Source organism: Micromonospora sp. NPDC005237, assembly GCF_040607775.1.
GTDB lineage: Bacteria > Actinomycetota > Actinomycetes > Mycobacteriales > Micromonosporaceae > Micromonospora.
Window position 1 is genome coordinate 1 of sequence record NZ_JBEXHJ010000013.1, and the last position, 56,007, is coordinate 56,007.

Sequence of the window (56,007 nt, forward strand, 5' to 3'; positions counted from 1 at the left end):
TCCCGGTCCTCGCCACGCTCATCCCGGTCCTTGCCATGCTCATCCCGGTCCTTGCCATGCTCATCCCGGTCCTTGCCACGCTCATCCCGGTCCTTGCCACGCTCATCCCGGTCCTTACCGTCGTCCTGGCCTTCGGCCTGGCCGGCGTCGCTGACGTTCTGCTTCGGCGCCGCCTGCGAGTCGCTGGCCCGCTGTGCGTCGTCGGGCTTGTGGTCACGGGCAGCCAGCCCACCCAGTGCCGCCAGACCGACGACGCCGGTCAGGCCGGCCACGCCGGTGGCGACCCACAGCTTGCGTCGCCTAGTCGACGGCGCGGCCGCTGGGGCCCCGCCGTCGGGAGTCGTTACGTCGTTGGACATCAGAGCCTTCCGCCCTTTCCTGCTACCAGACGGGCTCGTACCACTTGAGCGGCACGAGCAGCTACAAATGGGTTGCAGCCTGTTATCCACACCGTATGAGAAGGATCCTCGCGAGGCGGACTTATCCGAAAAAAGCCCGCATTCGCCTCACGTCGGTCGGGTGGGTACACCGGGGCGCAGGGCGTGAAGAAAGGCCTGGGCAGCGCAAACAGCGACGGGCCCCGCCACCGGTGTCAGGACGACGGAAAACGTCGCCGGCACCGGGGGCGGGGCCCGCCGGGGGTCGTACCGGGTCAGCCGGGCAGGCGCGGACCCGCCTCGCGCTGCTCGGCCAGCCAGGTTTCCACCTCGTCGGAGCGGCGCGGCAGGCCGGCCGAGAGGTTCACCGCGCCGGTAGCGGTGACCAGGATGTCGTCCTCGATCCGCACGCCGGTGCCGCGCAGCTCCTCGGGGACCAGCTCGTCCTCCGGCTGGAAGTACAGCCCCGGCTCGACGGTCAGCACATAGCCCTCGCCGAGCACGCCGTCGCGGTAGTGCTCCTTGCGGGCGTTGGCGCAGTCGTGCACGTCGATGCCGAGCATGTGGCTGGTGCCGTGCAGCGTCCACCGGCGGTAGACCGTCGAGGCCGGGTCCATCGCCTCGTCCACGCTCACCGGGAGCAGCCCGAGGTCCTTGAGCGCCTCGGCGAGGACCCGCATGGCGGTCAGGTGGACGTCCTTGAACGCCACGCCGGGCTTGATGATGTCGATGCCGGCCTGCTGCGCGGCGTACACGGCGTCGTAGACCTGGCGCTGCAATGGGGTGAACCGGCCGTCGACCGGCAGCACCCGGGTGACGTCGGCGGTGTAGAGGTTGTGCCCCTCGACGCCCATGTCCATCAGCAGCAGGTCACCCGGACGGGTGGTGCCGTGGTTGTGCACCCAGTGCAGGATCGTGGCGTGCTCGCCGGCGCCGACGATCGAGCCGTACCCGACGTCGTTGCCGTCGTGGCGGGCGCGCAGCGCGAAGATCCCCTCCAGCAGTCGCTCCGAGACGGCGCGGTCGGCGGGGAGGATCCGGGCCACGTCCTCGAAGCCGCGCACCGTGGCGTTGACGGCGTCCTGAAGCTGGCCGATCTCCCACTCGTCCTTGACCAGCTTCTGCTCCGAGATGGCGGTCGCCAGCTCCCGGTCGCGGGGCGGCTGCCCCTCGGCGCGGACCCCGTCGTACGGGCGGACGGCCGCGTCGACCTGGGCGTCGAACCCGCGCAGCACCCGGGTGCGACCGGGTGCCAGGTCGGCCAGCGCCGCCTCCAGGCCGCTCAGGTCGGCGGTGGGCATGCCCAGCTCGGTGGACTTCTCGCCGAGGGTGTGTCGCCGGCCGACCCACAGCTCGCCGTGCCGGCTGCGGAAGAACTCGTCGGTCTCCCGGGACGAGCGGGGCCGCATGAACAGCGTCGCGTCGTGCCCCGAGCCGTTCGGGCGCAGCACCAGCACGCTGTCCGGGTCGTGGTCGCCGGTCAGGTAGGCGAAGTCGCTGCCCGGCCGGAACGGGTAGGTGGTGTCGTTGGCGCGGACCTTCTCGCCGCCGGTCGGGATGACCAGTGTCTCGCCGGGGAAGGCCGCCGAGAGCGCGGCGCGGCGCTTGGCGTAGTTGGGTGCCTCGGGACGGGGCGTGACCGGGAGTTCGGTGTCCCGCCAGCCCTGCCGCATGAAGGACAGGAACGCCTCCGGAAAGTCCGGATCGTGCGATTCCGTGCCGTCTGTCGGCGTACCGTCGGTGCGTTCCTCGGTCATTGCGCCGCTCCCTCCGCGTCGTTGCTGGTCCCGACGGTACCGCGTGCCCGGTTCGTGTTGGTGGCGGCCGGGAGCGCTCCGGATCGACGGACGGCTGCGACGGGCCGACGGACCGCGTGGAAAGATGACCACCATGTGCGGACTCCTGGCCTTCTTCAGCGCGAACGGCAACGCCGCCGCGCACCGCGACCACATCGCCGGAGCATTGGAATGCCTGCACCACCGCGGCCCCGACGAGACAGGGGTCGAGGTGGTCGGCGACGCCTCCGGCCGGTACGCGGACGGCGTGTTCGCCCACAAGCGGCTCGCCATCATCGACGTCGCGTCGAGTCACGAGCCGCTGCCCTACGCGAACGGCCGTTATCTGCTCACCTTCAACGGTGAGATCTACAACTACATCGAGCTGCGCGACGAGCTCGTCCGGAACTTCGGCGCGCAGTTCGCGACGGCCGGTGACGGCGAGGTGATCGTCGCCGGCTACCACTACTGGGGCGAGCAGGTGCTCACCCGCCTGCGTGGCATGTTCGCCTTCGTCATCTGGGACCGGCAGGAACGGCGCGCGTTCGGCGCCCGCGACTACTTCGGCATCAAGCCGCTGCACTACCTGGAGACCGCCGACGGCCTCTACCTGGCATCGGAGAAGAAGGCGCTGCTGCCGTTCGCGCACAGCAACTACCAGGGCGACGCGGGTGTCGACGCGGCCAACCTGAGCCACTACCTGACGCTGCAGTACGTTCCCGAGCCCGGCACCCTGCACAAGGGCATCAGCCGCATCGGCTCGGGGGAGTACCTGACCTGGTCCCCGGGCGGGCGGATCGACGTACGCCGGTGGTACCGGCCGGTGTTCCGGCCCGCGCCGGTCGACGACGAGCAGAAGCTCTACCACGAGATCCGCGAGACGCTGCGCGAGAGCGTACGCATGCACATGCGCTCCGACGTGCCGGTCGGGTCGTTCCTGTCCAGCGGCATCGACTCGACAGCGGTCGTCGCGCTGGCCCGCGAGTTCAACCCGAACATCCTCACCTTCACCGTCGGCTACGACGTGCCGGGATATTCGGAGATCGACGTCGCGCAGGAGTCGGCCCGGCACCTGGACGTCACCACCATCCCCACCAAGATCGGTCCGCAGGACATGATCGACGCGCTGCCGAAGATCGTCTGGCACCTGGACGACCCGGTGGCGGACCCGGCGCTGGTGCCGCTCTACTTCGTGGCGAAGAAGGCCGCCGAGCACGTCACGGTGGTGCTCTCCGGCGAGGGGGCCGACGAGTTCTTCGGCGGTTACACGATCTACCGGGAGCCGCTGTCGCTCGGCACCGTCAACGGCCTGCCCGGCGGCGTGCAGAAGGGCCTGCGGGCGGTCTCCAAGGCGATCCCGCAGGGGGTCAAGGGCAAGAGCTTCCTGGAGCGCGGCACCACCCCGATCGAGGAGCGCTACTACGGCAACGCCCGGATGTTCACCGAGGAGGAGAAGCAGCACCTGCTGCGCCGCTACGACCCCTCGGTGCGCTACACGGACGTGACCGCGCCGATCTACGCCGAGTGCACCGAGCTGGACGACGTCACCAAGATGCAGTACGTCGACCTCTACACCTGGCTGCGCGGCGACATCCTGGTCAAGGCCGACCGGATCTCGATGTCGCACTCGCTGGAGGTGCGGGTGCCTTTCCTCGACCGCGAGGTGTTCGACGTCGCGGCGAAGATTCCGGTGGATCTCAAGCTGCCGCCGCGCTCCGATGCCACCAAGTACGCGATGCGTCAGGCGTTGCAGGGTGTCGTGCCGCCGGCGATCGTCAACCGTAAGAAGCTGGGCTTCCCGACGCCCACCCGGGTCTGGCTGCGCGGCGAGATGTACGAGTGGGCCCGGCACGTGCTGAGCACCTCGGGCGCGGGTGACCTGCTCGACCTGTCGTACGCGCTGCGGCTGCTCGACGAGCACAAGCGGGAGGAGGCCGACCACTCCCGCAAGGTGTGGACGGTGCTGATCTTCTGCATCTGGCACGCCATCTTCGTGGCCAAGACGCTCGATCCGGGCATCCAGCGCAACCAGTCGGCTCTGCTGACGAAGCCGGTGGTCGGCTCCATGGTCCGCTGACCAGCGACCCCACCCTGTCGATCAAGAGGTTTGCGTCACCCGAGTGACTCCGGGTGACGCAAACCTCTTGATCATTTCAGGGAACCTCAGCGGCGCGCGCAGGTCACCGTCGGGATGCCGTTCGTTCCTGTGCTGCTGGCCAGGAAGCCGAACGTGGTCGTGCCCTCGGGTGCGACCGTGCCGTTGTACGAGACGTTCGTCGCCGTCACCGAGGCGCCGGACGTCGTCTGGGTGGCGCTCCAGATCTGATTGATCACCTGCCCGTTGGGCCAGGTCCAGCTCGCGGTCCAGCCGGCGAACGGCGTACTGCCGTGGTTCATGATCGTGACTTCGCCCTGGAAGCCGCCCTGCCAGGCGCTGGTCACCTTGTAGACGGCCATGCAGTCACCGGTCGACGGCGGCGGCATGGTCGGCGGCGGGGTGGTCGGCGGCCGCGTCGTGGGCGGAGGCGTGGTCGGCGGCGGGGTGGTCGGCGGCGGCGTGGTGGGCGGAGCCGTGGTCGGCGGCGGGGTGGTGGGCGGGTTCGAGCCGCCCGGACCCACACCGGTCACCTGGCCGGTGCCGCCGTCGAAGGCGACGTCGGAGCAGCCGAAGAAGTTCTCCTGCGAGTCCGAGCGCACCCAGCGGGAGTAGATGATGTGCCGGCCGCTCTTGCCCGACGGCAGGTTGCCGCTGAAGTAGTAGTGACCGTCATTGGTGCCGACGCCGCCGCGCTGCGGCGGGTTGGTCACCGTCAGGAACGGCTGCTCCTCCAGGTCACTCCAGGCCAGCGCCCGGGTCGGGCTCCAGCTGTCCTTGGTGACGTAGAAGTAGAAGGTGCCCGGGTGGTGCGCCCAGTTGCTGTACCGGAAGTCCAGTCGCGCGCCGGAGGTCAGGTGGGTCAGCGGCCAGTCGGTGCGGGGCAGGTCGTAGCCCCGGTAGCCGGTGTTGCCACCACTGCACAGCTGCCCGTCCGGAATGAAGCCGGTGGTGCGACCACCGGCGTCCGAGCGCAGCACGCTGAACCAGTTGTAGAGCGAGTTCGTCCCGCTCTGCGCCACCGCGGCGGCGCACGCGGGGTTGTTCGGCTTGATCTCGCCGGTCTGGCTGAGGCCGTCCTGCCAGCAGAGGTAGGTCCGGGCGCCCGGCGTCATCGCCGCGCCGTGCGCGGCGGCCGGTTGCGGACTGGACGCCAGGGCTACGGCGCCCAGCGCGAGGGTAAGGGCCGCGGTGAGCAACGCGGCCGTACGGGAACGGTTCACGGGTTCTCCTGACTCGCGAGGCGTGCCGCCCGAGCCGCCCCGCCGCAATCGGGTGGGGTTGTGGTGTCGTCGCAGCGCCGTGCGGGCGGTTGCGGCGATCACAGTGACGTGCCCCGGCCGAAGAGCGGCCAGCGGACACACGCCATCAACGGTCCTGTCCTGGACCGGTGCCCTCGCGTCGAACCAACCCGGCAACCGGCGGCGCGGCAGCCCTCGCACCGCCCGGTACGCGTCATCCCACCACGCGACCGTCGCCGACGCAATAGTCGATCCTCGATGTGTGAAAACGCGGGTGACGCGGCCCGTCGTGCCGTCGTCGGCTCACCCGTCTCCGGATCGGATCGGCGGGATCTCTCCTATAGTGATGGTCTGCATCCCCACGGCGACGACGGCCGTCCGGGCAGATCTCCCGCGTCGGGGCGGCGCACCTCGCCCTGTCGGTCGTACGGCGGGACCGGACGGCGACGAGACGAAGGAGGCGGCAGCGCGTGTCCGACGTGTTCGACGACCTGCACCGCCGCTGCCGCGCCGGCGAGCCGGTCGCCCTGGCCACCGTCGTCGCCACCTGGCGATCGGCGCCCCAGCCGCCCGGCGCCGCCATGCTCGTGGCCGCCGACGGCACGGTCACCGGCAGCGTCTCCGGCGGCTGCGTCGAGGCCGACCTCTACGAGCGCGCCCGCCACGTGCTCGACACCGGCGTACCCGAGCTGGTCCACTACGGCGTCAGCGACGACGAGGCGTACGCCGTGGGCCTGACCTGCGGCGGGATGCTGGACGTGTTCGTGGAGCGGATCGACGGCGGCGCCCTCGCGCAGTTGGACGCGGTCGCCGCCGCGCGGCGGGCCGGCGAACCGGCCGCGGTCATCACCTGCGTGGCCGCCGACGCCGGCGACCCCCCGGGCGCGGCCCCGACCGACCCGGCGGGGCGACTGGGCCGACGGCTGGTGCTGACCGGTGGGCAGGTGACCGGCTCGCTCGGCGACGACCGGCTGGACGACGCCGCGACCGACGACGCGCTCGGACTGCTCGCCGCCGGGCACAGCGGCGTGCTCCGGTACGGCTACCACGGGCAGCGCCGGGGCGCCGGCCTCAGCCTCTTCGTGGCCGCGTACGCCACCGCGCCCCGGATGATCGTCTTCGGGGCGATCGACTTCGCGGCCGCGGTGGCCCGGATCGGCGCGTTCCTCGGCTACCAGGTGACCGTCTGCGACGCCCGGGCCGTCTTCGCCACCGGGCGGCGCTTCCCGGACGCGCACGAGGTGGTGGTGCAGTGGCCGCACCGCTACCTGCGGGCCGAGGTCGACGCTGGCCGGGTCGACGCGCGCACCGTCGTCTGCGTACTCACCCACGACCCGAAGTTCGACGTGCCGCTGCTGGCGCTGGCCCTGCGCCAACCGTTGGCGTACGTCGGCGCGATGGGGTCACGGCGCACCCACGACGAGCGGCACAAGCTGCTGCGCGAGGCCGGGCTCAGCCCGGAGCAGCTCGACCGGCTCGCCTCACCGATCGGGCTGGACCTCGGCGGTCGTACGCCCGAGGAGACCGCGGTGAGCGTCGCCGCGCAGATCGTCGCCGCCCGCTGGGGCGGCAGCGGCCGGCCCCTGTCCGCGCTCGACGGGCCGATCCACCACCCGGGCTGACGCCGCACCGGTACCGCGTCTTCGCCGCCCAGCAGGGCGTCCGTTGTGCCAGCCTGGTGCCAGCGGACCATGTCCGCCCGATCGTTCCCTCGGCGGGCCGGCGTGCGGCACGCCGGGACGCTGCCGGCTGACGACGAAGGGACTTCGATGGGGTACGCGGTGGTGTTCGGCGAGGCGCTCGTCGACCTGCTCGACACCGAGCGCGACGGGGAACGGGTCTACCGGCAGGCGATCGGCGGTGGGCCGCTCAACGTCGCCGTCGGGGTGACCCGGCTCGGCGGTGCGGCGCAGTTCGTCGGCTCGCTCGGCGACGACGTGCTGGGCGGGCGGATCCGCGGCTTCCTGACCGATGTCGGCGTCGGTCTCGCCGGTGCGGTCACGGTGCCGGCGTCGACCGCGCTCGCGGTGGTCACGTACGACGGGCCGGAACCCGACTTCCGCTTCTACGGCGAGCCGCCCTCCTACAGCCTGCTCGGCGCCGACGAGCTGGACCTGGCGCTGCTGGAGGGCGCGGACGTGCTCTACTGCGGCTCGGTCGTGTTGGTGCAACCGCGCACCCTGGCCGCCGCGCGCCGGGCCTGGTCGCTCGCCGCCGGGCTGCGCGTCTTCGACCCGAACGTACGCCCCCACCTGCTCGACGGGCCGGCCGCGCTGGAGGGGCTGCGCGAGGTGGTGGCTGAGTTCGCGGCGGGCGCGCACCTGGTCAAGCTGAGCACCGCCGACGCCGCGCTGCTCTACCCGCGCGAGCCGGTCGAGGGGGTGGCCGCGTACCTGCGTGAGCTGGGCGCGGCCACGGTGGTGGTGACGCTCGGTGCGGCCGGCGCGGTGCTGGCCGCCGCCGGTGCGGATCCGGTACGGGTGCGGGCCCCCAAGGTCAACGCCATCGACGCCACCGGCGCCGGCGACTCGGTCATGGCCGCGCTGATCGCCGACCTGCTTCTCGACGGCGAGCCCGACGACCCGGCGGGCTGGGTCGAGCGGGTGGCCTTCGCGCTGCGGGTGGCGGGCCTCGTCTGCGAATCCCCGGGCGGCGCCACCGCCATGCCCACCCGCACCGACGTCGAGCGCCGCTTCGGCAGCTAGACGGTGCCGTTGAGCTCGTTGTAGCCGCGGCGGGCGGCGATCAGGGCGGCACGGGCCCCGAAGGGGGCCTCGGCGGCCACCCGCTCCGGTGGCGCGTCGCCGGTGTGCGCGGCGCGGATCAGCCAGGCCAGTCGCGCCAGTTCGGCGTGCTGGGCGCGGACGAACCCGACGTCCACCGGGTCGCCGTGGCCCGGCACGACCACCGTGCGCGCGGTGGTCAGCCGCAGCAGGTCCGCGACCGCGTCCGGCCACTGCAGGGGGTACGAGTCCTCGAAGGCGGGCGGGCCGCTCTGCTCCACCAGGTCGCCGGCGACGAGCACGTCCGCGTCGGGCACGTGCACCACGACGTCGGCGTCGGTGTGCCCGCGCCCCGGGTGCCGCAGCAGCACCCGCCGGCCACCCAGGTCGAGTGCGGTCTCGGTGTGCACCGTGTGCGTCGGAGCGAGCAGCGGGGTGTCGGCCAGCTCGGCTGCCAGCTCCGGGTGCTCCGTGCGCACCTCCTCGTACGCCTCCCGGCGCAGCCGCTCCGGCTCGTCGCGCAGGGCCGCGGCGGCCCGCTCGTGCGCGTACACCGGTCGGGGTGGGTCGCCGGCCAGGACGGCGTTGCCGAAGCAGTGGTCGTAGTGGTGGTGGGTGTTGACAAGCGTCAGCGGACGGTCGGTCACCCGCCCGACGGCGGCGGCCAGCTCGGTGGCCTGCCCGGCCGAGGAGAGCGTGTCCACCAGCAGCGCCTCGTCGTCGCCGACGACCAGGGTGACGTTGACCCGCAGCAGGGGCTCGCGCAGCACGTACACCCGGTCGGCGACCTCGCTGAACCCGGCGCTCACGACGACCGTCCGGCCCGGTCGACGAAGCGTTGCCGGTCCACCAGGATCCGGTCGACCCGGCCCCGGGCCACCGTCTGGTCGCCGTCCGCGACGGTGACCTCGAACGACAACCGGCGACCGTCGACCGTCGCGAGCAGCGCCTGCGCCCGTACCGTGCGCCCGACCACCGTCGGCGCGAGGTGCTCCAACTCGACCCGGGTGCCGACAGTTGTCGACCCGGGCGGCAGCGTGGCCGCCGTGGCCGCGACGGTGGCCGCCTCGGCGAGCGCGAGCACCCGGGGTGTGCCCAGCACCGGTACGTCCCCCGAACCGACCGCCTGGGCGGTGTCCGTGTCGGTGACGGTCAGTTCGACCTGGGCGGTCAGACCCGGCGCGAAGGCCGGCTCGGGCTGCTCCTGCATGGTCGTCAGCCTAGGTGCTCGCCGAGCCCGTCGCGCACGCGCCCGACGATCCGCACACCGACCGCCGTCCACGTGTGCACGGCTTCGCCGGGTGGTCCCCGTCGGTCGATGCCGTACCCGTCGTTAACCTTGACCGCGATGGCCGTCGTGACTGACCCCCAACCCCCCGCCCGGACCGACCCGCCCGCGTCCCCGGACGGGGGCCGTCGGCGCGTCGTCGCCATGACGATCTGGGCGGTCGCCTTCGTCGCCGCCTGGCTGGCGATCGGGCTGCCCACCGACCCCGCGTACGCCTTCGTGTGGATCTGGCTGGCGACGATCGCCTGGAACAGCGACCGGCCGTGGCGCAGCCACCTGCGCTTCGCCCGGGACTGGGTGCCGGTGGTGCTGCTGTTCGTCGTCTACAACCTCTCGCGCGGGTTCGCCGACAACGGGGCCACCCCGCACGCCATGGAGCTGATCGTCGCCGACCGGTTCATGTTCGGCTGGGCCACCGGCGGGGAGGTGCCCACCATCTGGTTGCAGGAGCACCTGTACCGCCCGCAGGTGCACTGGTGGGACGTCGCGGCGAGCTGGGTGTACTTCTCGCACTTCGTGGTGGCGCTGACCGCCGCCGCGGTGCTCTGGCTGCGCGACCGGCGCCGCTGGGCCGCGTACATGCGGCGTTGGGGTTTCCTCTGCGCCGCCGGCCTGGTGACCTACTTCGTGTACCCGGCCGCCCCGCCGTGGTGGGCGGCGCAGAACGGCCTGCTCACCGAGGTCGCCCGGATCTCCACCCGGGGTTGGAAGGCGTTCGGCATGCACGGCGCCGGCAACGTGCTCAACGCCGGCCAGATCGCCTCGAACCCGGTCGCCGCGATGCCGTCGCTGCACACCGCGTGGGCGCTGTTCGTGGTGCTGTTCTTCCTGACCACCACCCGTCGCCGCTGGTGGCCGCTGCTGCTCGCGTACCCGCTGGCGATGACCTTCACCCTGGTCTACTCCGGTGAGCACTACGTGATCGACGTGCTGGTGGGCTGGACGTACGTCGGGCTCACCTACCTGGTCGTCGGCCTGGCCGAGCGCGGCTGGGCGGCGCTACGGGCCCGCCGAGCGAGGGCCGCCGACGAACCACCAGGGCAAACCGTCATCCCCGACCCATCAGCCGCCAGACACCCCACACCAAGCGACCAACCAGCGATACCCGCCGACCACTAACCGACCCCGCCCAGCCCTGCCCTGCCCTGCCCTGCCCTGCCCCCGCCCTGCCCCCGTCGATCATGAAGTTATTGGCCGTCCGCTCGGCGTGTCGGGGCAATAACTTCATGATCACCGGAGGGGTGGGGTGGGGTGGGGTGGGGTTAGGGCGTGCGGCGGGCTTTGGTTGCTCGGGTGGTCAGCTCGGCTGCCAGGGCCCACGCCTCGGTGAGGTCCCGGTCCTGGGCGGCCGCGCCTGAGCCGCCGGCGGTGTCCGCGTACACGGTCGCCAGCCTCAGTCGGCGCTGCACCGGCCCCTGCACCACCCGCACGCTCTGGATCCGCGCGTACGGCACGATCGCCAACTGCCGGGTGAGCAGCCCGGACCGGGTGGCGAAGACCCGCTCGAACAGACCCGCCCCGAGCGCGCCGCGCCCGAGCGGGTGCAGCCAGCGCGTCCGGGGCGGTGGTGGGCTCAGCGTCAGCGCGTCCAGGCGTACGCCCGGCAGCACCTCGGCGACGATCATCGTGGCGGTCGGCAGGTCGCCGACCGGCAGCAGCCGGTCCGGCCGGTTGCGGTCGTCGGCCTCCGCCACGGAGTAGCCGGCCACCTCCAACCGCAGCCGCAGCCAGTCGTTGACCCGCCACAGCAGCGGCCAGGTGGCCCGCACGGTCTGGACCCGGTCCAGCGGCACGGTCTGCGCCCGCGTCTCCAGCAGGCCGTTGTGCACCCGCAGGGTGCCGCCGTCGCGGGCCAGCCGGAAGTTCCAGTCGTCGAGCACCCGGCGGATCGGTTGCAGCAGCACACCGGCCATCGCGGTGAGCGTGCTCGCCACCGCGACGAAGGACCACGACCCGGCGGTGACGAACTGCACCACGACGAAGGCCACGCCGAACGGGAGCAGGAACGCCTGCGGGGTGAGCAACTGACTGACCAGCAGGTTCTGGTTGCGCACCGCGTGCAGCGGTCGTCCCGCCGAGGCCGTCGGCGTCCCGGGTTCCGTCAAAGACGCGGTGACGCCGGGCGGGGGCGGCGGGGTCGTCCGCCCGGCGAGCGTCAGCAGCCGCTCGCGCAGGCGGGCCGCGTCGGCCACTCCGAGGTACGCCAGCGGCGCCTCGGTCTTGCCTCCGCCGACCACCTCCAGGCGCAGCTCGGCCAGGCCGGTGAGCTGGGCGAGCAGCGGCCGGACCACCTCCACGGCCTGCAACCGCTCCAGCGGGATGGCCCGGGTACGCCGCCAGAGCAGCCCTTCGTGCACCCGCAGTTCGCGGCCCACCACGTGGTAGCCGGTGTTGTACCAGCTGATCACCGACAGCACGGTCGCGCCGAGCGCCAGCACCACCACCATGGCGGCGAACCAGCCGAAGCCGACCCGCGACAGCGTCGACCAGGACAAGCCCGCGATCACCACGACCAGCGACTTGGCGCCGTGCAGCAGCGGGCTGAGCGGGTGCAGCCGCTGCCGCGGCTCACCGTCACCGCCGCCCGGCGACGCCGGCCAGGGGTAGACCGCCCCGGGCGGCACCCCAGACGGCCCCGCGGGGTACGGCACCCCAGGCGGTCCCGCGGGGTACGGCGGAGCAGGCGGACCGGGATGTGGCGGAGTGGGCGGGCCAACGGGGTGCGGTGCGCCGGCGGCAGGCGCGCTGCCGGCGGCAGGCGGTGCGCCGGCAGGAGGCGCGCTGCCGGCGGGCAGCGGAGGCCGGGTGTCCGGCTCGGCGGGACCGTCGCTCATCGGGCCGGCTCTCGGCGGTGCCGACGGTCACCCGCGCGGGCGGTCACAGCCCCTCCGCCCGGTCCTCGCCCAGCGCGGTGAGCCGGTCGCGCAGTCGGGACGCCTCCGCCGGACGCAGCCCCGGCACCCGCGCGTCACTGGCGGCCGCCGCCGTGTGCAGCTGCACCGTGGCCAGGTCGAAGGCACGCTCCAGCGGACCGGCGCTCACGTCGACGAACTGCATGCGGGAGTACGGGACGATGGACAACCGCCGGACCAGCAGCCCGTGCCGTACCAGCAGGTCGTCGTCGCGCTCGGCGTAGCCCCAGACGCGGACCGCGCGGACGATGGCCGTGGCCCGCCACGCGCCGAGCACCACCACGAGGGCGAGGGCGAGCCCGAACAGCCAGTGGCCGCTCAGCGCCCAGCCGATCGCGGTCACCGCCAGGCCGATGGCCACCACGACCCCGAGCCGGATCAGCTCCACCCAGATCAGGTTGGTGGAGATCGGCTGCCACCGGACGGTGTCCGGCCAGGGCTCCAGCGGCCCTCGCCCCGACGACTGCGGACCGGAGTGGGGCACCGGGCCCGTGCCCGACGGCAGGAGACCAGGCGACGGCAGGTCGGACGGGGGCGGACCGGCGTCGTACCCGCCGCGCGGAGGCGATGCGGCGTCGTACCCGCCGGGCGGGGGCAGGGCGCTCGGCGGCAGCGGGGCCGGCCACGACACGTCCGGTGGGGAAGGGTCCGGGCCGAGTGTGCCGGGCGCCGGGAACGCGCCGGGTGGCGGCGCGACGCCGGGTGGCGGCGGACTGGCCGGGGAGGTGAGGTCGGGGGAGGTCGGGCGGTCGACGCGGTCCTCCGCGCTCACCGGCGGGCGCCGTTCCGCACGCCGCGACGCCGCACGATCCGTGCGCCGTGTGCCGCCGCCTCGCCCTGCCCGTCGGCGGCGCGGAGCGCCCCGCTGCCGTGCCTCATCGGTCGCTCGCTGCGCTCGCTCACGTGTCGAGGGTAGGCGATCCGGGCACCGGAGTGACGGCACGAAGGAAGCCGCGAACGTTCAGGAATTCGCCGAGACTGCCGCGGTGCTCGGCGCAGGCCAGCCAGGTCTTGCGCCGATCGGCGGTGTGCAGGCGCGGATTGTTCCACTCCAGCGCCCAGACGGCGGGGGCGCGGCAGCCCCGGGCCGAGCAGACCAGGGGCTCGTCGGCAGGGGAGGGGAGGCTCATCCGGGCCAGTCTAGGGCGGCCGGACGGAAAGCTTGAGCGCCGGGCGGCCACGGGGGGAGCCGCCCGGCGACGGGGTGAATCGTACACACGGCGGGCCGGTCCCTGTCCACCCGTGACACGCGATTCGGGCATTGGACGCCCGCGGCGAAAATCGGCTTCTCCCCACCTCGGCACTCAGGAAGGCGTGCGAGGCTTGATACCGCACCAGCCGCGACGACCGACCAACGCTGTGGAGGACCGGTGGCCCAGCCGACCACGCCCGACGCCCCGACGCCGAACGGGACGGCACCGGACACACCCGCACCGGTGACCACGCCCGCGCAGGACGCCAGCCTGCTGGAGAAGGCGCTCTTCGAGATCAAACGGGTGATCGTCGGGCAGGACCGGATGGTCGAGCGGATGTTCGTCGCGCTGCTCGCCCGGGGTCACTGCCTGCTCGAAGGCGTGCCCGGCGTGGCCAAGACCCTGGCCGTGGAGACCCTCGCCAAGGTCGTCGGCGGGTCCTTCGCCCGGGTGCAGTTCACCCCGGACCTGGTGCCGGCCGACATCATGGGCACCCGGATCTACCGGCAGTCGAGCGAGAAGTTCGACGTCGAGCTGGGCCCGGTCTTCGTCAACTTCCTGCTCGCCGACGAGATCAACCGCGCTCCGGCCAAGGTGCAGTCGGCGCTGCTGGAGGTCATGAGCGAGCGCCAGGTGTCGATCGGCGGGGAGAGCCACCGGGTGCCCGATCCGTTCCTGGTGATGGCCACCCAAAACCCGATCGAGCAGGAGGGCGTCTACCCGCTGCCGGAGGCGCAGCGGGACCGGTTCCTCATGAAGATCGTCGTGGGCTACCCGACCGACGCCGAGGAGCGGGAGATCGTCTACCGGATGGGCGTGACCGCCCCGGAGCCGACGGCGGTCTTCGACACCCCCGAGCTGATCGCCCTGCAACGCAAGGCCGACCAGGTCTTCGTGCACAACGCGCTGGTCGACTACGCGGTGCGCCTGGTGCTGGCCACCCGCGCACCCGCCGAGCACGGCATGCCGGACGTCGCCCAGCTGATCCAGTACGGGGCCAGCCCGCGCGCCTCGCTCGGTCTGGTCCGGGCCACCCGCGCGCTGGCGCTGCTGCGCGGGCGCGACTACGCCCTGCCGCAGGACGTGCAGGACATCGCCCCGGACATCCTGCGCCACCGGCTGGTGCTCAGCTACGACGCGCTCGCCGACGACGTGCCGGCCGACCACATCGTGCACCGGGTGATGTCGACCATCCCGCTCCCGGCCGTCGCGCCCCGACAGCAGGCCACCCCGCCGCCGAGTACCCCGCCGCCGGGCGCCGGCTGGCCCGGGCAGCGGCCGTGACCTCACCCACCCCTCGTCCCGCCCCCGACCGCAGCGAGGCCGTGCTGTCCCGACTCCAGTTGCTGGTCACCCGCAAGCTCGATGGTCTGCTCCAGGGTGACTACGCTGGCCTGCTCCCGGGGCCGGGCAGCGAGGCGGGCGAGTCGCGGGAGTACCGCCCCGGTGACGACGTACGCCGGATGGACTGGCCGGTGACCGCGCGGACCACGACCCCGCACGTGCGGCGGACGGTCGCGGACCGGGAGTTGGAGACGTGGCTGGCCCTGGACCTCTCGGCCAGCCTGGACTTCGGCACCGGGCAGTGGCTCAAGCGGGAGGTGGTGGTGGCCGCCGCTGCCGCCATCACCCATCTGACCGTGCGCGGCGGCAACCGGATCGGCGCGGTGATCGGCACCGGTGGCGGCGCGTCCGCACCGGCGCGACGGTGGCGCGGTGGCCCGCCGCCGGTCGGGCCGGGGGTGCTCACCCGACTGCCGGCCCGCTCCGGCCGCAAGGAGGCGCAGGGCCTGCTGCGGGCCGTCGCCGGCACCGCGATCCAGCCCGGCCGGGGCGATCTGGGCGCGCTGGTCGACATGCTCAACCGCCCGCCCCGGCGGCGCGGGGTGGCCGTGGTGGTCTCGGACTTCCTGGCGCCGACCGAGCAGTGGGCCCGGCCGATGCGCAAGCTGCGTGTCCGGCACGACGTGCTGGCGATCGAGGTGGTGGACCCGCGCGAGCTGGAGTTGCCCGACGTGGGGGTGCTGCCGGTGGTCGACCCGGAGAGCGGTGAGCTGCACGAGGTGCAGACCGCCGACCCGCGGCTGCGGCAGCGCTACGCCGAGGCCGCCGCCGCCCAACGGGCCACGATCGCCGCCGCGCTGCGTGGCGCCGGCGCGGCCCACCTGCGTCTGCGTACCGACCGAGACTGGCTGCTGGACATGGTGCGTTTCGTGGCCGCGCAGCGGCACGCCCGCACCCGGGGGACGACACGATGATCCGTTTTCTGCAACCGTGGTGGCTGCTGGCCGTGCTGCCGGTGCTCGCCCTCGCCGCGTTCTACATCTGGCGGCAGCTGCACCGCCGGGCGTACGCGATGCGGTTCACCAACGTGGACCTGCTGCGGACCGTCGCGCCGAAGGGTCTGGGCTGGCGGCGGCACGTGCCGGCGACCGCGTTCCTGCTCTGCCTGCTGGTGCTCGCCACGGCGCTGGCCCGTCCGGCGGTGGACACCAAGGAGCCGCTGGAGCGGGCCACGGTGATGCTCGCCATCGACGTGTCGCTGTCCATGCAGGCCGACGACGTGGCGCCGAACCGGCTGGAGGCCGCGCAGGAGGCGGCCAAGCAGTTCGTGAGCGAGCTACCGGAGAGCTACAACCTGGGTCTCGTCTCGTTCGCCAAGGCGGCCAACGTGCTCGTGCCGCCGGGCAAGGACCGGGACGCGGTGACCGCCGCGATCGACGGGCTGGTGCTGGCCGAGGCGACCGCGACGGGCGAGGCGGTGTTCACCTGCCTGGAGGCGATCCGGTCGGTGCCGGCCGACGGCGCGGCGGGTATCCCACCGGCGCGGATCGTGCTGCTGTCGGACGGGTTCCGCACCTCCGGCCGGTCGGTGGAGGAGGCGGCGGCTGCCGCGCAGGCGGCCAACGTGCCGGTCTCCACCATCGCGTTCGGCACCGACACCGGTCAGGTCGACATCGGTGGGCAGCTCCAGCGGGTGCCGGTGGACCGGCTCGCCCTCGCGGAGCTGGCCGAGACCACCGAGGGCTACTTCTACGAGGCGGCCTCGGTGAGCGAGCTGAAGCAGGTCTACCAGGACATGGGCAGCTCGATCGGGTTCCGCACCGAGCCGCGCGAGGTGACCCAGTGGTACGCGGGGTTGGCGCTGCTGCTGGCGCTCTGCGCCGGCGCGCTCAGCCTGCTCTGGTCGTCGCGGATGCTCTGAGGGCGGCCAGGGCAGCGGACGGCCAGGGAAGAGACAGGCAGCGAACGGCCGGGGAAGAGAACGGGCCGGCGGTGGTCAGTGACCGCCGCCGGCCAGGACGAAGACGACGGCCACCCAGACGGCGGCGAGGGTGAAGCCCAGCGGGGCGACGTAGCGGCTCATGGACGGCTCCGAGTGGCGGCTGGACGGTCCGCGTGCGGGGGGCGGACCGCAGGGGGTGGGGACGCGCACACGAAGTCGTGACCGGGCGGCTCCCGGCGACCGTCCGGTGACCGGACGGCGCGGCACACGCGCCCCGGCGTCAGCCGAGGCGGTGGGGGAGCGGAGCGGGGTCAGCTCGCCAGACTGAGTCGTGGCTCAGCGGGGCTGACCATCGGCCCGGCCACGACTAGGAGGATCGCTATCTCGCACAGCGATCACCTCCTGCAAGTCGGCCGGGCCGGAACGTCGATGAGCGTACACCTGAGCCGGCGCCGGCACGCACTCGGCCGACCGGTCGGCAACCGCTCCACCGCCCGGCCGACGCCACCGGTCCGGGCGGTCCGCCGACCCGTGTCGGCGGCCCGTGCGCACGACGGTGACCAGCACCGCGGCGAGCAGGGGCAGCCAGCAGAACCGGGCCAGCACCCACGCCGGACCGTCCGGCGCGGTGTGCAGCCCGGGCAGGGCCAGGCCACCCCGGGCGGTGAGCGCCGTCACCGTGACACGGGTCGCTGGCGTCGCCCCGGGGAGCCGTTTCCCGGCTGGCCCTGTGGGACTACTCGCCGGCGGCGACCAGACCCGTCTCGTACGCCAGCACCACGGCCTGGGCCCGGTCGCGCAGCCCCAGCTTGGCCAGGATCCGCCCCACGTGCGTCTTCACGGTCTGCTCCGCCACCACCAGGTCACCGGCAATCTCCGCGTTGTTGCGCCCCCGGGCGATCAACCGCAGCACCTCGGTCTCGCGGGGCGTGAGCCCGGCCAGGTCGGTGGGGCGGGGTCGGCGGCGGTCCGGGCGGGCCGCGAACTCGGCGATCAGTCGGCGGGTCACCGCCGGGGCGAGCAGCGCGTCCCCGGCCGCCACCACCCGCACCGCCTGCACCAGGTCGGCCGCCGGCGCGTCCTTGAGCAGGAAGCCGCTGGCACCGGCGCGCAGCGCCTCGTACACGTAGTCGTCCAGGTCGAACGTCGTGAGGATGAGCACCCGGGGGCGCTGCGCCGATCGGTCGCCCAGCAGCTTGCGGGTGGCCTCCAGCCCGTCCATGACCGGCATCCGCACGTCCATCAGCACCACGTCCGGGTCGAGCCGGCGGGCGGCGGCGACGGCCTGCGCGCCGTCGGCGGCGTCACCCACCACGAGCAGGTCCGGCTGGGCGGCGAGCAACGCGCCGAAGCCCTGCCGGACCATCGCCTGGTCGTCGGCGATCAGCACCTTGATCATGCGTCTCCGCTCTCCGGCTCGTACGGCAGTTCGGCCGCCACCGCGTAACCGCCGTCGGGCAGCGGCCCGGCGGTGAACGTACCGCCCAGTGAGGTGGCCCGCTCCCGCATGCCGGTCAGCCCGTGCCCCGGGCTGCCGTCGGCGGTCGGTCGGGCGTCGGTCGGGGAGTTCTCGACGCGTACTCCCAGACCGGATTGGCGGGCGCGGACGGTGACGCGCACCGCGGCGCCGGCCGCGTGCCGGGCCGCGTTCGCCAGCCCCTCCTGCACGATGCGGTACGCGGCCAGCCCGACCGGCGCGGGCACCCGCCCGTCGCCCAGCGGGTCGACGTCCAGGGTCACCGGCAGCCCGGCGCGACGGGCCGCGTCCACCATCGGGCCCAGGTCGGTCAGGTCGGGCTGCGGAGCGGTCTGCGGACCGGTGGCCTCGCTGCGCAGCACCCCCAGCAGCCGCCGCATGTCGGTCAGCGCGTCGCGGGCCGAGCCGGCGATGGCGGCGAATTCGGCGGCGGCCGGCGCCGGCACGTCGGTCAGCCGGTACGGCGCGGTCTCGGCCTGCACCGCGATCAGCGACATGTGGTGGGCCACCACGTCGTGCAGTTCGCGGGCGATCCGGGTGCGCTCCTCCAGCACCGCGCGGCGCTCCTGCTCCCGCTCGCTCAACTCGGTCTGCGCGGCCAGCGCCCGCCGGGACAGCCGGTTGCGCCGGATCAGGTCACCGACGATCGCCAGCGCGCCGAGCAGCGCCAGGACGGCGGCCCGGTTCTCCGCGCGCACCAGGGTGAGCACCGGCACCGCGGTGATCGCCACCACCCAGGCCAGCACCGGCCGGTCGACCCGCGCGACGACGACCGCGACCACCGCGACCGAGCCGAGCGCCAGCGGCGGCGTCCACGGTCCGGGCAGGTCGGCCGGGGCGTTGAACGTGCACACCAGCAGGGCCAGCACCGTGAGCCGCCAGGCCAGCAGCGGACGCCGGGGCAGCGCCAGCAGCGGCGCCACGGTCAGCGCCGCGAACAGCACCGCGATCGGAACCGGCAGACCCCAGTTGCTCTCCACGGTGAGCGTGATCCAGAAGAGGCCGAGCGCGGCGAGCAGCCCGACCGGGGCGGCGGGTCGGGCGAGCCGGGGCCAGCGGGCCAGCAGCGGTCGACCGGGCGGGGCGTCCGGGCCCCACAGGGTCTGCCGCAACGCCCGCAGGGCCACGGCGATCGGTTGCCGGTTCACCACCCGGAGGGTACGGGCAGAGCCCATCACGGGGCGTGCCACCAGGGGTTGATCCCGGTGTCGTACCACGGTGTGACGCGGCTCCCGTTAGCGCTTACCTGCCGGTAACGCCTAGGCTCCGACGCGTCCGTGCTGACCATTCGCAAGGGGGAACCGTGGCCCGTACCGTGCTGGTGACCGGGGGTAACCGGGGGATCGGCCTGGCCATCGCGCAGGCCTTCGCCAAGCAGGGCGATCGGGTGGCGGTCACCCACCGCAGCGGCGATGCCCCCGACGGGCTGTTCGGCGTGCGCGCCGACGTCACCGACGCGGCCTCGATCGACGCCGCGTTCACCGCCGTCGAGGCCGAGCTGGGTCCGGTCGAGGTGGTGGTCGCCAACGCCGGCATGACCGACGACACCCTGCTGCTGCGGATGTCCGAGGAGCAGTTCACCGGTGTGCTGGACACCAACCTCACCGGCGCGTTCCGGGTCGCCAAGCGGGCCTCCGGCAAGATGCTGCGGGCCAAGTGGGGCCGGATGATCTTCATCTCCTCGGTGGTGGGTCTCTCCGGCGGCGCGGGTCAGGTCAACTACGCCGCCAGCAAGGCCGGCCTGGTCGGCGTGGCCCGCTCGATCACCCGGGAGCTGGGCAGCCGCAACATCACCGCGAACGTGGTGGCGCCCGGCTTCATCGACACCGACATGACCGCCAGCCTCAGCGACGACCGCAAGGCGGAGATCCGCAAGTCCATCCCGGCCGGCCGGATGGCCAGCCCGGACGAGGTGGCCGCCGTGGTCACCTGGCTGGCCTCGGACAGCGCCGGGTACGTCTCCGGCGCCGTGATCCCGGTCGACGGCGGCCTCGGCATGGGCCACTGACCAGCGCTTCGACAACGTACGGAGGAAACCCTGCATGTCCGGACTGCTCGCCGGTAAGCGGCTGCTCGTCACCGGTGTGATCACCGAGGCTTCGATCGCCTTCTCGGTGGCGAAACTCGCTCAGGAGAACGGCGCGCAGGTCGTGCTGACCGGCTTCGGACGGCTCTCCCTGGTCGAGCGGATCGCCAAGCGGCTGCCCGAGCCCGCGCCGGTGATCGAGGTCGACGTGACCAACACCGAGCACCTGGCCAGCCTCGCCGACCGGGTACGGGAGCACGTCGACGGTCTCGACGGCGTCGTGCACTCGATCGGCTTCGCCCCGCAGAGCTGCCTCGGCGGCGGCTTCCTCGACGCCCCCTGGGAGGACGTGGCGACCGCCCTGCACGTCTCCACCTTCTCGTACAAGTCGCTGGCCATGGCGGCGCTGCCGCTGATGTCGGCCGGCGGCGCGGTGGTCGGCCTGACCTTCGACGCGACGAAGGCGTGGCCGGTCTACGACTGGATGGGCGTGGCCAAGGCCGGCCTGGAGTCCGCGTCCCGCTACCTCGCCATGCACCTGGGCAAGCAGGGCATCCGCAGCAACCTGGTGGCCGCCGGGCCGCTGCGTACCATCGCCGCGAAGTCGATCCCCGGCTTCGACCAGTTCGAGGAGGCCTGGGCCGGGCGGGCTCCGCTGGGCTGGAGCCTCACCGACCAGGAGCCGGCCGCCCGGGCCTGCCTGGCGCTGCTCTCCGACTGGTTCCCGGCCACCACCGGCGAGATCGTCCACGTCGACGGCGGCTACCACGCCGTCGGTTCCTGACGCTGCGCCGCGACGCTCCCTGGTCGCCGTCCGCGTGATCTACGCGTCCGGACCAGGGGGCGTCGCCGGGCCGCCGCGGCCGAGGGGCGAGAATGACCCCATGGCGTACGACGCGGTGGTGCTGGTGTCCTTCGGCGGGCCCGAACGGCCCGAGGACGTGATGCCGTTCCTGCAGAACGTGACCCGCGGCCGAGGCGTGCCGCCCGAGCGGCTGGCCGAGGTCGCCGAGCACTACCAGCACTTCGGCGGGGTGTCCCCGATCAACCAGCAGAACCGTGAGCTGCTGGCGGCCGTCCGCGCCGACTTCGCCGCGCACGGTCTCGACCTGCCCATCTACTGGGGCAACCGCAACTGGGACCCGATGCTCGCCGACACCGTGACGCAGATGCGCGACGACGGGGTGACCCGGGCGCTGGCCTTCGTCACCAGCGCGTACGGCGGCTACTCGTCCTGCCGGCAGTACCAGGAGGACATCGCCGCCGCCCGCGCCGCCGTCGGCCCGGACGCCCCGGCGATCGAGAAGATCCGCCAGTTCTGGGACCACCCCGGTTTCATCGAGCCGCACATCGACGCCGTCCGTGCCGCGCTGGGCCAGCTCGACCAGGCGTTGCGGGACACCACCCGGCTGGTGTTCACCGCCCACTCCATCCCCACCTCGATGGCGGCCAACGCCGGCCCGCACGGCGGCCGGTACGAGGCGCAACTGCGGGAGGCCGCCGCGCTGGTGGCCGCTGCCGCCGCCCCCGACCTGGCGTACGACCTGGTCTGGCAGAGCCGTTCGGGCCCCCCGCACGTGCCGTGGCTGGACCCGGACATCAACGACCACCTGGGCACCCTCGCCGAGGGCGGCACCACCAGCGTGGTGGTCAGCCCGATCGGGTTCGTCTCCGACCACCTGGAAGTCGTGTGGGACCTCGACACCGAGGCGCTGGAGACGGCCAAGCAACTCGGCCTGGACTTCGTCCGGGCCGGCACCCCGGGCACCGACCCGCGCTTCGTGACCATGGTCCGGGAGCTGGTCACCGAGCGGACCGACCCGGACGGCGCGCAGCTGCGTCGTCGCCTCGGCGACCTGCCGATGTGGGACACCTGCCCGACCGTGTGCTGCGTACCGACCCGCCGTCCGACGCCCGCTGGGAGCACCGATGCATGACCGCAAGCCCGTGCAGAGCTGGCTCACCGACATGGACGGTGTGCTGGTGCACGAGGGCCAGCCGGTGCCCGGCGCACCGGAGTTCGTCAACCGGCTGCGCGCCTCCGGCAAGCCGTTCCTGGTGCTGACCAACAACTCGATCTACACCCCGCGGGACCTCACGGCCCGGTTGAGCCGGATGGGTCTGGACGTGCCGGAGGAGTCGATCTGGTCTTCGGCCCTGGCCACCGGCCAGTTCCTCGCCGACCAGCGGCCGGGTGGCACCGCGTACGTCATCGGGGAGGCCGGCCTGACCACCGCGCTGCACGCGGTCGGCTACGTGCTCACCGACTTCGCCCCAGACTACGTGGTGCTCGGCGAGACCCGCACCTACAGCTTCGAGGCGATCACCAAGGCGGTGCGGCTGATCAACGACGGGGCCCGGTTCATCTGCACCAACCCCGACGTGACCGGCCCGTCGGTGGAGGGCGCGCTGCCCGCCGCCGGCTCGGTCGCCGCCATGATCTCCAAGGCGACCGGGGTGGAGCCGTACTTCGTCGGCAAGCCCAATCCGATGATGATGCGCTCCGCGCTGAACACCATCAACGCGCACTCGGAGACCACCGCGATGATCGGCGACCGGATGGACACCGACATCCTCTGTGGTCTGGAGGCCGGGCTGGAGACCATCCTGGTGCTCACCGGCATCAGCAGCCGTACCGAGGCGGAGCGCTACCCGTACCGACCGTCCCGGATCATCAACTCGGTGGCCGACCTGCTCGACGAGGTCTGACCGCGCGGCGCGCTGATGATCGCGCTCGAACATGGATGTAGTGCCCGTGCGCGCCGGAGCCACGACATCCTGGATCGAGCGCGATCATGCCCGGCGCGGGCGATGATCGCGGGCGGCGTGGGTCAGGGGCGTAGCGGGGCGTTGCAGGCGGCGACCAGCGCCTGCCGGCAGGCCGTGGTGAGCGGGCGCAGCGCGGCGTCGCGCTGCTGGGCCTCGTAGTTGTTGATCGCCCCACCGGGGGCGGCGTGCCCGGCCAGCGCGAGCACCCGGTCGAGCACCGCGGCCCGGGCGAAGAGCCGGCGGGCCCGCGGGTCGAAGCCGGGTGGCAGGTCGGTGGCGCCGTCCGGGCGGCGCAGCGCGGCCAGCGCTCCGGCCAACTCGGGCCGCCACTGGGCCACGTCGAGCCGGGTCAGCGCGGCGGTGGTCTCGGCCAGCGCGGCGGCCAGCTCGGCCTCCGCCTCGGCGGCGCCGGGCAGCGACAGCGAGGCGGCCGGGGCGTTGGCCGGCAGCGGGTACACCCGCCACAGCACCGTCTCGAAACAGTCCCCCGAGCCGGACGTGTGGCTGCGCACCTGCGGGATCAGACCCAGCCCACCGGCCACCACCGCCTCGCCCGCCACCAGGGCCGCCCCGGCGAAGTCCCCGGGACCGGGCAGACCCCGTGGGTCACCCGGCGCGGGCAGCACCAGACGGATCTCGTCGGGGGAGAGCTTGGCCAGGGTGGGCAGCGCGGCGCCCAGCGGGACGTCGGTCCAGGTGCCGGGGGCGTCCGCAACGAGGTGCTCCTCGTCACCGGCGATGGCGTCGGCGACCTCGTCGTACGGCACCAGCCCGGCGCGCCACGCGCGCACCCAGGCAACGAACCGGCTCGACCGGCGCGGCGCAAGCGTGGCCGCGCCCGTTGCGGGGGTGGACATGCCGAAAGGGTACGTGGTCATCGGTGGCCGTGTCTCGACTGCCGCTCCGGCCGCCCTGCCTGCCCCGAACTGCCCCCTTCGCCCGATCCGCGCCCGCAGCGCGGCCCGCTGATCCGCGGTTGACCGTCAGCCGCCGGGGCGCGGCGCTGCGACCCCGTCCCGCGTACCTCCCTGAGCGCTGGCGCAGCCGCAGACCTCGATGGGGTGGCGCGGTGTGTCGGGGGGCGGGGTGCTGGTGGGGGCGTTAGCGTGATCGACATGGCGGGGCGATACGGCGAGGACGTGCTGGCGGGGGACTGGCGGCGGCGGAAGGTCACCCCCGAGGTGGACGCCGAACCGGATCTCGTGGTGGAGGACGCCGACTCCGGGTTCTGCGGTGCGGTGGTGGGCTTCGAGGCCGGCGCGGTCGTGTTGGAGGACCGGCGCGGCCGGCGACGCAACTTCCCGCTGCTGCCCGCGGCGTTCCTGCTCGACGGCCGGCCGGTGACGTTGCGCCGCCCGAGCCGCGCGCCGGTGCCGGCGGCCCGCCGACGTACCGCGTCCGGTTCGGTGGCGGTGGACAATGTTCGCGCCCAGGTGGCCAAGGCCAGTCGGATCTGGGTGGAGGGCATCCACGACGCCGCCCTCGTCGAGCGGATCTGGGGCGACGACCTGCGGATCGAGGGCGTGGTGGTCGAGCCGTTGGACGGCATCGACGACCTGGACGCCGACGTACGCGACTTCGGCCCCGGCCCGACCCGACGACTCGGCGTGCTCGTCGACCACCTGGTGCCGGGCAGCAAGGAGAGCCGCATCGTGGCCCGGGTCAACTCGTCGTACGTGCTGGTGACCGGCCACCCGTACGTGGACGTCTGGCAGGCGGTCAAACCGGCGGCGCTGGGTATCGCGGCGTGGCCGGTCGTGCCGCCGGGGCAGCCGTGGAAGGAGGGGGTCTGCGCGGCCCTCGGGGTGGCCGAGCCGGCCGACATGTGGCGGCACATCCTGTCCCGGGTGAACAGCTTCGCCGACGTGGAGACCCCCCTGATCAACGCCATGGAACGCCTCATCGACTTCGTCACCGAGCCAGCCTGACCCGACGCCCGACGCCCGACGCCCGACGCCCGACGCCCGACGCCCGACGCCCGACGCCCGACGCCCGACGCCCCGGCGGCGTGCCGGGGCGACGGGCGGGCGGTTCTCAGGGCTCCTGGTCGGGGCTGCGGGTGTAGACGAAGGTGGCGATGTCCAGCGCGACCGCGCGGCCCTGTCCGTCGCGGCGCACCGTGAGGATTTCGCCGTCCTGCCCACCGGCCCGACCCCGCCAGCGGTCCGGGCCCTCGGGAACGAACCGGAGGTTCGGTGCGCCGACCGGGCCGGCGTGCAGGTCGCCGGCTGCGTCCGCGTACACCTCGATGGTGGTGCCCATCCACCACCAGCGGCCGGTCAGCTCGGCGAGTTCGGCCGGCGGCGGGGCGGTGGCCGGCAGCCACGGGGTGACCGGGGCGGGTTCGGCGTCCAGCACCAGCGTGAGCAGTTGCCGGCCCAGCCCGCCGATGTGGCCGGTACGGAAACCGTAGGAGTTGGCGAAGCCGACGACAGCGGTGCGGCTGGGCCGGTGCACGGCCAGCGACGCGACGTAGCCGGGCATGGAGCCGCCGTGTCCGACGTACACCCGGTCGCCTTCCCGGAAGAGCTCCACCCCGAGGCCGTGGCCGTGTCTCCAGGACTCCTGATCGCTGATCACCACGGGCGAGCACATCTCGGTAAGCGTCTCGGGGGCCAGCACCGACGGGTCGGGGTCGGCCAGGAACGCCGCCCAGCGGCCCAGGTCCTCGATCGTCGACCAGAGCTGCCCGGCCGGGGCCATCGCCCCGGTGTCGGTACGCGGCTCCTCGCGCAGAGTGTCGTGCCAGGGGTGCACGACGTAGCCACGGGCGAACGGCTCGCTGGCCGCGTACGTGGTGCGGCGCAGGCCCAGCGGGGTGAGGATCCGCTCGTTGAGCAGGTCGGCCCAGGGCGTCCCGGTGAGTCGTTCGAGGATGCCGCTGAGCAACCCGTACGCCAGGTTGGAGTAGTGGTAGGTGAGGTGCGGCGGGTAGGCGATCTTGTCGGGGGTGACCCCGGCGAGCAGGGTGGTGAGGTCGACGCCGGCGGCCCGTTCCCACCAGTCGCCCTCGGGTTCGCGCTGGATGCCGCTGGCGTGCGCGAGCAGTTGGCGCAGGGTGAGCGCGCCGACGCTGGTGCCCGGCAGGTGGCGCTCCACCGGGTCGTCGACGGCGAGCCGGCCCGCGTCGCGCAACTGCATGATCAGGGTCGCGGTCATGGTCTTGCTGATCGAGCCCAACCGGTACTGCAGGTCGGCGTGCGGGCGGGGGTGCGCGCCGGCGGTGGCCAGGTGCGCCAGCGTGCCGTCGCACACCACGCCCAGCACCAGCGACGGGGTGTGGCCGTCGGCCTGGGCCTGCGCGACCCGGGCGTCGATCTGCCGGGCGGTCTCGGGCAGCAGCGTCAAGGGGATCTCCTGGGGTCGGGCCGCTGGTCGGTGGCGTTTCGGCGGGCCGGAAAGGGGCCTGGCCGAGCCTACTGATCTTCGGGGGGAGGTCGCGCGTGCGTTTGCGTGTCACGATCAGGGGGTGGACGCCGTGGTGTGGATCGTTTTGGGTGTGGTGCTGGCGGTCGCCGAGATCTTCACGACGACCCTCTTTCTCATCATGTTCGGGCTCGGCGCCTTCGCCGCCGCCGGTGCCGCCGCTCTGGGTGCGCCGGTGGCCGTGCAGGCCCTGGTCTTCGCGGTGGTGTCCGCGTTGAGCCTGGTGGTGGCGCGACCGGTGATCAAGCGGCACCGCCGTTCGGCGCTGGAGAGCGGCGAACAGCCGTTCGGCGTGGAGGCGATCGAGGGCTCCACGGCGCTGGTGCTGGAGCGGGTGGACGCCGACAGTGGCCTCGTCAAGATCGACGGGGAGCTGTGGAGTGCCCGGCCGTACGACACGACGCAGACTTTCGAGCCCGGCGAGCGGGTTCGGGTGATTAAGGTCCGGGGCGCGACCGCCCTGGTCTGGCAGGACGATGTTTCTTCCGCCGGCGACTTGCCGGAAGCGAGAGGGTGAACGGGATGACAACAGTCGGGGTGCTGGTGATCGCGGTGGCGTTGATCGCCGTGATAACGCTGGCCAAGGCGGTGCGGATCGTGCCGCAGCAGCGCCAGGACGTGGTGGAACGACTCGGCAAGTACAAGCGCACCCTCAATCCCGGCCTCAACCTGCTGGTGCCGTTCATCGACGCGGTTCGCACCAAGGTCGACATGCGGGAGCAGGTGGTCAGCTTCCCGCCGCAGCCGGTGATCACCTCGGACAACCTGGTGGTCTCGATCGACACGGTTCTGTACTTCAAGGTGGTCGACTCGGTCCGGGCGACCTACGAGATCTCCAGCTTCCTCCAGGCCATCGAGCAGTTGACAGTCACCACGTTGCGTAACGTGATCGGTTCCCTGGACCTGGAGCGGGCACTGACCAGCCGGGACGAGATCAACCGGCACCTCTCGGGCGTGCTCGACGAGACCACCGGCCGGTGGGGCATCAAGGTGACCCGGGTCGAGATCAAGGCGATCGAGCCGCCGGCCAGCATCCGCGACTCGATGGAGAAGCAGATGCGCGCCGAGCGGGACCGCCGTGCGGCGATCCTGACCGCCGAGGGCCACAAGCAGTCGGTGATCCTCACCGCCGAGGGTGACAAGCAGTCGGCGGTGTTGCGGGCCGACGGTGACCGGCAGGCCCGGATCCTGCAGGCCGAAGGTCAGGCGAAGGCGATCCGGACGGTCTTCGACGCGATCCACCAGGCGAACCCGAGCCAGAAGGTGCTCGCCTACCAGTACCTGCAGGCCCTCCCGCAGATCGCCCAGGGCAGCGCCAACAAGGTCTGGATCATCCCGGCCGAGCTGACCAAGGCCCTGGAGGGGATGGGTGGCGCGCTCGGTGGGCTGAGCCAGATGGTCGGGGACCTTCCCGCGCCGGAGGCCGCCGACCACGCGAGCCAGGTGGAGCGCGAGGCCGCGGAGGCGGCGCAGGCCGCGGCGGACGCCGCTCAGCAGATCCACGACGAGGTACGCGTCGCCGAGGCGCAGGCCACCGGCGGCAACAAGCCGCAGGGGCTGCCCGCGCCGGAGCCGGTCGCCCCGGCCAGCCTGACCGAGGACCCGGCCGACCAGCGCGAGCGCGGCTGATCCGGCACGTCGGCCGGACAGGGCGAGCCTCGAACGGAGGCTCCGGCCCACGGCCTTAATGCGAAAAATGCTCATGGGGCGCTCCGATGCCTGCCACGATCGGTCCTAGGACGGGTGGTGACCAGGCAATCGGGGCGCCCCGGCGCGTCTCGCACCGCTCGCGGACGAGCGAGGTGACGCATGAAGGATCCGGCGAATCGGATGTGGTCCTCGGCCCCGGTGCCCGGCGCGCACGACCCGGTCGCCCCACTGGGCTCCCGGAGCACCGGTGGAGGATTCGGCGTACTGCCCTTCGTGGGCGAGCCGACCCCGGGCGCCCCGGCCACGAATGCCAGCTGGGCCTGGTCGGTACGCCGGTTCGCGCGGGCCGCGGTGTGGCTGCTGCCCGCGTACGCCATTCTCTACGGCGCGGTGGCGATGGCCAGCGACGGCGGGGTGGGCAACGACCCCTATCCGGCCGACGGCCGGGCCGTGTATCTGATCGGCTGGGTGGCCGCGGTCTGGCTCGGCCTGCTCGCGCTCCTGGCCCTCACGGGCCTGCTGGCCGCCACGCGCAGCCGCCGGGTGGCCGCCGCCGGCCTGCTGATCAGCATCGCCGGCACCGTGCTGATGCTGCCCTTCGCCGGGCTCGAAGAGCAGACGCCGGTCTTCGGTACCACCGCGCGCTCGCTGGTCCTGCTCGGCGCGACGTTCTACAGCGTGGGCTGGTTCCTCACCGGGTGGGCGGTGGCCCGCTCGGGCACCTTCAGCCTCGGCGACGGAATCATGCTGATCATCGCCGCACCGCTGCTCGGCCTGGGAGGTGCCCTGATCGGCTCGCTACAGACGTTCGGCGCGATCTTCGTGCTGATCGCCGGCATCGGCATCGGCTACCGCTCCGGCCGCCTGATGCCCCGCGAAACCGCCCGAGACGCCGCCAACGCCAGCCTGAGCACCCCAAACCCCTGAAGCGCCCGCGCGGGCGTCCTCCCGCTGCCGTTGATCATGAAGTTATTGCCTTCGGCCTCGGCGTGTCGTGGCAATAACTTCATGATCAACGCGGGCCGGGGGCTGGGCGGGTGCTGGGCGGGGGCCGTGAAGTTGGTGACAGTTGGGAGGCGGGGGTGGTCGGTTGGCGGTTTTTGTGGCAATCCTGGGGAGCATGGCCGCCTCTCGCTCGCCGCTGTCGCGGCTGTTCACCGTGCTGCTCGCCGGCGTGCTGGCCGGGCTCGCCCTGGCCGTCGCCGCGCTCCCGGGCAACCTGCTGGTCGGGTTCGCCGCGCGCGCCGCGATCGGGTCGTACGCCGCGTTGCCGGCCTCGCTGAAGACCCCGGCCACCCCGCAGCGCTCGTACCTCTACGCCAACGACGGCAAGACGCTGCTCACCACGTTCTACGACGTGAACCGCACCGACGTCGCGCTGGCGGACATCGCCCCGGTGATGCGGCAGGCGATCGTGGCGGCCGAGGACCGGCGGTTCTACGACCACGGCGGCGCGGACCTGCGGGGCCTGGCCCGAGCGCTGGTCGCCAACGTCAAGGGCGGCGGCACCGAGCAGGGCGGCTCCACGCTGACCATGCAGTACGTCCGCAACGTGCTCAAGACCGACCCCACCCGCACGCCGCAGGAGCGCGCCGCCGCCACCGACCCGACCGTCGGCCGCAAGCTCCAGGAGATCCGGTACGCGGGCGCGCTGGAGAAGAGCCTCGGCAAGGACGAGATTCTCAACCGGTACCTGAACATCGCCTACTTCGGCTCCGGGTCGTACGGGATCGCGGCGGCCAGCCAGCGCTACTTCGGCAAGCCGCCGGCGAACCTGACCCTCGCCGAGTCGGCGTTGCTCGCCGGCCTGGTGCAGTCCCCGGACGCGTACAGCCCGATCAGCGGCGACAAGGACGAGGCGCTGGCCCGCCGGTCGTACGTGCTGGACTCGATGGCCGCCACCGGCGCGATCACCGCCGCGCAGGCCGCGCAGGCCAAGGCGGAGCCGCTGACCCTGCACCCGACCGCGCAGCCCAACGGCTGCACCGCCGTCGCCCAGGGCCACGACGACTGGGGCTACTTCTGTGACTACCTGCGCCAGTGGTGGCTGACCCAGCCGGCCTTCGGCGCCACCACCGCCGAGCGCGAGCAGGCCCTGCGCTCGGGCGGCTACACCGTCGTCACCTCGCTCGATCCGCAGGTCCAGGCCACCGCGCAGCAGCAGGCCACCAAGGTGTACGGGTACGACAACAAGCGCGCCCTGCCGATCGCGGCCGTGCAGCCGGGCACCGGTCGGGTGCTGGCGATGGCGGTCAACCGGCACTACAGCCTCGCCGACAACCCGGCCGGGCAGGCGAACTACCCGAACACCGTCAACCCGTTGATCTCCGGTGGGGCCAGTGTCGACGGCTACCAGGCGGGTTCGACGTTCAAGCTGTTCACCATGCTCGCCGCGCTGGAGTCGGGCCGTACCCTCTCCACCGGGTTCGACGCGCCCGCCAAGCTGCCCACCCGGTACGCCGCCGAGGGGCCGGGCAGTTGCGACGGCCGCTGGTGCCCGGCGAACGCCAACCCGGACTGGATGGACGGGTACCGGATGATGTGGGACGGCTTCGGCCGTTCGGTGAACACCTACTTCGTCTGGCTGGCCGAGCAGGTCGGCCAGGACAAGGTGGTGGAGATGGCGCAGCGGCTGGGCATCACCTTCCGCGCCGACACGGACGCCGCCTTCGCCAAGGACAACGCCGCGAACTGGGGGTCGTTCACCCTGGGCGTCGCCGCCACCACCCCGCTGGACCTGGCCAACGCGTACGCCACGGTGGCCGCCGAGGGCACCTACTGCACGCCGGTGCCGGTGGTCTCGGTGACCGACGCGAAGGGCGCGACGGTGCCGGTCGGCCAGCCGTCCTGCAAGCGGGTCCTCGACGCCGACGTGGCGCGCGCCGCGACCGATGCGGCCCGCTGCCCGGTGGGCCAGCAGTCGCCGTACGGGCAGTGCAACGGCGGCACCGCCACCGGCGTGAACGACATCCTCGGCGGTCGGCCGGTGGCCGGCAAGACGGGTAGCTCGGAGGAGAACGCCACCGAGACGTTCGTCGGTTTCACCCCGCAGGTGGCCGTCGCCGGCATCGCCGCCAACCCGGACGACCCCGCCGACTCGGTGGGTTCGGCGGTGCAGAGCAAGGTGATCGACGCGGTCGCCCGGGTCATCGCCACGGCGGTGAAGGGTCAGCCGGAGATGGCGTTCGTCGCGCCGAGCCGCGAGCTGGCCGGCGAGCCCCGCCGCCCGGTGGAGCGCCCCGCCGTCCCCGAGCGCCAGCAGCCCACCCAGGGCCAGGACCCGCGCTCGGCCCTGCAACGCTGGCTCGACCGGCGCGGCTGACCCGGCGGGGTCAGCGCTCGCGGCGGCGGGGGCGGTAGCTGGCGATCGTCGCGGGGAGGCCGCGGCGGATGATGCCGGCCCAGTCGGTGTCGCCCCGTAGCACCGCCGCCGCGGTCTTGCGGGCCTGCTCGGCGGTGAAGTGCGGCGGCAGCATCAGCTCGGCCGGGTCGACCAGCGCGTTGATGACGACCGGCCGGTCGGCGGTCAGCGCGCGCTCCCAGACGCCGGGCACCTGCTCCGGCGCGTCGATGAGCTCTCCGTGCAGCCCGAGCACCTGGGCCCACTGGTGATAGCCGATGTCCGGCAGCTGCTGGCTGTCCGGGAACATCGGTGTCCCCTCGCTGGAGCGCTGTTCCCAGCTTACGAACGCCAGGTCCCGGTTGTTGAGCACCAGCACCACGAACCGCGGGTCGGCCCAGCCGCGCCAGTACTTCGCCACGGTGATCAGCTCGTTGACGCCGTTCATCTGCATCGCCCCGTCGCCGATCAGCGCGACCAGTGGCCGGTCCGGGTGGGCGAACTTGGCGCTCAGGGCGTACGGCATGGCGCCACCCATGGACAGCAGCGTGCCGGAGAGGCTGGCCAGCATCCCGGGCCGGACCTGCACGTGCCGGGAGTACCAGGCGGTCGCGGTGCCGCAGTCCACGGCGAGCATCACGTCGTCGGGGAGCCGGTCGCTGAGCGTGGTGAACAGCAGTTGCGGGTTGACCGGGTCGGCGGTCTGCGCGGCCAGGTCGCGCTGGACGCGCCGCCAAGCCGAGGTGGTCTCGGCGATCTCGGCCCGCCAGGCGGTCGGCCCGGGGCCGGGGCCCAGCTCGTCCAGCAGCGCCCGCAGGGTCGGACGGGCGTCGCCGGTCAGGTTCACCTCGGTCGGGTAGCGCAGCCCGAGCTGGGTGCCGTCCAGGTCGATCTGCACCGCGCGGGCCTGACCGGGTGGCGGGTAGAACTCCGAGTACGGCATGTTGCTGCCCACGATCAGCAGCCGGTCGCAGCCGGTCATGAGCTGCCAGCTGGGCCGGGTGCCGAGCAGCCCGATCGCGCCGGTCACCCACGGCTCGCGATGGTCGACGACGGTGAAGCCGAGCAGCGCGGTTGCCACCCCGGCGCCGAGCCGGTGGGCGATCTCGCGGACCTCGTCCTGCGCGCCGAGCGCGCCCTGCCCGACCAGCATGGCCACCCGCTCGCCGCCGCGCAGCACCTCGGCGGCGCGGCGCAGGTCGGCCTGCGGCGGAATGGTCGGCGTGCTGCTCGGCACGTTGCTGGTGTGGTAGTAGCCGTGCGCGTGCGGCGGGTCCGGGATGGCCGGCTCGTCCTGCAGGTCCGACGGGAGCACCAGGGCGGTGACGGTACGCCGGGACAGCGCCGTGCGGCACGCCCGGTCGACGAGGTGACGCACCTGCGCCGGGTGGTCGAGCTGGGCCAGGAACGCCGCCGCGACGTCCTTGTAGAGGGCGAGGAGGTCGACCTCCTGGTAGTAGCCGCCGCCCTCGGCGGTCACCGCGGTGTGCCCGACGAGGGCGACCACCGGCTGGTGGTCGAGCTTGGCGTCGTACAGGCCGTTGAGCAGGTGGATGGCGCCGGGCCCGCTGGTCACCAGCGCGCAGCCCAGCGGCCCGCCGCCGTACTTGACGTGCGCGGAGGCGGCGAAGCCGGCGGTCTCCTCGTGCCGGACCTGGACGAACTGGGCGCGCTCGTTGGTGCGTTGCAGGGCGGAGGTGATGCCGTTGATGCCGTCGCCGGGATAGCCGAAGTAGCGCCGCACGCCCCAGCTGAACAGGCGGGAGACGATGTGGTCCGCGACGGTCGGTCGCCGGGGCAGCGCGCCCGCTTCGCCCGGTGCCATGTGGTCTGCGCTCACCTGGCTGGTCCTTCCCGTCGGGTCCGGTATTCCACCGGTCGTTCCCCGTCTCGACCGGACAAAACACCCCGTTGGGCGGCCATCCGGAGCGGGGGTCGGCCGTCCGGCAGAATCGGCGGGTGCCCGTCCACGAGATCACCGACCCCGACGACGACCGGATCGCCGACTACCGCGCGCTCACCGACGTCGAGCTACGCACCCGCTGGGAGCCTCCGCACGGCCTGTTCATCGCCGAGGGCGAGTTGGTGCTGCGCCGGGCGCTGCGCGCCGGCTATCCGGCCCGGTCGTACCTGGTCGACGCCAAGCGCGTCGACCAGCTCGCCGACCTGGACACCGGCGACGCGCCCGTCTACGCCGCCACCCAGGACGTGCTGCAACGGGCCACCGGTTTCCACGTACACCGGGGGGTGCTCGCGTCGTTCCACCGCCGCTCGCTGCCGACGGCGGCCGAGGTGCTCGCCGCCGCGCGCCGGGTGGTGATCCTGGAGGACGTCAACAACCACACGAACCTCGGCGCGATCTTCCGGGGCGCCGCCGCGCTGGGCATCGACGCCGTGCTGCTGTCGCCGTCCTGCGCCGATCCGCTCTACCGGCGCAGTGTGCGGGTCAGCATGGGCGAGGTCTTCGCGATGCCGTACGCCAAGCTCGAACGCTGGCCCACCGGCCTCGACGAGGTACGCGAGGCGGGCTTCACGGTGCTCGCCATGACGCCGGCGCCGGACGCCGTACCCATTCAGCGGTTGACCCCGGCGCAGCGCGCGCGGGCGGCGTTGCTGCTCGGCGCCGAGGGTCCCGGTCTCACCGCGGCGGCGCAGGCGGCCAGCGACGTGCGGGTGGTCGTCCCGATGCGACGCGGCGTGGACTCGTTGAACGTCGCCGCCGCGGCGGCGGTGGCGTTCTGGGAACTGGGTCGCGACGATCCGCTTGCATGACCATGCGTCTTGCTGAATAATCTTCCCCGTGTCCAAGGTTCTCACCTCCCTGCCCATCGGCGAACGTGTTGGCATCGCCTTCTCCGGCGGCCTCGACACCTCGGTCGCGGTCGCGTGGATGCGCGACAAGGGCGCCGTCCCCTGCGCCTACACCGCCGACATCGGCCAGTACGACGAGCCCGACATCGGCTCCGTGCCCGGCCGTGCGCTCAGCTACGGCGCCGAGGTCGCCCGGCTGGTCGACTGCCGCGCCGCCCTGGTCGAGGAGGGGCTGGCGGCGCTGACCTGCGGCGCCTTCCACATCCGCTCCGGCGGGCGGGCGTACTTCAACACCACCCCGCTGGGCCGGGCCGTGACCGGCACCCTGCTGGTGCGGGCGATGATCTCCGACGACGTCCAGATCTGGGGCGACGGCTCGACCTTCAAGGGCAACGACATCGAGCGGTTCTACCGCTACGGCCTGCTGGCCAACCCGCAGCTGCGCATCTACAAGCCGTGGCTCGACACCGACTTCGTCACCGAACTGGGTGGGCGTAAGGAGATGTCGGAGTGGCTGCTGGAGCGCGGCCTGCCGTACCGGGACAGCACCGAGAAGGCATACTCCACCGACGCCAACATCTGGGGCGCGACGCACGAGGCGAAGACCCTGGAGCACCTCGACACCGGCATCGAGACGGTCAGCCCGATCATGGGTGTCCGGTTCTGGGACCCGTCGGTGGAGATTCCGGCCGAGGACGTCACGATCGGGTTCGACCAGGGTCGCCCGGTGACGATCAACGGCAAGGAGTTCGGCAGCCCCGTCGACCTGGTGCTGGAGGCCAACGCCATCGGCGGCCGGCACGGCCTGGGCATGTCCGACCAGATCGAGAACCGGATCATCGAGGCCAAGAGCCGGGGCATCTACGAGGCGCCCGGCATGGCGCTGCTGCACGCCGCGTACGAGCGGCTGGTCAACGCCATCCACAACGAGGACACCCTGGCGAACTACCACAGCGAGGGCCGCCGCCTCGGTCGCCTGATGTACGAGGGCCGTTGGCTCGACCCGCAGGCGCTGATGCTGCGCGAGTCGTTGCAGCGCTGGGTCGGCACGGCGGTCACCGGCGAGGTGACGCTGCGGCTGCGCCGGGGCGAGGACTACTCGATCCTGGACACGACCGGCCCCGCGTTCAGCTACCACCCGGACAAGCTGTCGATGGAGCGCACCGAGGACTCGGCGTTCGGCCCGTCCGACCGGATCGGCCAGCTCACCATGCGCAACCTGGACATCGCCGACTCGCGGGCGAAGCTCGAGCAGTACGCCTCCCTCGGGATGGTCGGCGGCGCGGCACCCCAGCGGATGATCGGCGCCGCGCAGGCAGCCTCGACCGGGCTGATCGGCGCGATGCCCGAGGGCGGCGCGGAGGCCATCGCCTCCCGGGGCGTCGCCTCCGCCGCCGACGAGGCGCTCGACCGCGCCGCCATGGAGTTCGGCGTCGACTGAGCGGCCCCGGCACGTCGAGGTCCGGGGTCACGGACGGTAGCGTGGCGGCCGTGTTCCCTACCGTCCGTGAGGTCCTCGCCCTGGATCCCGTCCGCCACGGTGCTCCCCGCGTGGTCGCCGGGGACGCCGGGCTGGACCGGCCGGTCCGCTGGGTGCACGTCGCCGAGGTACCCGACATCGCCACCCTGCTCGGCGGCGGCGAGCTGGTGCTCACCACAGGCATCGGGTTGCCGGCCGACGACGCGGGCCTGCGCGCGTTCATCGGCGACCTCGCCGACGTCGGTGTCTCCGGGCTCGTCGTCGAACTGGGCCGCCGGTACGTCAGCGGCGTACCCCGGGTGATGGCCGCCGCCGCCGAGCGGCGCGGCCTGCCCCTGGTCGAGCTGCGCCGGGCCACCCCGTTCGTGCGGATCACCGAGGCGGTGCACGCGCTGATCGTCGACGCGCAGCTCACCGAGCTGCGGGCCGCCGAGGAGATCCACCAGCGGTTCACCGACCTCTCCGTCGAGGGCGCCGACGCGGCCGAGGTGATCCGGCAGGCTGCCGAGCTGTCCGGGTGCCCGGTCGTGCTGGAGAACCTGTCCCGGCAGGTCCTCGGGTACGACCCGGCGGGGGAGAGCGCCGAGCTGCTGCTGGACGGCTGGGAGCAGCACTCGCGGCGGATCCGGCCGGCCGGGCGCACCGCGTACGACCCGGACAGCGGCTGGCTGGTGACGGTCGTCGGCGCCCGAGGGCAGGACTGGGGGCGGTTGCTGCTGCGCTGGCCGGCCAGCGGAGACGCGCCCAGCGCTCGGTCTGGCGAGCCGACCGTCGCCCCGCCCACCCGGCTCACCATCCTCATCGAGCGGGCCGCGTCCACCCTCGCGCTGGGCCGGTTGATCCGCCGCGACGCCGAGGGGCTGGAACGGCAGCTGCACCGCACCCTGCTCACGGCGTTGCTCGACCACTCCCGACCGGTCGACGAGGTGGCGCTGCGCGCCAAGGCGCTCGGTGTGGCGCTGGACCGCAGGCACCTCGTCGGCGTGATGGTTCGCCACCGTGGCGACGACCCCGCCGGAGAGAACGGCCCCGAGGCCGGCCAGGCCCGGCTGCGGGACCTGTCCGAGGCCGTCGGCCAGGCACTGCGGGAGGCGAAGCTGACCGCGCTGACCAGCGCGGTCGACGACAACTCGGTGGGCGCGCTGCTGGCGCTGCCCGACGCGGCGGCCGAGGACCGCGCGCTGTCCGCGTTCGCCGGCGCACTTCGTCGGGTACGCCTCGACGCCGGCACGGGCCGGGCCACGTCCGCTGCCGATCCGTCCCGGCTGGGGTCGGGTGTCGACCCGCTGCGGGGTGGCGTCGGCGGCGCGTCGGCCGGACTGATCGTGGCCGCCGGGTCCGGGGTGAGCAGTCTGCGCGAGGCTCGACGGTCGCTCGTCGAGGCGCGGCAGATCGTCGAGGCGGCTCGACGGGACCGGCGTGACCTGCCGATCTTCCGACTGCCGCACGTGGGCCTCGCGGGGCTGCTGCACCTGCTGCGCGACGAGCCCCGGCTACAGACCTTCGTGGAGCGCGAACTCGGCCCACTGCTGGAGTACGACGCCCAGCACCCCCGGGAGCGGCTCCTCGACACCCTGCGCGCGTACCTGGAGCAGGGGCGCAACAAGTCCGCCGGCGCCGCGGCCGCCCACCTGTCCCGACCGGCCTTCTACGAACGCCTGGCCCGCATAGCCCGCATCCTCGACGTCGACCTCGACTCGGTAGAGGCAAGCCTCTCCCTGCACGTGGCCCTGCTGGCCCTGGAAGCAGTCCGCACCCCCTGACCCCCTCCCTCTCTGCCCCCCACCTCCCGCGTTGATCATGAAGTTATTGCCAAGACACGCCGATGAGAGTGGCAATAACTTCATGATCAACGGGGGGAGGGGGCAGGGGGAGGGGGTTAGGACAGGGAGGTTAGGGCTTTTGCGTAGGTTGGGGGGATGTGGTTGGGGCCGCCGGGGGTGAAGACGTCCGACGTCGCCACCGCGGACCAGGCCGTTTCCGGTACGGCTTCGACCAGTGCCTTGATCACTGGGGCGTCGCGCCACTGGTCCTGTTCGGCGAGCAGGCCGAGAGCCACCACCGACTCCTCGACCTCGCCCACGCACTCGAACGGCTTGTGCCCGTCCACGCCCAGCAGCTCCCGGTAGCCGGGGATCTGCTCCGGGTCGGCCAGCAGGTCGCCGCCGAAGATGTGGGTGACCCGCTCGCGGGGCATGAACGGCGCCATCGCGAGGAAGACGAACCGGCACTTCGGGCAGTCCCGGCACCAGCGCTCGGACGCGTCGCGCAGCTTGAACGCCTGGTTGCAGCTCGTCACCACGTCGTCGTACCGGGTGAACTCGGCGAACAGTCGGGCGATGTGCAGCTCGGACAGCGAACGCAGCAGCGAGAAGTACGGTTCGGTCAGGCCGGCGTGCTCGGCCAGCGCCCCCCGCAGCAGCCCTTCGGCCTCGACGCCCTTGGACCACTGGTGGTTGATCTCGTGGCCGTTCCAGACCAGGTTCGGGTCGGACGCCGAGCGCTCGTTGGACATCACCACCGGGCCGAGCCCGTGCAGCACCGCCGTCGCCACCGCGATCAGCGAGTTGATGGCGGTGACCGGGATGTGCCCGTTCAGCGCGCCCGCCGCGTTCAGGTCGAACAGCACCGGGTCGATGCGCCGTCGGGCCGCGAGGGGGGTCAGACCGGACGCCTCGTTGACCGAGACGATCACGTGGTTCGGGTTGACCGAGAACGGCACCGGGTCCAGTTCGGCGCGGCGCAGCGCCTCCAAGCTCACGATCGAGTCCTTGCCGCCGCCGACGGCGGAGAGGGGGCGACGATCGGAGTTGTCGTAGACGCGCGGCGACTCCGGTGAGCCGGCCGGCACCTGCGGGCGCAACTCGAGCACGTGCGGCAACTGGTTGCGGTACGCGTACTCCGCGAGGCCCTTGGTGTAGACGGCCGTGACGTAGTCGACGGTGGCCGCGCCCAGCGGCGCCGGCAGCACCAGGCGGGGCGGCGCGGCGACCTTGTAGTAGCTCACACCGGCGACGAGGTGCAGCACCTCCAGCACCCGGCCGAGGGTGGCCACGGTCTCGTCCGACGGCGGCTGCGCCGGCAACGGAAGGATGATCACCTCGGTGAACCGTTGCTCACCGGCCGGGCCGGTCAGCGCGTAGTCGAACAACACCTCGCCGGTGGCGAAGTCGATCGAGTAGGACGGGAAGGTGAAGGCGTCCATCCGCCGGAGCTGCTCGTTGGGCACACGCCATACTAGGCCCTGGTTCGTCCGGCCGTGTCCGGACCGGCCCCCGCCCTGCCGCCGCCGTGACCCCGAGGAGAGCCCAGTGCGCCTGTCTGACCTGCGCGGACGTACCGTCGCCGTCTGGGGGACCGGCCGGGAGGGCCGGGCAGCTGTGACCGCGATCGCCGCGCACGGCCCCGCCGAGCTGGTCGCCGTCGACGACAGCGCCAACTTCCTGTCACTGCCCTGGGACGGGCCGCTGGCCGAGGCGGCCCCGCTGGTCACCGGCGAGGCGGGCTTCGCCCGGCTGGCCGCCGCCGACGTGGTGGTCCGCTCGCCCGGCGTGCCGCAGACCCATCCCTGGCTGGTCGAGCTGCGCCGACGCGGCGTGCCGGTCACCCAGGGCACCGCCCTGTGGATGGCCGACCACGCCGCGCGCACCGTCGGGGTCACCGGCAGCAAGGGCAAGAGCACCACCTCCAGCCTGATCAGCCACCTGCTCACCGCGATGGGCCGCCCGAACGTCTTCGGCGGCAACATCGGGGTGCCGACCCTCGACCTGCCCGACGCGGAGCTGTACGTGCTGGAGCTGTCGAGCTACCAGTGCAGCGACCTCACCGACTCGCCCCGGGTGGCCGTGGTCACCGCGCTGTTCCCCGAGCACCTGGACGCGCACGGCGGGGAGCGGGAGTACTACCGCGACAAGCTCAACCTGCTCGCCCACGATCCGCAGACGATCGTGGTCAACGGCGCCGACCCACGGCTCGCCGCCGAGCTGGGGGAGCTGCCGGCGGTGCGGGCCGGACGCCCCGACACCACCAACGTCGCCACCGGCGCGGACGGCACCCCCTGGTTCCACCTCAGCGACCAGCCGCTCTTCCCCCGCGCCGTGCTGCCGCTGGTGGGCCGGCACAACGAGGGCAACCTGTGCGTGGCCCTCGCCGTGCTCGACGCGCTCGGCATCGACGTGGTGGCCGCCAAGGACCACCTGGCCGTCGCGGTGGCCGAGTTCCAGGGGCTGGCCCACCGGCTCACCGAGATCACCGACCCGTCCGGCCTGACCTTCGTCGACGACACCCTGGCCACCAGCCCGTACGCGGCCATGCACGCCATCGACGCGTACGACGGGCGGCCGTTGACGGTGATCGTCGGCGGCACCGACCGAGGGCTGGACTACACGCCGCTGGCCGAGCACCTCGCGGAACGGGAGCTGACCGTGATCGGCATCCCGGACAGCGGCGCCCGCATCGTCGCGGCGCTCGACGGCCTGCCCAAGGTGCGGACGGAGCTGGTCGACGAACTGGTGGAAGCGGTCCGGCTGTCCCGGGAGGTGACCCCGGCCGGCGGGGTGGTGCTGCTGTCCCCGGCCGCCCCGAGCTACGGCCGGTTCCGCAACTTCGAGCACCGCTCCGAGGTCTTCGCCCAGGCCGTCGCCGACACCGCCGGGGCGTAGGGCCTGGCGGAGCGTCGGGTCACCGCCGGGCGACCTGGTGGTGCAGGGCGCGCAACGAGCGGATGGCCGAGCGGATCTCCTGCAGGTACCGCCCGGGGGCGAGGGTCTGCTCGGGCAGTACTGCCAGGTCGGCCAGCGTCGGGTCCACCCCGACGGTCTCGATGGCGCAGCCGTACGGCACGGCCAGGGTGCGTAGCGCGTCGCAGTGCTGGAACGGCACGTAGATCGGCGCGGTGACCATCAGCGCCTCGTCACCCGGGGCGAGCCGGACGTGTCCGGCCCAGAACCGCTGGGTGTCGGCGGTGTGGGCGCGTCGCCGGTCGGGTTCGCTGGACGGCGCGGCCAGCACCCGTACCGGTGGCAGGCCCGTCGGCCGGTAGGTTCGCGACGACCAGGAGTGGTGGGGGTGGCCGGCGTCGACGCCGTCCTGCTCGGTCGGGGCGGTCACCCCGAACACCTGCCGGACCGCCGTGTCCAGCACGTCCACCTCGGTCTCGTCCGGGGGCAGGCCCGCGTCGGCGAGGGTGGCGCGTTCCCACTCGGACAGTGGTCGGAAGCTGCCCAGCACGGCGACCTCGCCGGTCACCCGCAGGCCGGCGCGCAGCAGGTGCGCGGCGTACGCGACGCGACGCACGCAGGCGTGCGCCAGGCCGCCCAGCACGACCAGGTGGGCGTACGCCGGGCGGGCCGGCGGCACCGTACGCGCCATGCCGAGCGCGGCGGCCGCGTCGAGGACCAGCCTGGACGTGAGCGCGTCGAGGGTCGGCTCCCGCGCGTCCGGGCGTTCGCGCCCCTGCCGGAAGTCCCAGTGCCGGGCGGAGAAGTCGTCGAGGAACCGCAGCACGTCGGCGAGGTCGCCGGTCGGCCAGTCGCCGCCGAAGTGCCGGACCAGGCCGCGGAGCGCAGTGGAGTCGACCCAGGCCCGGACGTCCGCCGTGATCTGCTCGGCGACCGTGTCGGTCGACGGGGCCGCATCCGCGCTCTGCACGTGCCGGATGCTACCGCTCCGGTCCGCCGGGGCCGGCGGGTTGTGGCTGGCGTCTACCCTGGCGGCACCGGCGGATTGGGGGAGTTCGATGGTCCGTGACGTGGCCCGTCGGCGGCCCCGGGAGCGCGGCGGCGCCTCCGACGGCTTCGCGCGTCTGGTGGCGCACACCGACCCGGTGGCGTTGGTCGGCATCACGTTGTCGATCACCCTCAGCGTCATGCTCGACCTCACCAACGCCGCCTCCGGGGTGGAGTCGCTGCTGGCCGGCCTGATGGGCATCACCATCTCGCTGCTGGTGGACTCGCTGGCCCGCGCGGAGCGCCGGTTTCACCTGCGGACGTTGCTGGACGGTCCGCCGTGGCTCGTCCACACCACCACGGAGCTGGCCGCGGCCATGCGGGAGGCGGCCGAGCAGCACGCGGGCACGCGGGTCGCGGCCGAGGCGCAGCGGCGCTACGAGCAGTTCCGGCTGGAGGCCGAGCAGCTCGCGCAGGGGCGGATCATCCGCCGCGGCGACGAGGACGAGGACCTGGTCGGTGCGACCCGCGGCTGCGTGCACCGGCTCGACGCGCTGACGAACGTGATGCCCCGGGTGAGCGGGGAGCTGAGCTGGTGGCGCAGCGAGATCGGCCGACGGTACTGGGAGGCGAACGTCGCGGCCCTGCAACGGGGCGTCCGGATCACCCGGGTCTTCGTCTACGCCACGCTGACCGACGAGCTGTCCGCGCTCGTGCAGCGGCAGCGCGCGGCCGGGGCGCGGGTGGGTCTGCTGCCCTTCGGTGTGGTCAGTCCACAGCTCCTCGTCAATCTGACAGTCTGGGACGGGTCGAGCTGCTGGGAGGCCCGGATGACCGCGCACGGCGAGATCGGCGAGAACCAGTTCTCGGTGAACCGGACGGACGTCGAGCGCCTCACCCGCGTGTTCGACGTCTGCGTGAACGCCGCGACCTTCCAGGACTGACGGCCGAGACGGGGAAGCCATGACGCTGAGTGCGGTCCTGCTGGTGACGGCCGTGGTCTGGGCGGTCAGCGTGATCCGCTCGGTCCGGCTCCGGGCGCTGGTCTACAGCCTTCCGTTGCCGATGACGCTCGCCCTGGTCAGCACGCCGTACGGGGTGGGCGGTGCGCAGGTGCTCGGCGTGCTCGGGCTCAACCTCTTCTTCGTCACCGTGGCGGTCACCCATCAGCGGCTGCGCTGGCCCATCCTGCTCGCCGACGGCGCGGGGATCGCTGTCTACGTGGCGCTGAGCGCAGGTCTGTTGGCCGTCGACATCCCGTTCGAGGAGGCCCTCGGCGCCACGCTCGTGCTCTGGCTGGCGGCCATGCTCCTGCTGCGCCGTCGAGCCCGTACGCGGGTCGCCTCAGCAACCGCTGCCGGCGGAGCGGACGCCGCCGCTGCCGGCGAAGCGGACGCTGCCGCTGCCGGACCGGCCGCTGCCGGCGACGCGGACTCCCGCGCGGAGACGCCGGCCGAAGGTCGCCCGGACGGTCTGCCGGCGCTGCTCAAGTTGCTGGTCATCTTCGTCGGGGCGATCCTCACCGCGGTGCTCGGCGCGGTGTTGCGCGGCATGGTGGTGACATTCCCGTACTCGGGGGTGCTGGTCGCCGTCGAGGCTCGCCGTCAGTTGGTCGAGTTCAGCGGGCACTTCGCGCGCAACAGCCTCGCGCTGGTCGGTTTCCTCACCGCGTACCACTACCTGCAGGACGTCTCGTCGGCCGTCGCGCTGGGCAGCGGCTGGGCGGCATTCGCGGTGGTCGCCACCGCCCTGCACCTGCCGCTGCGCCGCCCCGGATCCGCCCGGGCCAGTCCGCCGAGACGCGTGTCGAGACCGCTGCGGCCGGCGGCCGAGCCAGCCAGCCACCGTGCGGTGAGCCCGCCTAGCGGGCGCTCCTGACCAGGTCCGCGATCTGGGCGAGCGGTTCGGCATACGCGGGCCAGCCGAGGCCGTCGACGCTGCGCGTGGGGCGGCGGCGTACCCCGTCCACCGCGCCCGCCGAGACGATCGCGGTCAGCAGGTCGGACGACCACGCGGGCTCCAGCAGCGTACGAAGCTCGGGCACCTCGGGGCGCAGCAGCGACAGCGCGCCGACGAGGGCTGCGGCGGCCCAGTTGGAGGTGCCGCCGACGAGCAGCGCGTCCGCGCCGACCACGCACCGGATCAGCTCGCCCGAGGCGACCACCCGGCCGACGAGTTCCGCCGGCAGGAGGCCCATCCCCAGTTCGTTGCCGCCGTCGCCGATGCCGATCCGAAACGCCGAACCGGCGCGGTAGAGCCGGTCCAGGGGGGCCGTGTGCGCGCCGATGTCCTCGCCGCGCATGTTGCGGGGTCGACCGTCCATCCCGGGCCCGACCCGTTCGCAGGCGATGAGGTGCGTCAGGCGGCCGTAGCGGGGCAGGAGGGCGTCGGCCCACTCGTCGCCGCGTGCCTCCCCGGCGACAGTGGACGGACCCAGGGTAACGGGGCCCGGCGAGGCTGCGGATCGAGTGGCGGTAGGCCGCTGACGCTGCGCGAAACAGCGGTGAAATGGCGGGATTGTCTCGGAAACCGTTGACGTGCTGTCAGGCCGGAACGGCCTTGCGCTACACCCTGACAGTTGTTCGCGCGGGCCGGCGGTGGGAGCGTGCGGTATCCACGAACGCCGCTGAAGGGTTGCCACCATGACCGACGACCTGCTGGCCCGCCACCGGGCCGTGCTCCCGTCCTGGATGCCCCTCTACTACGACGAGCCGATCGAGCTGGTCTCCGGCTCGGGCCGCCGGGTCACCGACGCGCAGGGCCGCACCTACCTGGACTTCTTCGGCGGCGTGCTGACCAACATGATCGGGTACGACATCCCGGAGATCCGTGAGGCGGTCGAGCGGCAGCTCGCCACCGGCATCGTGCACACCTCGACGCTCTACCTGATCCGCCAGCAGGTGGAGCTGGCCGAGAAGATCGCCCAGCGCTCCGGCATTCCGGACGCCCGGGTGTTCTTCACCAACTCCGGCACCGAGGCGAACGAGGCGGCGCTGCTGGTCGCCACCAACTACCGCCGCTCGCACCAGATCCTGGCGGTGCGGAACAGCTACCACGGCCGGTCGTACGCGGCGATGGGTGTCACCGGCAACCGCAACTGGTCGGCCAGCGGCCTCAACCCGCTCCAGGTGGCCTGGCTGCACTCGGGTGACCGGGTGCGCGGTCTGCTGGCCCGGCTCAGCGCCGAGGAGCAGGTCGACGCGGCGGTGGAGGACCTGCGCGAGGTGCTGGCCACCCAGACCGCCGGTGACGTGGCCGCGCTGATCGCCGAGCCGATCCAGGGCGTGGGCGGTTTCGTGCACCCGCCGGACGGGCTCTTCGCCGGCTGGAAGAAGGTCCTCGACGAGCACGGCATCCTGTTCATCGCCGACGAGGTGCAGACCGGCTGGGGGCGTACCGGGGAGCACTTCTGGGGTTACCAGGCGCACGGCGTCACCCCGGACCTGCTCACCTTCGCCAAGGGTGTCGGCAACGGGTTCGCTCTCGCCGGGGTGGTCGGCCGGGCCGAGGTGCTCCAGGCGGTGCCGGGGATCAGCTTCTCCACCTTCGGCGGCAACCCGATCTCGACGGCGGCCGGCAACGCGGTGCTCGACTACCTCCTCGCGCACGACCTCCAGGCCAACGCGGCCCGCGTCGGCGCGATCCTCGCCGATGGCCTGCGGTCCGCGGTGGGCGGTCTCGACTGCGTCGCCGAGGTACGCGGAAAGGGGCTGATGCTCGGCGTCGAGTTCGTCCGGCCGGGCGGCAGCGAGCCGGATCCGGTGCTGACCAACCGGGTCTTCGAAGCCGCTCGGGACGGTGGCCTGCTGGCCGGCAAGGGCGGTCTGTACGGCAACGTGCTGCGGATGGGGCCGCCGTTGACGCTGACCGAGGAGGAGGCCCGCGAGGGCCTGGCGATCCTGGTCGACGCGATCCGTTCGTCGGCGGAGGTGGCGGCATGAGCATCGGCCACTTCGTCGACGGCAAGCGGGTCGGCGGCACATCCGAGCGACGCGGTGACGTGTTCGACCCGGCGACGGGTCGGCGTACCGCCGAGGTGGAGCTGGCCTCGACCGCGGACGTCGACGTCGCGGTGCGGTCCGCCGCCCGCGCGGCCCGCGACTGGCGCGACGCGTCGCTGGCGAAGCGGTCGACCGTGCTGTTCGCGTTCCGCGAGCTGGTGCACGCCCGGCGGGACCGGCTCGCCGAGGTGATCACCGCCGAGCACGGCAAGGTGCTCGCCGACGCCGCCGGCGAGGTGCAGCGCGGCCTGGAGGTCATCGAGTACGCCTGCGGCCTGCCGTCGGCGCTGCGCGGCGCGTTCAGCGAGAACGTCTCCACCGAGGTCGACTCGTACACCATCCGGCAGCCGCTCGGGGTGGTCGCGGTGATCTCCCCGTTCAACTTCCCGGTGATGGTGCCGCTGTGGTTCGTGCCGGTGGCCGTGGCCTGCGGCAACGCGGTGGTGCTGAAGCCGAGCGAGAAGGACCCGAGCGCGGCGCTGCTGCTGGCCGAGTGGTTCGCCGAGGCCGGCCTGCCGGACGGGGTGCTCAACGTGGTCAACGGCGACGCCGAGGCGGTCGACGCGCTGCTGGAGCACCCGGAGGTGCGGGCGGTGTCGTTCGTCGGCTCCACCCCGGTCGCCCGGTACGTCTACCAACGCGGCACGGCCGCCGGCAAGCGGGTGCAGGCGCTCGGTGGGGCGAAGAACCACATGGTGGTGCTCCCCGACGCCGACCTGGACCTGGCCGCCGACGCGGCGGTCAACGCCGGGTTCGGCTCGGCGGGGGAGCGGTGCATGGCCATCTCGGTGCTGGTGGCGGTGGAGCCGGTGGCGGACGCGCTCGTCGAGCGGATCGCCCAGCGGGTGACCGGTCTGCGCACCGGCGACGGCCGACGGGGCTGCGACATGGGCCCGTTGGTCACGGCCGCGCACGCGGCGAAGGTGCGTTCCTACGTGGATGCCGGGGTGTCTGCCGGAGCGGTGCCGGTCGTCGACGGGCGGGACGTGACGCCGGACGGCGACCCGGACGGCTTCTGGCTCGGCCCGACGCTGTTCGACCGGGTGACCCCGGACATGCCGATCTACACCGACGAGATCTTCGGGCCGGTGCTGAGCGTGGTCCGGGTCGGCTCGTACGACGAGGCCGTGGAGCTGGTCAACGCCAGCCCGTACGGCAACGGCACGGCGATCTTCACCAACGACGGCGGCGCGGCCCGGCGCTACCAGCACGAGGTGGAGGTCGGCATGGTGGGGATCAACGTGCCGATCCCGGTGCCGATGGCGTACCACTCGTTCGGCGGCTGGAAGTCGTCGCTCTTCGGCGACCTGCACGCGCACGGCGAGGACGGGGTGCGGTTCTTCACCCGGGGCAAGGTGGTCACCAGCCGGTGGCTGGACCCGCGCCACGGTGGGGTCAACCTCGGGTTCCCCACCCAGACCTGAGCAACCGCAGCACGCCCGCCCCGGCCAGGTACGCCAGCAGCGCCGCGACGGGTGTGCCGAAGGGTTCCCGGGCGTGCGGCGAGGTCGTGCTGTTGATCAGCAGCGCGACCACCACGGCGATGTACCCGGCCACGGTCAGCGCCGCGCGGGCCGTGGTGCTGCGGCCAACCCGCCGTGCGGTGCGGTGCCGGGCGCTGCGCGCCTCGACCGGGCCGAAGATCGCGACCAGCACCGCCAGGACGGCCGCGAGCAGCAGCAGCCAGGGGACTCGCCACGCCCACCAGGCGCCTGAACCGGCGGCCGGAGTGGGCAGCGTCCCGGTCGTGTCGAGCAGCCCGATGAGCAGGATCGCGGCGGTCAGGTGCCAGAGGAAGATGGTCAGCACCACCAGGTTGACCCCGATCACCAGCTGCCACGGGCCGGTGCGGCGCAGCAGGCGTTCCGCTGGCCGGCGCAGCAGCAGGATCAGGCCGAGCTGGGCAGTGGCGACGGCCAGCAACGCGAGGCTGGGCGGGCTGAGGTTGTCCAGGCGCTCGCCGGGCACGTGCAGCATCGCCACCGGCCACGGGCCGGGCCCGGTGAGCAGCAGCAGAGCGGCCAGCCCGCTGGTCAGGAACACCAGCCCGGCCCGCCGGGAGGTGGGCAGCCGCCGCCGGCGTACCCCCGGGTGGTCGGGAGCCGACGGCCCGCCGGCGTCGTCGGCGGCGGCTGACGGTGGCGCGGTCTCGGTGGTCGGCGGCGCTGCGGGCGTGGTCTCGGTGGCGGTCGGCGGGGTGGCGCGGGTGTCGTACCAGGCGAAGCCGAGCTGGTGTATGGCCAGCCAGCCGAACAGGTAGCTGCCGTAGCTCAGCTCCACCGACCCGGTCAGCCGGGCCAGGTCCCCGAGGCCCACCAGGGCGACCAGCACCAGCGGGACGGCCAGGCCGAGACGGCGGTGCAGCGCGTACATGGCTGGGGTGAGCACGACGACCGCCAGGTAGGCGATCAGGAACCACAGGGGGATGGTGGCGAACCAGACCACCTCGCGGATTCGGGTCGGGTCGACGCCGCGCAGCCGGGCCACCGCCGCCGCCCCGGTGAGCACGAGCAGCAGCGCGCTCGTGGGGCGGACCAGTCGGGCACTGCGGTCGAGCAGCCAGTCCGCCGCATTGCCACCCCGGGCGCGCAGCCGGGTCAGCGAGGCCGCGTTGGCGTAGCCACCGACCAGGAAGAACACGGGCATCACCTGGGCCACCCAGGTCAGCGGGTACGCCCAGCGCAGGTCGCCGAGCGCGGAGTGCCCGGTGGGTTGGCCGGAGGCGTCCCGCCCGATCACCGTGACGCCCCAGTGTCCGAGAACGACCATGGTGATAGCGAGTGCACGGAGTAGATCGACGTACCGCTCCCGTCCGGCCGGGGTGCGGTCGGCGAGGTCGCGCAGACGGCGCATCACCTCAGGCTAGGCGACCGACGGCGGCCGGTGGTGATAACGGTTCGACAGTCAGGACTTGAAGTCCGGGCCGGCCTGTCGTAGAAATTCTTCAGCAGCAACGCGTTAACTGAAGAGAATCGACGTGCCTCGCGCGGCGGACGCCTCCCCCCACTTCCGGCGATCCGCCCGACCCGACCCGAGGAGATCTGATGAACAGGCGTGACATCCTGCGGCGCAGCGCCGCCGCCGGCCTGCTGGCCACCCCCGCCGCCGGTCTGCTGAGCGGTTGTGCGACCGGCGGCGGTGACAAGGGCGATGCCGAGACCTACCAGGGCACCAAGAGCGCCGAGAACCCGCTCGGCGTGAAAGAGGACGCCCCGCTCGAGGTGGTGATCTTCGGCGGCGGGTTCGGTGAGGAGTACGCCAAGGCCCACGAGGCCATGTACACCGAGAAGTACCCCAAGGCGAAGATCAAGCACTCCGCCACCCAGGAGATCAGCAAGACCCTTCAGCCGCGCTTCGTCGACGGCACGCCACCCGACGTGGTCAACAACTCCGGCGCCAGCCAGATCGACTTCAACGGCCTGGTCAGCCAGAACGCCATCGCCGACCTGGGCGAGCTGCTCGCCGCGCCGAGCCTCGACGTGCCCGGCAAGACCGTCAAGGACACCCTGCTGCCCGGCGCGGTCGAGGTCGGCTCGTACGACGGCACGTTCCTGGTGCTCAACTACACCTACACCGCCTACGGCATCTGGTACTCCGAGAAGCTGTTCACCGAACGCAAGTGGGAGTACGCCAAGACCTGGGACGACCACATCGCGCAGTGCAAGCAGATCAAGGCGGCCGGCATCGCCCCCTGGACGTACGCGGGCCTGCACCCGCGCTACATGAGCTGGCCGCTGATCGCCACCGCGATCAAGCTCGGCGGGCCGTCGGTGGCGACCGCGATCGACAACCTGGAGCCGAACGCCTGGAAGTCCGACTCGATGCGGACCGCCGCCGACGCGTGGCACCAGATCGTCAAGGACAAGTTCATCCTGGAGGGCTCGCCCGGCCTGGACCACAAGCAGTCGCAGACCGCCTGGTGCCAGGGCAAGGCCGCCTTCATCTCCTGCGGTTCCTGGTTGGAGAGCGAGCAGAAGGACGTCACCCCGGCCGGGTTCAACATGACCATCGCGCCCACCCCCAGCCTGGGCAGCGGCGACAAGCTGCCGTTCGAGGCGATCCGGGGCACCGCGGGCGAGCCGTTCATGGTGCCGGCCAAGGCCCGCAACGTCGCCGGTGGTCTGGAGTACTTCCGGACCATGCTGTCGCGCAAGGGCGCGCAGGACTTCACCAAGAAGGTCGCCAGCCTCACCGTGGTCGCCGGCGCCACCGAGGGCGTCGAGTTGCCGTACGGGCTCAAGACCGTGGTCAAGGCACTCGACGCGTCCGGGGCCAACGGCTTCAACTGGGTCTACAACAACTACTACCGCAAGCTGGAGCGCAACCTCGTCGACGCGGCGTGCGGCGAGTTCTTCAGCGGCCGGATCGGCCCGGCGGAGTTCCTCGACCAGTGCCAGAAGGGCGCCGACTCGATCGCCCAGGACAGCTCGATCAAGAAGTACAAGCGAGCGGCTTGACAGCCCGGCCGGTGGGGGCGAGCGCGCCCCCACCGGTCGCACTCCGGGAGAGGTCCACCGTGAAACATGGCAAGTGGCCGCTGATCGTCACGTTCCTGGTGCCGCCGGTGCTGCTGTACGTCTTCTTCGTCGTCTCGCCGTACCTCCAGGCGTTCCAGATCTCCACCACCGACTGGCTCGGCTACTCGGCCGACGCCAACCAGGTCGGGCTGGCGAACTTCACGGCGCTGTGGCACGACGACTACGTGTGGAACGCGCTGAAGAACAACGCGATCCTGCTGGCCCTGGTGCCCGTGCTGACCATCGGGTTCGGGCTCTTCTTCGCCACCATGCTCGCCCTGGGCGGGCGCCGGGGCCGCGCCGGAGTCACCGGGGTCCGCGGTGGCGCATTCTACCGCACCGTGTACTTCTTCCCGCAGGTGCTCTCCGTGGTGATCATCGCGCTGCTGTTCAAGGAGGTCTACCACCCCAACAAGGGGCTGCTGACCAGCGCGCTGCACGCCGTCGGCCTGCCCGCGCCGACCTGGCTCGGCGACCCGGCGACCGCCTTCTGGTGTGTGCTGGCGGTGATGGTGTGGAGCAACGTCGGCTTCTACGTCGTCCTGTTCGGCGCCGCGATGTCGGCCGTGCCGAAGGAGATCTACGAGGCGGTGCTGCTCGACGGCGCGTCCCGGTTCACCACGCTGCGGCGGATCACCCTGCCGCTGCTCTGGGACACCGTGCAGGTCGCCTGGGTCTACCTGGCCATCTTCGCCCTGGACGGGTTCATCCTCGTGCAGCTCATGACCAACGGCGGACCGAACTTCTCCACCGACGTGATCGGCGTACGGATGTACGACACCGCCTTCGGCAGCGAGACCAAGTTCGGCTACGCCTCGGCGATCGGCGTGGTGATGTTCTTCCTGACCCTCTCGGTGGCGGTGCTGTCGCTGCGGGTCGGCCGGCGCGATCGGATCGAGTACTCGTGACCACACTGGACCAGCCCACCGCCGCCGCGCCGACGCCGACCCCGGGTCGGGACCGTCCCGTCCGCCGGGAATTCGGCGTCGCCAACGCCCTCTCGCACGGCTTCCTGCTGCTCTGGGGCCTGCTCACCGTCCTGCCGCTGCTGTGGATGTTCCTCAGCTCGTTCAAGACCAACGGCGAGATCCTGGCCGACCCGTGGGGGCTGCCCGCGTCGCTGAGCTGGGACAACTGGGCGCGCGCGTGGACCGGGGCGCACATCGGCCGGTACTTCCTCAACAGCCTCGTGGTGGTCACCGGCTCGGTCAGCCTCACCATGCTGATGGGCGCCGCCGCCGCGTACGTCTTCGCCCGGTACGAGTTCCGCGGCCGGCAGATCGTCTACTACCTGTTCGTCGGCGGCCTCATGTTCCCGGTGTTCCTCGCCCTGGTGCCGCTGTTCTTCGTGGTCCGCAACGCCGGTCTCTTCGGCACCTGGACGGGACTGATCCTGGTGTACGCGGCCTACTCGCTGCCGTTCACAGTGTTCTTCCTGACCGCGTTCTTCCGGACCCTGTCGACCTCGGTGGCCGAGGCGGCCATGGTCGACGGCTGCGGTCACTTCCGGCTCTTCTTCCGGGTGATGCTCCCGATGGCGCGTCCGGGACTGATCAGTGTGGCGATCTTCAACTTCCTCAGTCACTGGAACCAGTTCCTGCTGCCGCAGGTGCTGATGCAGGGCGACGAGTCCAAGTGGATGCTCGCCCAGGGGCTGTTCGCGTTGTCGGTCAGTCAGGGCTACGCGGGGGACTACGCTCGGCTCTTCGCCGGGTTGAGTATCGCGGTGCTGCCGGTGCTGGCGATCTACGTGGCCTTCCAGCGGCAGGTCCAGGCCGGCCTGACCGCGGGCCAGCTCAAGTAGGGTCTCGGCTTGACCGGTAGGAAATCTCCTACCTATTGTGGTCGGCATGACCGTGACCCACGTGCAACTACTCTCCGTACCCGTCACCGACCAGGATCGGGCCCGGGACTTCTACGTCGACGTCCTCGGGTTCGACCTGGTCCGGGACAACCCGATGGGCCCCGACGGCGGGCGCTGGGTGCAGGTGGCGCCCCCGGGCGCCGCCACCGCCCTCACCCTGGTGACCTGGTTCCCGACCATGCCGCCCGGGTCCCTCAAGGGCCTGGTGCTGGAGACCGACGACCTGGACGCGGACGTCGCCCGGCTACGGGAGCGGGGGGTCGACTTCGCCAACGGGGGCATCCAGTCCGCCCCCTGGGGCCGGTACGCCACCTTCGACGACCCCGACGGCAACGGCATCGTCCTCCAGGCGACCCGTGTCTGAGTCGGCCGTCTTCGCGGCGCTGGCCAACCCGACCCGGCGTGAGCTGCTGCGGCTGCTGCGCGACGGCGGGCAGCAGCCGGTGCAGCGGCTCGCCGACCACTTCGACATGCGCCGGCCGAGCCTGTCCGAGCACCTCAAGGTGCTCAAGGAGGCCGGCCTGGTGGTCGAGCGGCCGGTCGGACGGCAGCGGCTGTACGCGCTCCGGCCGGAGCCGCTGCAGGAGGTCGCCGACTGGCTCAGCCCGTACGAGGCGTACTGGCGCGGTCGACTCGGGGCGCTGCGCGACGTGCTGGACGAGCTTGACGATGAGTGAGCGCGGCACCATCCGGGTGGACCAGTTCCTGCCGCACCCGCCAGCCAAGGTCTGGCGAGTGCTGACCGATCCTGATCTCATCGCGCGCTGGCTGATGCGGACCGACTTCGTGCCGGTCGTCGGCCACCGGTTCACCTTTCGCACCGACCCGCGCCCCGGGTTCGACGGCATCGTGCACTGCGAGGTGCTCGACCTGGACCCGCAACGCCTGCTGTGCTGGTCCTGGCGCGGCGGATCGCTGGACACCGTGGTGACCTGGACCCTCGTCGCCGAGGGGCGCGGCACCCGGCTGTTCCTCGAACACTCCGGCTTCGACCCGGACGACCCGCTCCAGCAGCGTACCTACGCCCTGCTCGACGGCGGCTGGCGCTCGCACGTCTGGCGCCGCCTCACCACGGTCCTCGACGCCCTCTAGCCCCGCGCCCGCATCGCGCCCCGCGCGGACATGTCGCGCTCGATCCTCGAACGAGTCCCTTCGTCGCGGCGGGAGGCCACTACCTCCTGGATCGGGCGCGATCTTGCCCGTCGCAGCGACGCGTCGTCGCCGGCGCGTGTCGCGGCGAGGTGGCGTGTGGCAGGGGCGCGGTGGCGTGTGGCAGGGGCGCGGTGGGCGCCGGCGGGGCGCGATGGGGTGGTCAGGGAGCGGGGAAGAGGCGGGCGTGCAGGGCGGCCGGGTCGGTCAGCTCGGGCAGTTCGCGGGCGGCGAGCCAGGCCGCGGCGGCGGCCCCGTCACCGGCGGTGCGCAGGGGCGCGGACGGCCAGCGTCGGCCGATCTCGGCGCGGACGGCGGTGGCCAGCGGGGTGTCCGCGGTGAGCAGCCCGCCGCCGAGCACGACCGGCGTCGTCGCCCCGGCGAGACGGATCCGGCCGACGCTCCCGGCGAGGTGGGTGGCGGCCTCGGCGATCAGCGCGGTGGCGACCGGTTCGCCGTCGGTCGCGGCGGTGACGACCAGTGGCGCCAGCCGGGCCAGGTCGATCGGCGGCCGGCGGGTGACCGCCTGGATCGTGGCGTCGACGGTGTCGCGGGGGCGGGGAGCGACGTCGGCGCTGCCCACCAGGTCGGTGAGCACCGCCGCGCCCAGCGTGCCCGGCGCGTGGCCGGCGTCCAGGTCGGCGAGGAGCCGGCGGACCGCCTCGCGGCCGAGCCAGAAGCCCGACCCGGCGTCGCCGAGCAGCCAGCCGTGGCCGTCGGCGGTCCGGTCGAGTCGCAGGTCGACGACCTGCGCGGTGATCGCGCCGGTGCCGGCGATGAGCACCGTCCCGTCGGGCTCGGCGGTGCCGGAGGCGTAGGCGACCAGGGCGTCGCCGTATACGGCGTACGGGCAGCGCAGGCCGGCGTCGTGCCAGGCGCGGTCGAAGGCGGCCCGTCCGGCAGGGTCGGCGAGCAGCCGGGCTGCGCCGGCCAGCCCGATGGTGCCGGCGGCCACCCGGGCCGGGTCGACGTCGGCGAGCGCGGCGCGCAGCGCGGTCGACAGTTCGGCTGCGGCCCGTTCGGCGCCGTGGCTGGTGGGGTTGCCGCCGCCGGCTCGGCCGGTGCCGAGGCGTTCGCCGGCGAGGGTCAGGGCGGTCGCCCGGGTGGACGTACCCCCGACGTCGAGACCGACCACGACGGTGTCGGACATCGGCACGGGCCTCCTTGCGCTGCGCGGTGCTGGGCCTGTTCATGCTGGTCGGCGGCGCCGCGGAGGGCAACTTCGGGCCGGCGCGGAGGGCTGTGCGCCAGGTAACAGTTTGAAAACTTCGCCCACAGTCTTGACACAGAGGGCCGTTCAGTAAGAACTTTTACCACTAACAGTTAACAGTCTTTTCGGAAAGGTGAGGCGACCCATGGTTGATCACGAGGTGGACACCGTCGCGGGGACCGCGGTGGTCGACGCCCACGTGACCGACCGGAGGAACTCACCCTCCGACGGGGTGCTGGCCCGGGTGCGCAACGGACTCGCCGAGCTGACCGGCGCGCTGCGCCGCGTCGCCGAGCACGTCCTCAGCGACCCGGAGGCCGCCGCGCGCTCCACCATTGTGGAGCTTGCCGAGCGCAGTGGCACCTCGCCGGCCACCATCACCCGCTTCTGCCGGGCGATGGGCTTCGAGGGGTACGCCGACCTGCGGCTGGGCATCGCCGCTGAGACCGGCCGGGCCCGCCTGGCCGGCTGGACCGTCGACATCGGCCGCGAGATCCAGCCCACCGACCCCCTCGCGCGGGTGCTCGACCAGATCATGGCGGCCGACACCCGGGCCATGCACGACACCGCCGCGCTGCTCGACCTCGGCGAGGTGGAACGCGCCGCGGTGGCCATCGCCGGCGCCAGCCGGGTGAACATCTTCGGCGCCAGCGGCAGCGCCCTGGTCGGCGAGGAGATGCAGTTCAGCCTGCACCGCATCGGGGTGGCCGCCTGGGCCTGGAGCGACGTGCACGAGGGGCTGGCCAGCGCCGCGCTGCTCGGCGTCGGCGACGTCGCGCTCGGCATCTCGCACACCGGCCAGACCCGCGAGACGATCGAGATGCTCGCCGAGGCGGGCAGCCGGGGCGCCACCACTCTCGCCCTCACCGGTTTTCCCCGCTCACCGCTGGCCGAGCTGGCCGACATCGTGCTGCTCACCGCCAGCCAGGCCACCACCTTCCGGCCGGACGCCCTCTCCGCCCGTCACCCGCAACTGGTGGTGCTCGATCTGCTCTACATCGCCGTCGCCCAGCGCACCCACGACCGCGCCCACGCGGCCTTCCGGCGCACCGCGCAGGCCGTCGACGGGCACAAGGCCGCGAAAGGGGCCCTCTCATGATCAGTGCCCAGGGGTACGCGGACGCCGTCCGCCCGGTGCTCGACCGCCTGCTCGACTCGGAGGCCGACGGGATCACCCGGGCCGCCGACCTGATCGCCGACAGCCTGCGCGCCGGCGGCGTGCTCCAGGCGTTCGGCGCCGGGCACTCCGAGGCGTTCGCCGCCGAGCTGGTCGCCCGCGCCGGTGGGCTGGTCCCCACCAACCGGCTCTCGGTACGGGACCTGGTGGTGCACGGCGACGCCCCACGCGACGTGCTCGCCGACCCCAAGCTGGAACGCGACCCCTCCATCGCCCACCAGATCTACGCCCTCGCGGCGCCCCAGCCGCGCGACGTGTTCGTGGTGGCGTCCCAGTCCGGCATCAACGGCTCGGTGGTCGAGCTGGCGGCGCTGGTCACCGAGCGCGGTCACCCGTTGATCGCGGTCACCTCGGTCGAGCACACCGCGCGGGTGGCGCCACGGCACCCGTCCGGTCAACGGCTCGCCGACCTCGCCGACGTCGTGCTGGACAACGGCGCGCCGTACGGTGACGCACTGCTGCCGCTCGAGGGCGGCGGCGCGGTCTGTGCGGTCTCCTCGGTCACCACCGCGCTGCTGGCGCAGTTGCTGACCGCTGAGGTCGTACGACGGTTCCATCAGGCCGGGGAGGTACCCCCTATCTACCTCTCCGCCAACGTCCCCGGCGGGGACGAG

Annotated in this window: 52 protein-coding genes and 1 pseudogene (1 of these 53 only partly in view); 32 read left to right on the forward strand and 21 right to left on the reverse strand. The window is 72.8% G+C overall.

The annotated features are described in order from the left end of the window. Positions 1-272: pseudogene (locus ABZT87_RS28525) on the reverse strand (hypothetical protein); the annotation flags it as partial. Positions 273-652: 380 nt separating this feature from the next. After that, positions 653-2,134, reverse strand: a complete 1,482-nt coding sequence (locus tag ABZT87_RS28530; RefSeq protein WP_355139356.1) for an aminopeptidase P family protein — start codon at positions 2,132-2,134, stop codon at positions 653-655. Between the two features lie 133 nt (positions 2,135-2,267). On the opposite strand from ABZT87_RS28530, the gene asnB reads away from it, so the two are divergent. Further along, complete coding sequence (gene asnB, locus ABZT87_RS28535) at positions 2,268-4,229, forward strand: asparagine synthase (glutamine-hydrolyzing) (protein ID WP_354863278.1); 1,962 nt, start codon at positions 2,268-2,270, stop codon at positions 4,227-4,229. An 86-nt stretch (positions 4,230-4,315) separates the two neighbouring features. On the opposite strand, the gene ABZT87_RS28540 is transcribed toward asnB, so the two are convergent. Further along, entirely contained in the window at positions 4,316-5,470 is a 1,155-nt protein-coding gene (locus ABZT87_RS28540) for a lytic polysaccharide monooxygenase (protein WP_355139358.1), read from the reverse strand. Between the two features lie 488 nt (positions 5,471-5,958). Between ABZT87_RS28540 and ABZT87_RS28545 the strand changes: the two genes are divergently transcribed. Together ABZT87_RS28545 and ABZT87_RS28550 are read left to right on the forward strand one after the other, a co-directional pair. Further along, positions 5,959-7,110, forward strand: a complete 1,152-nt coding sequence (locus ABZT87_RS28545) for an XdhC family protein (protein ID WP_355139360.1) — start codon at positions 5,959-5,961, stop codon at positions 7,108-7,110. 147 nt (positions 7,111-7,257) lie between these two features. Next, on the forward strand, positions 7,258-8,193 hold the full coding sequence (locus ABZT87_RS28550) for a carbohydrate kinase (RefSeq protein WP_355139362.1): 936 nt from the start codon (positions 7,258-7,260) through the stop codon (positions 8,191-8,193). Here ABZT87_RS28550 and ABZT87_RS28555 read toward each other — a convergent pair. Both ABZT87_RS28555 and ABZT87_RS28560 read right to left on the reverse strand, forming a co-directional pair. Next, complete coding sequence (locus ABZT87_RS28555; RefSeq protein ID WP_355067137.1) at positions 8,190-9,020, reverse strand: MBL fold metallo-hydrolase; 831 nt, start codon at positions 9,018-9,020, stop codon at positions 8,190-8,192. The genes ABZT87_RS28550 and ABZT87_RS28555 overlap by 4 nt on opposite strands. Continuing rightward, complete coding sequence (locus ABZT87_RS28560; protein WP_354862978.1) at positions 9,017-9,421, reverse strand: hotdog domain-containing protein; 405 nt, start codon at positions 9,419-9,421, stop codon at positions 9,017-9,019. The genes ABZT87_RS28555 and ABZT87_RS28560 overlap by 4 nt, the downstream gene beginning before the upstream one ends. A gap of 138 nt (positions 9,422-9,559) precedes the next feature. Between ABZT87_RS28560 and ABZT87_RS28565 the strand changes: the two genes are divergently transcribed. Then, a complete protein-coding gene (locus tag ABZT87_RS28565; protein WP_355139364.1) occupies positions 9,560-10,618 on the forward strand; it encodes a phosphatase PAP2 family protein in 1,059 nt (352 codons plus the stop codon). Between the two features lie 143 nt (positions 10,619-10,761). Here the strand turns inward: ABZT87_RS28565 and ABZT87_RS28570 are convergent, their stop codons facing one another. The 4 genes from ABZT87_RS28570 to ABZT87_RS28585 form a co-directional block, all read right to left on the reverse strand. Next, a complete protein-coding gene (locus tag ABZT87_RS28570) occupies positions 10,762-12,123 on the reverse strand; it encodes a PH domain-containing protein (RefSeq protein ID WP_355139484.1) in 1,362 nt (453 codons plus the stop codon). 253 nt (positions 12,124-12,376) lie between these two features. Continuing rightward, positions 12,377-12,916 carry a PH domain-containing protein gene (locus tag ABZT87_RS28575; RefSeq protein ID WP_355139486.1) on the reverse strand — a complete coding sequence of 180 codons (540 nt, stop codon included), beginning with the start codon at positions 12,914-12,916 and terminating at the stop codon, positions 12,377-12,379. Positions 12,917-13,179: 263 nt separating this feature from the next. Then, positions 13,180-13,314 carry a hypothetical protein gene (locus ABZT87_RS28580; RefSeq protein ID WP_354861690.1) on the reverse strand — a complete coding sequence of 45 codons (135 nt, stop codon included), beginning with the start codon at positions 13,312-13,314 and terminating at the stop codon, positions 13,180-13,182. Continuing rightward, positions 13,311-13,541, reverse strand: a complete 231-nt coding sequence (locus tag ABZT87_RS28585; RefSeq protein WP_354861692.1) for a hypothetical protein — start codon at positions 13,539-13,541, stop codon at positions 13,311-13,313. The genes ABZT87_RS28580 and ABZT87_RS28585 overlap by 4 nt, the downstream gene beginning before the upstream one ends. A gap of 240 nt (positions 13,542-13,781) precedes the next feature. On the opposite strand from ABZT87_RS28585, the gene ABZT87_RS28590 reads away from it, so the two are divergent. From ABZT87_RS28590 to ABZT87_RS28600, 3 genes are read left to right on the forward strand one after another with little or no spacing between them, the layout of a single operon-like run. Next, positions 13,782-14,888 carry a MoxR family ATPase gene (locus tag ABZT87_RS28590; RefSeq protein WP_354861694.1) on the forward strand — a complete coding sequence of 369 codons (1,107 nt, stop codon included), beginning with the start codon at positions 13,782-13,784 and terminating at the stop codon, positions 14,886-14,888. Then, positions 14,867-15,862, forward strand: a complete 996-nt coding sequence (locus ABZT87_RS28595; protein ID WP_355067175.1) for a DUF58 domain-containing protein — start codon at positions 14,867-14,869, stop codon at positions 15,860-15,862. Before ABZT87_RS28590 ends, ABZT87_RS28595 begins: the two co-directional genes overlap by 22 nt. Beyond that, entirely contained in the window at positions 15,859-16,809 is a 951-nt protein-coding gene (locus ABZT87_RS28600) for a VWA domain-containing protein (RefSeq protein WP_355139366.1), read from the forward strand. Before ABZT87_RS28595 ends, ABZT87_RS28600 begins: the two co-directional genes overlap by 4 nt. Before the next feature lie 75 nt (positions 16,810-16,884). Here the strand turns inward: ABZT87_RS28600 and ABZT87_RS28605 are convergent, their stop codons facing one another. The 4 genes from ABZT87_RS28605 to ABZT87_RS28620 form a co-directional block, all read right to left on the reverse strand. After that, the gene (locus ABZT87_RS28605; protein ID WP_354861697.1) at positions 16,885-17,040 is read right to left on the reverse strand and encodes a hypothetical protein; all 156 of its coding nucleotides are present in this window, start codon (positions 17,038-17,040) and stop codon (positions 16,885-16,887) included. A 126-nt stretch (positions 17,041-17,166) separates the two neighbouring features. Then, positions 17,167-17,508, reverse strand: coding sequence for a hypothetical protein (locus ABZT87_RS28610; RefSeq protein WP_355067140.1), 342 nt, complete (start codon positions 17,506-17,508; stop codon positions 17,167-17,169). Between the two features lie 58 nt (positions 17,509-17,566). Beyond that, positions 17,567-18,229, reverse strand: coding sequence for a response regulator transcription factor (locus ABZT87_RS28615; protein ID WP_354861699.1), 663 nt, complete (start codon positions 18,227-18,229; stop codon positions 17,567-17,569). After that, on the reverse strand, positions 18,226-19,455 hold the full coding sequence (locus tag ABZT87_RS28620; protein WP_355067141.1) for a histidine kinase: 1,230 nt from the start codon (positions 19,453-19,455) through the stop codon (positions 18,226-18,228). The genes ABZT87_RS28615 and ABZT87_RS28620 overlap by 4 nt, the downstream gene beginning before the upstream one ends. Before the next feature lie 155 nt (positions 19,456-19,610). On the opposite strand from ABZT87_RS28620, the gene fabG reads away from it, so the two are divergent. The 4 genes from fabG to ABZT87_RS28640 all read left to right on the forward strand — a co-directional run bounded on the left by fabG (position 19,611) and on the right by ABZT87_RS28640 (position 23,042). Next, entirely contained in the window at positions 19,611-20,315 is a 705-nt protein-coding gene (fabG, locus tag ABZT87_RS28625) for a 3-oxoacyl-ACP reductase FabG (protein WP_354861702.1), read from the forward strand. 34 nt (positions 20,316-20,349) lie between these two features. Then, a complete protein-coding gene (gene fabI, locus ABZT87_RS28630) occupies positions 20,350-21,117 on the forward strand; it encodes an enoyl-ACP reductase FabI (protein WP_355067142.1) in 768 nt (255 codons plus the stop codon). Positions 21,118-21,217: 100 nt separating this feature from the next. After that, the gene (locus ABZT87_RS28635; RefSeq protein WP_355139368.1) at positions 21,218-22,270 is read left to right on the forward strand and encodes a ferrochelatase; all 1,053 of its coding nucleotides are present in this window, start codon (positions 21,218-21,220) and stop codon (positions 22,268-22,270) included. Continuing rightward, positions 22,263-23,042, forward strand: coding sequence for an HAD-IIA family hydrolase (locus ABZT87_RS28640; protein WP_354861708.1), 780 nt, complete (start codon positions 22,263-22,265; stop codon positions 23,040-23,042). Before ABZT87_RS28635 ends, ABZT87_RS28640 begins: the two co-directional genes overlap by 8 nt. Positions 23,043-23,164: 122 nt before the next feature. Here the strand turns inward: ABZT87_RS28640 and ABZT87_RS28645 are convergent, their stop codons facing one another. Beyond that, on the reverse strand, positions 23,165-23,959 hold the full coding sequence (locus ABZT87_RS28645) for a hypothetical protein (protein ID WP_039908695.1): 795 nt from the start codon (positions 23,957-23,959) through the stop codon (positions 23,165-23,167). A 258-nt stretch (positions 23,960-24,217) separates the two neighbouring features. Between ABZT87_RS28645 and ABZT87_RS28650 the strand changes: the two genes are divergently transcribed. Next, complete coding sequence (locus ABZT87_RS28650; protein ID WP_355139370.1) at positions 24,218-25,030, forward strand: DUF3097 domain-containing protein; 813 nt, start codon at positions 24,218-24,220, stop codon at positions 25,028-25,030. A gap of 106 nt (positions 25,031-25,136) precedes the next feature. Here the strand turns inward: ABZT87_RS28650 and ABZT87_RS28655 are convergent, their stop codons facing one another. Continuing rightward, positions 25,137-26,450, reverse strand: a complete 1,314-nt coding sequence (locus tag ABZT87_RS28655) for a serine hydrolase domain-containing protein (protein ID WP_355139372.1) — start codon at positions 26,448-26,450, stop codon at positions 25,137-25,139. A gap of 121 nt (positions 26,451-26,571) precedes the next feature. Between ABZT87_RS28655 and ABZT87_RS28660 the strand changes: the two genes are divergently transcribed. The 4 genes from ABZT87_RS28660 to ABZT87_RS28675 all read left to right on the forward strand — a co-directional run bounded on the left by ABZT87_RS28660 (position 26,572) and on the right by ABZT87_RS28675 (position 31,500). Next, positions 26,572-27,045, forward strand: a complete 474-nt coding sequence (locus ABZT87_RS28660) for an NfeD family protein (RefSeq protein ID WP_354861713.1) — start codon at positions 26,572-26,574, stop codon at positions 27,043-27,045. A 5-nt stretch (positions 27,046-27,050) separates the two neighbouring features. Continuing rightward, positions 27,051-28,157 carry an SPFH domain-containing protein gene (locus tag ABZT87_RS28665; RefSeq protein ID WP_355139374.1) on the forward strand — a complete coding sequence of 369 codons (1,107 nt, stop codon included), beginning with the start codon at positions 27,051-27,053 and terminating at the stop codon, positions 28,155-28,157. Between the two features lie 180 nt (positions 28,158-28,337). Beyond that, positions 28,338-29,105 carry a hypothetical protein gene (locus ABZT87_RS28670; RefSeq protein WP_354861717.1) on the forward strand — a complete coding sequence of 256 codons (768 nt, stop codon included), beginning with the start codon at positions 28,338-28,340 and terminating at the stop codon, positions 29,103-29,105. 193 nt (positions 29,106-29,298) lie between these two features. Beyond that, on the forward strand, positions 29,299-31,500 hold the full coding sequence (locus ABZT87_RS28675; RefSeq protein WP_355139376.1) for a transglycosylase domain-containing protein: 2,202 nt from the start codon (positions 29,299-29,301) through the stop codon (positions 31,498-31,500). Between the two features lie 10 nt (positions 31,501-31,510). Here ABZT87_RS28675 and ABZT87_RS28680 read toward each other — a convergent pair whose 3' ends face one another. Continuing rightward, positions 31,511-33,343, reverse strand: coding sequence for a thiamine pyrophosphate-requiring protein (locus tag ABZT87_RS28680; RefSeq protein WP_355139488.1), 1,833 nt, complete (start codon positions 33,341-33,343; stop codon positions 31,511-31,513). A gap of 86 nt (positions 33,344-33,429) precedes the next feature. Here ABZT87_RS28680 and ABZT87_RS28685 point away from each other — a divergent pair, with 86 nt between their 5' ends. From ABZT87_RS28685 to ABZT87_RS28695, 3 genes are read left to right on the forward strand one after another with little or no spacing between them, the layout of a single operon-like run. Next, on the forward strand, positions 33,430-34,290 hold the full coding sequence (locus ABZT87_RS28685) for an RNA methyltransferase (RefSeq protein ID WP_354858433.1): 861 nt from the start codon (positions 33,430-33,432) through the stop codon (positions 34,288-34,290). Between the two features lie 28 nt (positions 34,291-34,318). Further along, complete coding sequence (gene argG / locus ABZT87_RS28690) at positions 34,319-35,770, forward strand: argininosuccinate synthase (protein WP_354858432.1); 1,452 nt, start codon at positions 34,319-34,321, stop codon at positions 35,768-35,770. Between the two features lie 41 nt (positions 35,771-35,811). After that, positions 35,812-37,572, forward strand: a complete 1,761-nt coding sequence (locus ABZT87_RS28695; protein ID WP_355139378.1) for a PucR family transcriptional regulator — start codon at positions 35,812-35,814, stop codon at positions 37,570-37,572. 116 nt (positions 37,573-37,688) lie between these two features. Here the strand turns inward: ABZT87_RS28695 and ABZT87_RS28700 are convergent, their stop codons facing one another. Further along, a complete protein-coding gene (locus tag ABZT87_RS28700) occupies positions 37,689-39,038 on the reverse strand; it encodes a hypothetical protein (protein ID WP_355139380.1) in 1,350 nt (449 codons plus the stop codon). Between the two features lie 82 nt (positions 39,039-39,120). On the opposite strand from ABZT87_RS28700, the gene murD reads away from it, so the two are divergent. Then, positions 39,121-40,470, forward strand: coding sequence for a UDP-N-acetylmuramoyl-L-alanine--D-glutamate ligase (gene murD / locus ABZT87_RS28705; RefSeq protein ID WP_355139382.1), 1,350 nt, complete (start codon positions 39,121-39,123; stop codon positions 40,468-40,470). A 19-nt stretch (positions 40,471-40,489) separates the two neighbouring features. Here murD and ABZT87_RS28710 read toward each other — a convergent pair whose 3' ends face one another. Then, on the reverse strand, positions 40,490-41,458 hold the full coding sequence (locus ABZT87_RS28710; protein WP_355139384.1) for a hypothetical protein: 969 nt from the start codon (positions 41,456-41,458) through the stop codon (positions 40,490-40,492). 88 nt (positions 41,459-41,546) lie between these two features. Between ABZT87_RS28710 and ABZT87_RS28715 the strand changes: the two genes are divergently transcribed. Both ABZT87_RS28715 and ABZT87_RS28720 read left to right on the forward strand, forming a co-directional pair. Further along, positions 41,547-42,419: a hypothetical protein gene (locus tag ABZT87_RS28715; RefSeq protein ID WP_355067152.1), complete on the forward strand. Its 873-nt coding sequence runs from the start codon at positions 41,547-41,549 to the stop codon at positions 42,417-42,419. Positions 42,420-42,438: 19 nt separating this feature from the next. Further along, positions 42,439-43,353: a hypothetical protein gene (locus ABZT87_RS28720; RefSeq protein WP_355139386.1), complete on the forward strand. Its 915-nt coding sequence runs from the start codon at positions 42,439-42,441 to the stop codon at positions 43,351-43,353. On the opposite strand, the gene ABZT87_RS28725 is transcribed toward ABZT87_RS28720, so the two are convergent. Then, the gene (locus ABZT87_RS28725; RefSeq protein WP_355139388.1) at positions 43,337-44,119 is read right to left on the reverse strand and encodes a glutamate cyclase domain-containing protein; all 783 of its coding nucleotides are present in this window, start codon (positions 44,117-44,119) and stop codon (positions 43,337-43,339) included. The two genes, ABZT87_RS28720 and ABZT87_RS28725, sit on opposite strands and share 17 nt — an antisense overlap. Here ABZT87_RS28725 and ABZT87_RS28730 point away from each other — a divergent pair. After that, positions 44,118-45,416, forward strand: coding sequence for an aspartate aminotransferase family protein (locus ABZT87_RS28730; RefSeq protein ID WP_354858413.1), 1,299 nt, complete (start codon positions 44,118-44,120; stop codon positions 45,414-45,416). The two genes, ABZT87_RS28725 and ABZT87_RS28730, sit on opposite strands and share 2 nt — an antisense overlap. Then, entirely contained in the window at positions 45,413-46,900 is a 1,488-nt protein-coding gene (locus ABZT87_RS28735) for a CoA-acylating methylmalonate-semialdehyde dehydrogenase (RefSeq protein WP_355139390.1), read from the forward strand. Before ABZT87_RS28730 ends, ABZT87_RS28735 begins: the two co-directional genes overlap by 4 nt. Here the strand turns inward: ABZT87_RS28735 and ABZT87_RS28740 are convergent. Then, the gene (locus ABZT87_RS28740; RefSeq protein ID WP_355139392.1) at positions 46,872-48,329 is read right to left on the reverse strand and encodes an acyltransferase; all 1,458 of its coding nucleotides are present in this window, start codon (positions 48,327-48,329) and stop codon (positions 46,872-46,874) included. The genes ABZT87_RS28735 and ABZT87_RS28740 overlap by 29 nt on opposite strands. Positions 48,330-48,520: 191 nt before the next feature. Between ABZT87_RS28740 and ngcE the strand changes: the two genes are divergently transcribed. The 6 genes from ngcE to ABZT87_RS28770 are packed head-to-tail and all read left to right on the forward strand — an operon-like array spanning position 48,521 to position 52,949. Continuing rightward, positions 48,521-49,933 carry an N-acetylglucosamine/diacetylchitobiose ABC transporter substrate-binding protein gene (ngcE, locus tag ABZT87_RS28745; protein WP_355067157.1) on the forward strand — a complete coding sequence of 471 codons (1,413 nt, stop codon included), beginning with the start codon at positions 48,521-48,523 and terminating at the stop codon, positions 49,931-49,933. Between the two features lie 59 nt (positions 49,934-49,992). After that, the gene (locus ABZT87_RS28750; protein ID WP_355067158.1) at positions 49,993-50,901 is read left to right on the forward strand and encodes a sugar ABC transporter permease; all 909 of its coding nucleotides are present in this window, start codon (positions 49,993-49,995) and stop codon (positions 50,899-50,901) included. Next, positions 50,898-51,797 (forward strand): carbohydrate ABC transporter permease, encoded by a 900-nt coding sequence (locus tag ABZT87_RS28755; protein ID WP_354858401.1) that lies wholly within the window; start codon positions 50,898-50,900, stop codon positions 51,795-51,797. Before ABZT87_RS28750 ends, ABZT87_RS28755 begins: the two co-directional genes overlap by 4 nt. Before the next feature lie 46 nt (positions 51,798-51,843). Next, positions 51,844-52,221 carry a glyoxalase superfamily protein gene (locus ABZT87_RS28760; RefSeq protein WP_354858399.1) on the forward strand — a complete coding sequence of 126 codons (378 nt, stop codon included), beginning with the start codon at positions 51,844-51,846 and terminating at the stop codon, positions 52,219-52,221. Then, positions 52,214-52,534 carry a metalloregulator ArsR/SmtB family transcription factor gene (locus tag ABZT87_RS28765; RefSeq protein WP_355139394.1) on the forward strand — a complete coding sequence of 107 codons (321 nt, stop codon included), beginning with the start codon at positions 52,214-52,216 and terminating at the stop codon, positions 52,532-52,534. Before ABZT87_RS28760 ends, ABZT87_RS28765 begins: the two co-directional genes overlap by 8 nt. Continuing rightward, the gene (locus ABZT87_RS28770) at positions 52,527-52,949 is read left to right on the forward strand and encodes an SRPBCC domain-containing protein (RefSeq protein WP_354858394.1); all 423 of its coding nucleotides are present in this window, start codon (positions 52,527-52,529) and stop codon (positions 52,947-52,949) included. The genes ABZT87_RS28765 and ABZT87_RS28770 overlap by 8 nt, the downstream gene beginning before the upstream one ends. Positions 52,950-53,169: 220 nt before the next feature. On the opposite strand, the gene ABZT87_RS28775 is transcribed toward ABZT87_RS28770, so the two are convergent. Next, positions 53,170-54,156, reverse strand: coding sequence for a BadF/BadG/BcrA/BcrD ATPase family protein (locus ABZT87_RS28775; protein WP_355139396.1), 987 nt, complete (start codon positions 54,154-54,156; stop codon positions 53,170-53,172). Between the two features lie 205 nt (positions 54,157-54,361). On the opposite strand from ABZT87_RS28775, the gene ABZT87_RS28780 reads away from it, so the two are divergent. Both ABZT87_RS28780 and ABZT87_RS28785 read left to right on the forward strand, forming a co-directional pair. Then, on the forward strand, positions 54,362-55,315 hold the full coding sequence (locus tag ABZT87_RS28780) for a MurR/RpiR family transcriptional regulator (protein ID WP_354858390.1): 954 nt from the start codon (positions 54,362-54,364) through the stop codon (positions 55,313-55,315). Then, positions 55,312-56,007 carry the 5' portion of an SIS domain-containing protein gene (locus tag ABZT87_RS28785; protein WP_354858387.1) on the forward strand. It continues 54 nt past the right edge of the window, so 696 of the gene's 750 nt are visible here — the first part of the coding sequence; the start codon lies at positions 55,312-55,314; the stop codon falls past the right edge of the window. The genes ABZT87_RS28780 and ABZT87_RS28785 overlap by 4 nt, the downstream gene beginning before the upstream one ends.

Bases quoted from the DNA above. Each gene is read 5' to 3' on its own strand.
- ABZT87_RS28530 (WP_355139356.1), bottom strand. From the start codon at position 2,134: ATGACCGAGGAACGCACCGACGGTACGCCGACAGACGGCACGGAATCG.
- fabI (WP_355067142.1), top strand. From the start codon at position 20,350: ATGTCCGGACTGCTCGCCGGTAAGCGGCTGCTCGTCACCGGTGTGATC.
- ABZT87_RS28645 (WP_039908695.1), bottom strand. From the start codon at position 23,959: ATGTCCACCCCCGCAACGGGCGCGGCCACGCTTGCGCCGCGCCGGTCG.
- ngcE (WP_355067157.1), top strand. From the start codon at position 48,521: ATGAACAGGCGTGACATCCTGCGGCGCAGCGCCGCCGCCGGCCTGCTG.
- ABZT87_RS28635 (WP_355139368.1), top strand. From the start codon at position 21,218: ATGGCGTACGACGCGGTGGTGCTGGTGTCCTTCGGCGGGCCCGAACGG.
- ABZT87_RS28680 (WP_355139488.1), bottom strand. From the start codon at position 33,343: ATGGCACCGGGCGAAGCGGGCGCGCTGCCCCGGCGACCGACCGTCGCG.
- ABZT87_RS28735 (WP_355139390.1), top strand. From the start codon at position 45,413: ATGAGCATCGGCCACTTCGTCGACGGCAAGCGGGTCGGCGGCACATCC.
- ABZT87_RS28715 (WP_355067152.1), top strand. From the start codon at position 41,547: ATGGTCCGTGACGTGGCCCGTCGGCGGCCCCGGGAGCGCGGCGGCGCC.
- ABZT87_RS28740 (WP_355139392.1), bottom strand. From the start codon at position 48,329: ATGCGCCGTCTGCGCGACCTCGCCGACCGCACCCCGGCCGGACGGGAG.
- ABZT87_RS28560 (WP_354862978.1), bottom strand. From the start codon at position 9,421: ATGCAGGAGCAGCCCGAGCCGGCCTTCGCGCCGGGTCTGACCGCCCAG.
- ABZT87_RS28585 (WP_354861692.1), bottom strand. From the start codon at position 13,541: ATGAGCCTCCCCTCCCCTGCCGACGAGCCCCTGGTCTGCTCGGCCCGG.
- ABZT87_RS28725 (WP_355139388.1), bottom strand. From the start codon at position 44,119: ATGGTGGCAACCCTTCAGCGGCGTTCGTGGATACCGCACGCTCCCACC.
- ABZT87_RS28550 (WP_355139362.1), top strand. From the start codon at position 7,258: ATGGGGTACGCGGTGGTGTTCGGCGAGGCGCTCGTCGACCTGCTCGAC.
- ABZT87_RS28675 (WP_355139376.1), top strand. From the start codon at position 29,299: ATGGCCGCCTCTCGCTCGCCGCTGTCGCGGCTGTTCACCGTGCTGCTC.
- ABZT87_RS28650 (WP_355139370.1), top strand. From the start codon at position 24,218: ATGGCGGGGCGATACGGCGAGGACGTGCTGGCGGGGGACTGGCGGCGG.
- ABZT87_RS28565 (WP_355139364.1), top strand. From the start codon at position 9,560: ATGGCCGTCGTGACTGACCCCCAACCCCCCGCCCGGACCGACCCGCCC.
- ABZT87_RS28640 (WP_354861708.1), top strand. From the start codon at position 22,263: ATGCATGACCGCAAGCCCGTGCAGAGCTGGCTCACCGACATGGACGGT.
- ABZT87_RS28615 (WP_354861699.1), bottom strand. From the start codon at position 18,229: ATGATCAAGGTGCTGATCGCCGACGACCAGGCGATGGTCCGGCAGGGC.
- asnB (WP_354863278.1), top strand. From the start codon at position 2,268: ATGTGCGGACTCCTGGCCTTCTTCAGCGCGAACGGCAACGCCGCCGCG.
- ABZT87_RS28600 (WP_355139366.1), top strand. From the start codon at position 15,859: ATGATCCGTTTTCTGCAACCGTGGTGGCTGCTGGCCGTGCTGCCGGTG.
- ABZT87_RS28780 (WP_354858390.1), top strand. From the start codon at position 54,362: ATGGTTGATCACGAGGTGGACACCGTCGCGGGGACCGCGGTGGTCGAC.
- ABZT87_RS28665 (WP_355139374.1), top strand. From the start codon at position 27,051: ATGACAACAGTCGGGGTGCTGGTGATCGCGGTGGCGTTGATCGCCGTG.
- ABZT87_RS28770 (WP_354858394.1), top strand. From the start codon at position 52,527: ATGAGTGAGCGCGGCACCATCCGGGTGGACCAGTTCCTGCCGCACCCG.
- ABZT87_RS28720 (WP_355139386.1), top strand. From the start codon at position 42,439: ATGACGCTGAGTGCGGTCCTGCTGGTGACGGCCGTGGTCTGGGCGGTC.
- ABZT87_RS28775 (WP_355139396.1), bottom strand. From the start codon at position 54,156: ATGTCCGACACCGTCGTGGTCGGTCTCGACGTCGGGGGTACGTCCACC.
- ABZT87_RS28730 (WP_354858413.1), top strand. From the start codon at position 44,118: ATGACCGACGACCTGCTGGCCCGCCACCGGGCCGTGCTCCCGTCCTGG.
- ABZT87_RS28760 (WP_354858399.1), top strand. From the start codon at position 51,844: ATGACCGTGACCCACGTGCAACTACTCTCCGTACCCGTCACCGACCAG.
- ABZT87_RS28670 (WP_354861717.1), top strand. From the start codon at position 28,338: ATGAAGGATCCGGCGAATCGGATGTGGTCCTCGGCCCCGGTGCCCGGC.